Consider the following 57,671-nt stretch of genomic DNA (forward strand, 5'->3'; position numbering starts at 1 on the left):
CAGACCCACTGCCAGAGTTACCGCTCATCGAGGAGATGTTGCCGCTCCCTGACCCCGAGATCATTGAGCCGGACTTAATTGAGCCCGAGCCTGCGCTGACCCCGGTCATTGAGCCGGAGCCTGACGTTCTGCCCGATCCTGCCCCTGTTCCTATCGAACCCGACATTATTGCTCAGCCGCAGACCATACTGGCGTCGCCCGAAGCGCCGGAAACAATTATTGAGCAGCGACGGGCTGTGACAGAGGAAGAATCTGATCCCTTCATGGACTTGATGCAACGTGATCGTCCGTTAGGGCCGAGCAACACCGCAGACCCGGGACAAACGCGTCGTCCGGCGGGGAGCCCGCTTTCGGGGCCGGTCTCAGGCGGCGGTAATATTGGGACGCCTCCGGGCGGAGGTACACAACGCGCGGCCCCCGGTGCTGGCGGATGGAATCTCGCGCCGGGCAGTTACGGGAATTCTCTGGGGACAGGCTATGAAGGGATCAACATTGATATGCGGTGCCGCGAGGCCGGTAAGACGCACGAAGAATGCCCGGAATATCTGCGCACGTTCCAAGGTCGCGATGCCAATGGGTTTGAGGATTATGACCGCTATAAGGCGCGCGGTGTGGAACGGTCGTCACGGCCACAAGGATTCCGCCAAGGTAATTCGGTTGGCCGCAACATTGCGGGCGGGGGCGATCCGTGGTCAACGGGAATTGGCAATAATTCAATCAACGCGGGCGGCCCGTCGACAACCTTGTTAGATGATGGGCCGGAGGTTGATTTTTCACGCGAGTTTCTCGGCAATCCGGTGGTTGTGCAAGGCGACCAATCTCGCTTGCGGGATATTTTCGCCGATCCAGAAGAAGACGAGGATATTTTCAAAATTGATGAATTGGTTCTGCCGGACCCAGAGCCTGAAGACCGCCGCTAGTGGCGGTTGTGTCAGTCGCGTGCTGTCCGTAAATGCGGCCCATGACAGATAATTCAACCGGGCTAAATTTACTTTCAGGCTATCGCATTGATCCGCGCTGGCTAAACCGTGATCTTTACCATCAAGCGGTTAGTGTCCGGCCGCGTTTTCAGGACCTCGACCCTCTTAACCAAGTGAATAATGTCGCGATGGCGGCCCTATTCGAGGATGCGCGGGTGCAATTTAATCACCCGATGCGCAAACATTTTCAGACCAAAACTGTGCGAACCATGGTGGCGGGGCAGACGCTCAATTACATCAATGAATGCCACCTTCGACCGGCTCTGACATTTCATATGGGCATTGGTAAAATTGGCACATCGTCCTGGGTGATGCAGGCGTGTGCTTATCAAGACGAGACACCCGTCTTGCTCGCGATTGCTACAATGGTCGCCACGCAAGGTGGGAAAGCCTGTCCTATCCCAGAGACATTGCACGCGATGATTTCAGAGCGTCGCATGCTTGTTCCAGAATGAAGTCGCTCTACGGCGTCTTCGGCGCGGTTGGACGGTGGCCCGAGTGGCAGCGGTTCTTTGATCGCTCACGCACAGGCATGATCACATCCTTTTTGGCGCTGGGGCTTTGTTTTCCGGCGCTGTGGCTGGTCATGGTCGGGCTTGAGACAGAGCGCGCGCAGTTAGCCGGGAGCGATGTGCCAGACTTCCGGATCGCGCCGTTTGTGCTCATCATTGGTCTGTGGCTTTTGTCATTCCCGATGACGTCGGCCTTAGTCGGGATATTGATGAGCCGGACGGATCGTCTGCCGCTCTGGTGGACGGTGCGAAATTGGGCCGTGACGTGGCTTTGCGTGGCGTTAGGCCTCGTGTTTGTTGGCGTAGTGTTTCTCGGACTGCCCGCGATTATTGGCTATGGCGCCTTGCTCGCGGCCTATCTTGGCTTGCTGCCGATCGACATTCGTTTGGCACAGCGCGCAGGCGGGTTTTCGTTTAGTACGGCGATCCTGATCGGCTGTATTGTCGTTTCAACCGGGATGATGGTGATGCTGACGGGCCTGTTGCAGGTTATGTCTCCGCCGTAAGATCTGGGTAGTTGACGTGGATGAGATAGAGCCCGTCCGGCGGGCTGACGGGGCCGCACTCAGTGCGGTCACGCGCCTCTAACACGGCTTTCATATCCGCGCGGTTCCACTTTCCCAGACCAACTTCGACGAGGCTGCCGACCATGCTGCGCACTTGTTTGTGCAGGAAGGAGCGCGCCGAAAATTCGCAATGAACTTCGTCGCCGACGCGGGACACCCGCGCCATGTCGAGCGTTTTGTCCGGGCTTTTCGCCTGACAGGCTGTATCACGAAATGTCGTGAAATCATGTTTCCCGACGAGCACTTGCGCGGCATAATCCATCGCATCCGTATCCAGCTTTACCGGCACACGCCAAACCCGACCCCGGTCGAGCGCGAGTCGTGGACGGCGGTCGAGAATACGGAACAGGTAGCGCCGCTCGCGCGCATCAAAGCGGGCGTGGAATTCATCGTCGACGAGTTCCGCATCGAGTACGCTGATCGGATGTTTACCGAGGTGAAAGTTGATCGCGTCACGGACTTTATCTTGGCGGAGGTTTTTGACCAAATCGACATGCGCGACTTGGGCGAGCGCATGTACACCGCTATCGGTCCGGCCAGAGCCATAGACTTCGCGCGGGCCTCCATCGAGTTTCGCGACGGCGGCCTCAACGGCGCCCTGCACAGACGGTCCGTGGTCTTGCCACTGCCAGCCCATATAAGGACCGCCATCATATTCGAGGGTGAGTTTATATCGTGGCATCGCGCGGTTCCAATTTTCGATCACCCCGGGTCAAAAAGAGGCGTGTCGAAAATAGCGAGAAGCCCCGCACGATGTGCGAGGCCGGAAACTTATGTTTCTGTCTCCAAATTCAATAAGTCGCTTATTTGTCGGAATATTTCACGACGGCGTCGGCCAACTCTTGGTGCATGACCCATTCGTCTGTGCTGGTGTCCAATGTGCCAATTGCGGTGATCGCGTTCTTTGAATCGTCAAGGTCGATGGCGAGATCGAGTTGCTCAGCCAGACGACGGCCCAGCTTGCTATAATGCGCCTTGGCAGAACTATCGCGTTTCCAACCCACGACATCGGCGAGCTGCTGCGGCGTCATCCGGCGTTCCGGCGCGGCGGCGTGGGCGCTCAACATCATATATTCTTTTTTGTTCGGACTTTGTGTGACGAGGGCTTCGAGATAGCCATCCGCTGTGGCGATATGGCCTTCGCGGCGCTCACCCTTAAGCTCGGTTAAATGCCGGTCGATCCAAGACTTGGCCGCTTCTAAATCTTCAAACGTGTCATGGTGGGCCAATCCGCCATCACCGGTTAGCAACCGGGCGCCTGATTTATTGTGCACGATCGAGTAACCGTGATAATCTTCAAATTTTCTCTGTGCCATTTTCAATTTCTTAAAGTAAAACAGTGCCCTTAGCCACGGGTGATCCGTGGAGAAAGGCCTCTGTGGTCATGACCGGCTTTCCGGCGGGCTGGACTTTTGTTAAACGGAGGGCGCTGTCGCCACAGGCAACCAATAACCCTTCATCCAGCACTTCGCCCGGACGTCCTGATCCGTGCTCTGCTATTGCCATATGCACTTTAACACGCGCGCCGTCAATTTCGCACCACGCCCCGGGGAAGGGCGCGAGGCCGCGAATGTGACAATCTAGCGCGGAGGCGGGGCGGGACCAATCGATCCGGGCCTCGGCCTTGTCAATTTTATGGGCATAGGTGGGTTCGCCGTCCTGCGGGACGGGCCTGATTGCGCCGCGCTCGACAGCGCCGAGAATTCGCGGCCACATGCCCGCGCCAATCTGCGCCATCCGGTCCGATAGGCTCTGCGCCGTATCATGGGGGAAAATATCGAGGGTCTCGGACAGGAGCACATCGCCCGTATCCAGCCCCTTGGCCATTTGCATGATCTGTACCCCGGTCTGGGCGTCGCCCGCCATAATCGCGCGCTGGATCGGCGCCGCCCCCCGCCACCGCGGCAGCAGCGACCCATGCAGGTTCAAGCAGCCCTCCGTCGGGGCGTCGAGCGCCCGTTGCGGCAGGATTTGACCGTAGGCAACGACGCAGGCGACATCAGCGTTCAGCGCCTCAAGCCCATCAATCACGGCGGATTTGCGGAAACTCTCCGGCGTCTCGACCGGAAGCCCCATGATCTCGGCAAATTGATGTACGGGCGACTTCGTCAATTTCTGACCGCGCCCGGATTTGCGCGGCGGCTGCGTGTAAACGCGCACAACATTATGCCCATTGGCGACAATTTCGGCCAGCGACGGCACAGCAAAGTCGGGCGTGCCCATGAAAACGACATTAAGCGGCAAGGGGGAAATCCTGAGTGTGGAAGAACGAATTGTTCGAGAGTTGAGCTAGGAGAATAGAGCAGGCCAAGGGTTAAATTCAAGCGGTGTCGGCGGTGGAAGGCCATTGGGTTTAAAACGCCCCTTCATCACCGAACTTGATTCGGTGATCCAACACCGGAGCGCCCTATCGCGAAGCGCCAATCCTACGAACCGTCTGGAGATGGATGACGGCGTCAAGCGCCGCGATGTAGGAGAGAGAGGCGCCGGCTGTCTTTAGGCAGACGTCCACGTCCAACCGCCTCGCAGATCCGGCGGCAACTTGCGTATCTCGCTTGATTAAGCGGCACGAAGCGCGGGCTTTGCCCTGTGACGGACACGAAGCGTCTCTGATCATCCATCTGGGGGATGGATGATAGCGAAGTGCCGAACGGCCCGCGCCGTTCGGGTTGGATAGACGGGGTTTCGCCCCTCCGTTCCTCCCCCGGACAGGGGGAGGTGGGCGAACGAAGCGAGGTCGGAGGGGGAGACCTCGAAGATTAAATTCAAGCTAAGCCAGAGTGTAACGCCCAAACCCCGTCTCCCCCTCCACCCCTCAGTCTTACCAAACGCCCCTCGCTCATCCCGATGACAATCGGGATCCAGCACGACCCTGAAACAAAACAGTCAAACTGCAAAACTCACCGAGGGCTGGATCCCGACCTGCGTCGGGATGAGCGGAAGAATTGGGAGAGCGGCACGCAGAGTGCCCGAAGGGGGCTTGAACTCACATCAGCGACCCAACGAAGACCATCTCTCCACCCATCCCCACACGCTTACCGCCGACTTGTGCAGCCTGCCCCGGACTTGATCCGGGGGCGGGGCCAAGGCGCGATCGCCAAGCTGAATGAAAAGGTGAGAATTATGCTCCATGGGCAGGCCGATCAAGTCTGCCTGAGACGAAATGTTTGTACGCAGAATGCGAAAGAGAGCTGCTTATGTTCGGGCAACTAACAAAATGATCGATAATGAAATAAGAGGTGTCGATTACACATGCCCATAATGACGATAAATGTCTAAGGCTCGTTGTGCGGTAATTCCGTCACGCTGTAATCGACCGAGGTCAGAGTTTTCGTCCTGCATAAACACTTGCGGGCGTTGCCTGTTCTTTTGTGGGTAAACCCAACATGGCGTGGCGTAAGTTTCACCAAAAACGGGTAATTGATTCATGAACCAACCAGTCCATTCGACACCTTTACTGGTATGGCCAGGGTCAAATTCACTCACATGTGCCTCGAAGTTTTCGCGCGATAGCGTTGACCATACCCCGAAGCCGAGCGGTTGCTCCAAGCCGTGAATTGGCAGGAGCAATACGCAGCGAACTATAAAATTTTCTCCATTGATGACGCAAAAATCTTCTGAAAGAAAATTCCCGTCGAGGCAAAGATTGGCGTTAGGCTCATAATCCGCTTCGCCGGGCCAAGCGGCGGGTCCAAAAACTGCTAAATGAAAAAGGCCTGTATGCTTGTCATCACACTTTGAGCATATCCAAGACCCTGACGCCATCGCTTTCAATTCTTCTAATGTTTTGGCTTCGATCCGTTTATCACGCCACTTTTGGAGCATATTGCCAGCTTTCAGACTGAATTTGAGTTATGGCTGTTATATCATGAATTATGGCTATTATATCATATTGGATAGAGTGATTGCGAGTTTGCAATTTGAAACGCCTTTTGAGAGACCCGTGTAAATCATCGCTCTATTCTTACATAAGTTTTCAAACCACCTTAAACGCCCCACACCATGACCCATCCCCTCAACATCGCCATCGACGGAACCTTTTCCTCCGGCAAAGGCACGCTCTCGCGCCGCATCGCCGCGCATTATGGCTTGGCCTGTCTCGACACGGGGAAGCTGTACCGGGCGGTGGCGCGGGATGTGTTGGCGGCGGGCGTGTCGCTGGCGGAGGGGGAGCAGGCGGCGGTGATTGCGGCGCAGATTGATCCGTCCACCTTGGATGATCCTTATCTTAAGAGCGGAGAGATCGGCGCGGCGGCGTCAAAGGTCAGTGTACATCCGCCAGTGCGCGCGGCGCTGCTCGCGTTTCAGCGCGATTTTGCCGCCAAAGGCGCGGTGCTGGATGGGCGCGATATTGGCACGGTGATTTGCCCCGATGCGGACGCGAAACTATTTGTCACGGCGGACCCGGAAGTGCGGGCCGAGCGGCGCTATCAAGAGCTATTGGGCTACGGCGAAGATGTGACTTTGGCGGGCGTGCTGTCGGACCTTACGGAACGCGACCACCGCGACATGAACCGCCGCGTCGCGCCGCTCAAACCCGCTGTCGATGCGCACTTGCTGGATACGACCGATCTCTCTATAGAGCGCGCGGTCAGTACGGCTATTCGAATGATCGATGCAGTGCTGGACGCGAACGCCTAAAAACGCTGAGCGGACCCCTCCAAGGTCTCTCCCCTTTTTGACTTCGTGAGTTTCAACAAACCCGGCCATTCCGGTCCGGGTAGTCCGCAGGTCCTATGATCTGTCGGCAGGACCATATTTGGACACCCCATGATTATTGAGGAAACCCTCAACCCCTCCACCGATGATTTCGCCGCCATGTTTGAGGCGGCTGTCGAAGCGTCTCCTATGCGCGAAGGCAAAGTCGTCGAAGGTATCGTCACTGGTATCGAAAAAGACATCGCCATTGTTGATGTCGGCCTGAAAACTGAAGGCCGGATCGAACTGCGCGAATTTTATGAGCCAGGACAAGAGAATAAGCTGAAAGTCGGCGACACGGTCGAAGTCTTTCTAGAGCGCATCGAAAACGCGCTCGGCCAAGCCGTTCTGTCGCGCGACAAAGCACGCCGCGAAGAGAGCTGGGTCACCATGTCCAAGTTCCACGAAGGTGAAGAGCCGGTCAAAGGCGTCATCGTTGGTCGCGTTAAAGGCGGCTTTACGGTTGACCTTGGCGGCATCAATGCCTTCTTGCCCGGTTCACAGGTTGATATCCGCCCCGTGCGCGACATTGGTCCGTTGATGGGTTCCGAGCAGCCGTTCATGATCCTGAAAATGGACAAGAGCCGTGGCAACATCGTTGTCTCGCGTCGTGCGATCCTCGAGGAAAGCCGTGCCGAACAGCGTGCTGAGCTTGTTGCTCAGTTGCAAGAAGGCGAAGTCCGCGAAGGCGTGGTCAAGAATATCACCGATTACGGCGCATTCGTCGATCTCGGCGGTATCGATGGTCTATTGCATGTCACCGACATGAGCTGGCGTCGCGTCTCCCACCCGAGCCAAGTCCTCAATGTGGGCGACACGGTTCAGGTCAAAGTTATCCGCATTAATCCTGAAACACAGCGCATCAGCCTCGGCATGAAGCAATTGCAGGATGATCCGTGGAATGCAGCCGCTGCGAAATACACGCCCGGCACACGTCACACTGGCCGCGTTACGAATATCGCTGATTACGGTGCATTCATCGAATTGGAAGAGGGCGTTGAAGGCCTCGTCCATGTGTCTGAAATGTCTTGGACCAAGAAGAACGTGCATCCCGGCAAGATCGTGTCGACTTCACAAGAAGTCGAAGTCGAAGTGTTGGACGTGGACGAAGAGAAGCGTCGCATCTCACTCGGCCTCAAGCAGGTTCAAGCCAACCCATGGGACAGCTTCACAGAGCGTTTCCCGGTCGGTTCAACAATCTCTGGCGAAGTCAAATCCGTCACCGAGTTTGGTCTGTTCATCGGTCTCGAAGACGATATCGACGGCATGGCTCACCTCTCCGACCTGTCGTGGGACAAGTCTGGCGAAGAAGCCCTCAAGGACTACAACAAAGGCGATATGGTTGAAGCCAAGATCCTCGAAGTTGATGTTGAGAAAGAGCGTATCTCTCTCGGCGTGAAACAGCTGGAACGCGACACAATGCCAGAAGGCGCCAAGTCGTTCGGCAAAGGCAACACGGTCACATGTACTGTCACGAACGTGCAGCCAGCTGGCCTTGATGTCACCTTCGGCGAAGACGAAGTTGAAGTCGCCGCCTTCATCCGTAAGGGTGATCTGTCCCGCGATCGTTCAGAGCAACGCCCGGAACGGTTTGCTGTTGGCGATAAAGTTGACGCGATGATTACCCGCGTTGACCGTAAAACGCGTCAGTATCAGCTGTCGATCAAAGCGCTGGAAATCAGCCAAGAGAAGAAAGCTGTCGCACAATATGGGTCTAGCGACTCCGGTGCGTCCCTCGGCGATATCCTCGGTGCCGCGCTGAAAGGCGAATAACGACACTTAGACCCCCAATTTGAGGGTCTTACGTTTAGGCCCCCGCTCGGTAAAACCGGGCGGGGGCTTTTTTTTGACTTGAAAGCCCGATTGCTCTTGACGAGATGCGTCCGAACGCGGTTAACAAGGCGCATGCTACGATCAGAGCTCATAGACCGACTCCACGAAGAGAACCCGCATTTAACGCGCCGCGACATGGAGCGTGTTGTCGCGGTCGTGCTGGAATCCGTGACCCAAACATTAGAACGCGGCGCCCGCGTTGAATTGCGCGGATTTGGCGCGTTTTCTGTGCGTCATCGCAAAGCGCGGGCCGGACGTAATCCTCGCACGGGCGATCCTGTTGCTGTGCCAGAGAAACATGTACCGTTCTTTCGAACGGGCAAGGACCTCCGCGAACGGATCGACGAATCGCGCGATTAGTGAGTTTTCGCGGAATTTTCGCGCACCAAACCCCGTATTAATCTTACATTCAACGACGTTTTGCTTATGATGGCCCGTTAACTGCGCCATTTTGGCGCAAGCGATTATGGGGATATAATCAAATGGGTATGCTTTCAGAATTCAAATCTTTCGCCATGAAGGGCAATCTTGTCGATATGGCCGTTGGCTTCGTCATGGGCTCAGCGTTTGCGACTGTTGTCACAGCGTTCACCCAAGGCGTATTCTTGCCATTACTGTCACCGGTCATGGGCGGGATTGATCTCTCAGAAATGAAATTCACCGTGAGCGAAGCGGTCCTTGCTGCGGATGGCACCGTATTGACAGATGCGGCCGTTGTTGACTTCGGGACATTCCTGTCGGCCACGATCTCTTTCATCATTGTGGCTTTCGTTATGTTCATGATCATCAAAGGTTTGAACAAAGCTAAGAAAAAAGAAGAAGCCGCGCCGTCCGCGCCGCCGGCTGATCAAGTTCTGCTCGCAGAAATCCGTGATCTTTTGGCGCGACAAAACGCCAAACTTTAGTCGCCAATCGCGCCTGAAATTCAAGCCGCCGCGACTCTGTCGTGGCGGCTTTTTTGTTGTTTGAATGATTGTCTGTCTAAGCGATGGGAACTTTTTCGCCTCCATCGGCTATATTGAGTAAGAATATTAGGAAGGTCACATGGTCAATCGTCGCGCATCCTTAACCAGATCCAACTTTGGCGGCCAATCCGTTCGCCGTCGGGGCGGTGGCTTTCGTTGGCAAATCATGTTGCTGTTTGCCGTAGGCGCGGCCGTTTATTATTTTGCCAATCAAGAACAAGTCCCATTTACGGGACGCACGCAGCTTCGCACGATGGAGCCTGCGCAAGAGATGCAACTGGGTCTGCAAAGCTACCAGCAAATCCTGTCCGACTCCCGCGTTTTGCGCGATGAACCCGTCGTCACAGTTGTGCGCGATATTGGTGCTCGGATTGCGCGCGCTGCCGCGCCCGAAGACCCTGGGTTTGAGTGGGCGTTCAACGTGATTGATAGCGATCAAGTTAACGCCTTCGCCCTGCCGGGCGGGTACACAGCCGTCTATACGGGCCTCATCCCTGTGGCGCAGACAGAAGACGGCCTTGCGGTGGTGATGGGCCACGAAGTCGGCCATGCGCTGGCACACCACGGTGCAGAGCGGATGGCGCAACAAAATATGCAGCGCATTGTTGGAGCCGGCGTCGCAATGGGCGCAGGCGGCATGGATAGCGGCGCGCAACAGGCTGTTATGGGCGTATTTGGCGGGATTAGCCAATATGGCTACGCTTTACCGTTTTCACGCGCCCATGAATCAGAAGCCGATTATATCGGCCTGATCCTGATGGCGCGGGCCTGTTATGATCCTCGTGAAGCCCCGCGATTGTGGGAACGCATGGGCGCGGCCGGCGGGGCGACACCGCCCGAGTTTCAAAGCACACACCCGAGTCCTGAAACCCGGATCAATGATTTCAAGACATGGATGCCCGAAGCGATTGAAGTTTATAATCAGAATTGTCCCACCGATATTTCGCTGAATTAACACATCACGGCGGGCATGGTGCCGCTGGGTTTATTGCCCTGCGGTGGTGGCCTCTTCCAAGTGGTCAAGCAGCGAGTTTAATCGGTCCTTGCGCACGACATCATCCGGTTTGGCGGTTTGCGGGAGGCTAGCCTGGGGGCGATCCGCCAGCGCAACTGTCATAACGTCCGAAAATATATCCGCTGGCAGGGTCCCGCCCGTGACATACCGCATCGGCTCATTCCGATCGTTCCCGACCCAGACGGCGAGGGTTACGCCCGGTGCGTAACCGACGAACCAAGCGTCGCGATTATCATTTGTTGTACCTGTTTTACCGGCGACTGTCCGGCCTTCAACCCGCGCGCGTCGTCCTGTTCCGTGTTCGACAGTCAGGACCAACATGCGGTTGATGTGCCGAACTTCTTCCGGTGTCAGGACCGTGCGAGGCGGGGCTTGTTCTCGGTAGTAAAGCGGCGTGCCTTCGGCGGTCGCAATAGAAATCAGACCGTAGCTCTCATAGGCGTCGCCGCCTGTCGCAAAGGGCAAGTAGGCCGTCGCCATATCAATGACGGGAATGCCTTGGGCGCCGAGCGCGAGTGAGGCGTAAGGTTTGAGACCGTGAAGGCCTAAATCCGCCGCCGTGGCGACGATACGCTCCCGTCCTGCTTCCTCTGACACTTGCACGGCGACGGTATTGATCGACCGTGCGAGCGCGTCTTCTAATGTGATCGCGCCGGCAAACGTCTTCTTGAAATTACGCGGTTGCCAGCCCTCAACCGTAATGGGCGCATCCGTGCGCACGGTCCAAGGGCGCAATCCCGCGCGAATTCCCGCCAGATAGACAATCGGTTTAAACGCGCTGCCGGGTTGTCGGGTCGCTTGCACAGCGCGATTATACTGGCTGCGTGAATAATCAGCCCCGCCGACCATCGCGAGAACCTCGCCACGATCGCCCAAAAGGACGAGCGCGCCCTGATCGGCGCGGCGGTCCGGGTCAAGATGGGTGGCAAGGGCATTTTGCGCGACACGGTGCAGTTCCTTGTCGAGACTAACTTGGATGGTGAGGTCGCGATTCGGAATACCGATCTGTTTTTCTATCTCTGGCCAGACCCAATCAATAAAATAATCGGGTGTACCAGAGCGGCGCGGTGACAAGACATAAACAGGGGTGGCTAAGGCAGTCTCTAACACGCCGTCCCCCAAGAGCGATTGACGGTCCATCGTGCGCAAGACGGTGCGCATGCGATCCGCGGCGGCGGCGGCGTTATGGGTCGGGTTCAACGCAGAAGGCGCTTTGAGCAACCCCGCGAGAAGGGCCGCCTCTGAGAGCGAGATATCAGTGGGCGAGCGACCGAAATAGGTCTCAGACGCGGCTTCGAGACCCCAAGCACCGCTGCCGAAATAAACCCGGCTGAGATAAAGGCGCAGCAATTCATTCTTGGTGAAGCGCCGTTCTAGCCAGATCGCAACAATCATTTCCTGCGCCTTACGGGACAGGGTTTGCTCTGGTGTAAGAAAGACGTTTTTCGTCAATTGTTGGGTCAGCGTAGATCCGCCCTCGACGATACGGCCCGCGCGGAGGTTGGCGACCATGGCGCGCGTCAGGCCGTAAGGGTCGACGCCTGAATGGGAATAATATCGACGGTCTTCCGTTGCCAAGAACGCCTGCCGGACATGGGCGGGCAAGGAACGGATCGGAATAGGGTCTAGCGCATGGGCGCCGCGCACGGCGAGGTCACGGCCTTGGCGGTCAACAATCTGGATAGACGGGGGACGAGTTTGTTCCCACAGGCGCGACGGGTCCGGCAACTCGGCGCTGACATAGGCGAAGGCAGACAGGACGGCCATCCCTGTGAGATAGGCGCAGGCGGCCCCAGCCGTTGCCGTGAGACGGCAGAATTTGGCCAAATGGGGCGGTATTGTCGGAAGCGCGAGGCGCATAACGGACCTTGAGACGACGGGAGCTTTGCTTTGCTCTCATCATGGTTAAGGCCCGTTTAAGCGGAGGTCTGCTTTCGTGGAATTAAGTCGGTAATTTCGCCGTCGGTCCGGCCAGCGTGCTGCCGCCCGCGCGTTTCGCGCCTTCACCGCGCGACACGTCCTTATCTGTCGCCGGGCAGAAGGAGAGAACCGTCGCCTTTCGGGCGCGGTCTTCCTGTCCGGGTTGGATAAATTCCAAACTACCATCGGCTTTTTTAGCCACGATCAGATCGAGATTATCGCCGCGATCCCGGTAGAAATCTTCCAGCGAATATTCGTCAGAGAGTTTGGTGACGCGGAAGCGCCAGCCATTCCACCAATCGCGCGTGAGCGCATCGAAGGATCGACCGCGCGAAGTGAGTGTACGACCGCGCGAGGTGAAGGCGATGCTCTCATCTTCGGCCTCGCCGTCATTATTCATGATCTGGAAGACGCGGTTGCGGCCAAGCTCAGGTCCGAATTCCACACTGACGAGCGCATTATACGCATCATTTGGCGTCGCGGAAATGATGTGATTGAACTGGGAGTGATCAAGCGAATAGTCAGCGCTTTCCGACAGGACTTCGCCGAAATAAGTGTTGTGACCATCCAAGCGCGCGGCCCGCAGACGGCGCCAGTTCGTGTCCGCAATCAACACATTGATGTTCATATCGCGCAGCGCTTTGGCAAGGCCGAGCGACCATGGGTTCGCGCCGACGATGAGCACACCGTCGCCGCCGCCCGCGCTTTGGCCGAGTGCTTTGGCGAGCGGACCAATGAAGAAGCCCGCAAAGATAACCGTGACACCAACAAGCGCGAAGGCGAGCGGCACAAACAGGGCGCCTTGATCAAGACCGAGCGCTTGCAGCTCTGCCGCGAACAAACCGGCGACGGCGACGGCCACGATCCCGCGTGGCGCAATCAGGCTGACGAGCAGGCTCTCGCGCCAGTTGAGGCCTGTGCCGAGCGTAGAGAGCATTACAGCGATCGGACGGACGAGGACCATCATCGCGGCGACAAAGGCCCAGACGCGCCATTCCAGCAAGAAGGCTTTGAGTACGGCCGGTGTGAGAGTCGCGGTTAGAATGACGAACACACCTGAGACGAGAATAATGGTAATGGTCTCTTTGAACCGACGCATTTCGACTTGTGCCGCAAATTTCAGATTGGCCATCGTCATGCCCATTGCAGTCACGGTCAGCAGGCCTGTTTCATCCGCGAGCTTATTGGACAACACATAGACGGCCAGCACCCACGCGAGCACGACCGGGGCCTTGAGATATTCCGGAATATGACCACGCCGGAAGGACCACGCCAAAGCGTAAGCCGAGGCAATCCCGATCACGACACCAAAAATGGCGGCGAAGGCAAGCCGTCCAAAGATCGCTGCGGCGGAAACGCCAGTCAGTTGAAAGACGATGATTTCATAGCCAATCACGGCAAACAGCGCGCCGACGGGATCATTCACAATCCCTTCCCATTTCAAGATGTTGGCGGGTCGGGGCTTTAGATGCGCTTGGCGCAATAAAGGCATAATCACGGTTGGGCCGGTGACGACGAAGAGACCGCCTACCATGACGGCAATGAGTAGCGGAAGGCCAACGATGTAATAGGCGGCCATCGCACCGAGCACCCACGCAATCGGACCGCCGAGAAACACCATGCGCAGAACGGCGTTACGCGCATCTCCGAGATCACGGAAACGCAGGTTCAGACCGCCTTCAAACAGGATAATGGCCACCGAAAGCCCGACGAGCGGTCGATAAAGGTCGCCGAAATCATTCACGGGGTCGAGGCGGAACAGCTGGACGAAGTCAGCAATGGGGGTGGGCAGGTTGAATTGTAAAAGCGCGCCAAGCAGCGGGCCAAAAATCAATCCAGCAACCGCCATCAGAACAATAGCCGGACGTTGCAATCGCCACGCGAGCCATTGAGCGCCAATCCCGAGAACACCAATCAAGGCGATCTTAATTGGCAGGCTAAACGCCATCGCATGGGCGGCATCGGCAGTCATTGAAGCAGCCATGAAGGCTCCGAATAGCGCGGATGGGCCCGCATCGAAGGGTCCGCTTTAGCGCGCTGAGTGGTTAAGGGGAAGCAGAAGGATGAGGCAAATTCACCTAGACGCAGATGAACTATCCGCCGATCCGTTGCAAATCGAAGCCGATGTCCTGCGTTCCGTAGCGTCCATTGTCATATTCATCGATTCGATCTTGGAAAAATTCGATCAGATGTGAGTAAGTGGCTTGGAATAAGGGCGTCAGACTATCTTCGGTCACGGGTTGGTCGACGCGAATTTCAAGTCCATCTTCAATCTGCACAAACATACTGTCGCCTTCTTTGCGACAGGTCATTTTCAAACGAATGAAATCCATATCTTCGGAGACGCGAACGGCGAGGCCAAAGCTTATCGGTTTGAGCGGTAAATAGCCTTTACCCGCAACAGAGAAGGCTGCGGATTGATAGTTCTTGGCTGAAAATCGTCCTTCCGGTGGGATCAAATAGACACAGCCCGGCTCTCGGCTAAGCCACGCACAAAATTCATCCCGCAGCGTTTCGGCGAGACTCCGAATGCGCGCATAATTGTCAAAGCTCCGCGTGCCATAGGCTTGGGCGACGTCGAATAAGGTTTGCAGGCGCGGGCCGTGCTCCCTGTGGGTTGGCAAAGCATCTGGGTCTTCAATCGGTAGGCCATCGGCGGACGGTCTACCAATATCTAACCCTTTGGCGCCTGTCTTATCCGGCGTGGTGGGCGTGGCTTCGCCGACGATTCCATCATCCTTAGCCGTTTTGGCTTTGGCGGTTTTGGGGGTGTTTGGCGATTTTGGAGACTTTTTGGACATGGCGCTGCGGTGCGATTTGGTCGCGGCTCTGTCAAGATAAAGCGCGCACGGAAACTCGCCTCTGAGGCGTATTTGGCACGGGGCTTGAATAGTGAGGGGGGTAGGCGGCGACATGTGTCACGATCCTGAAGATATAGAAAAAGACCGATCATGGCGACTTATTCAATAAAATCATTGTGTCTCGTCCTCACACTGGCGACGGCCGTATTGCCAGCCCAGGCTCTGGCCGGACCGGCTTTGAACACAGCCAATGCGCCCGTCGAAATGTGGGACGTCATGACGCCCCGCGCTGAGGTTAAGCTTGCTGTCTCGCATATTGATGTGTCCTCGACTCAGGGCTTTGACGCGCCGGGAACCGTAATTCCGATGACGATAAAAATTCCATCCCGCGCCGATTTTAGCGGTCCTAAGCAAGCAGAGATGTGGGACGTGATATCTGAAGATCATTCGGCCAAAGCGGTCGGCGTGTCCCATATGGATATCCAACCGGGTCAGTCCTTGGATCGTCCGGCTTTTGACTACTCCGCGACATTAGCGTCGGACTTGCGCACGAATGTGCCGTCAGAGTCTATCCTAACAGTGGGCACACCGGACGCATAAATCCGCCGTAAGGGGAGGCGCTATTCGTCTCTTTTGCTGCCTTATTGGCATGTAACTTGAATAGATAAGATCAACGCGGTGTCGCGCTACGTCGGGCGCTGTGTCACTTTGGAGACCAAAATGGCGAAACTTGCGCTCAAAACCCTGACGATTATTGCTTTGACCGGGACAAGCCTTTCGGGGTGCGCCGTGATCGGTGGAGCGGCTGATGGCGCTTGGAGCGGGACAAAATATGTCGCCAGATTTGTCAGCACGCCCGTCCGGGCTCTGTTGCGGGACGCGCCAAAGCAAGACACACAATTCGCGGAGGTCGCCGTTGAAGGTGAGACTGTCGAGCATACGGACATGGTCTTAGACGAGACGATCACAGACGATCAGGACAAGATCGAAATGATGGCCGAAACGATTGTCGAGGTGACGCAAACACACGTACTGGGCGCGAGCACAGCCCCAATGCCGATCACGCCGTTGTCGATGACACATACATCGACAACCGATTCATGGTCGAGCGAAACTACGGTGCAGCAACCTATCAAAATCGTTGAAACTGTCGCGATTTCAGACTTTAAATCCGTCGACGTCGTGACGGTTGGGTCCGTGTCCTATGTCCGGACAGACGGGGTCGGGTCCTTAGAGGATTGGCAGACCTGTGATGTGGAAGCGGGCGGTTTTTGGACGTTTGAGAATGCGGTCATTGACGGCACATTGAATCCCAAATTCGAAACTTGCATGAAAACCAAAAAATACATTCAAGAGACGCAATTGGATGATGCGATGATTGCGGAACTCGACGGGGCTGAGTCCGCGACAGTGCTTAAACCGCTGCCTTAAGCTCGGCGCTTAAAATCGCATTGAGCCCCAGTTTATAATTCGAAAAACGCGGTTCCCATTCGAGCCGTGTTTTTGCGCGCGATATGTCGATGCGTTTCGTCTCGGCATAAAAACTACGCGCCATCGCTGAGACAGATGGATCATTCAGGGCCACCGTTGGCGGGGTCTCACATCCGATGAGTTGTGCCGCATAGGCCATGACCTCGCCGGGTGCTGCAGGCTGGCCGTCGGCAATATTAAAGATATCTTGGGGGCTAGGCTGGGCGATTGACGCCATAATGGCGGTGACGATATCATCGATATGGATGCGGTTCACGACATGATTGGGCGCGTCGATGATCCGTGCTTTATCAGATCGGATGCGCTCAAACGGGGCTCGCCCGGGACCGTAAATGCCTGCGAGACGGAAAACCTGTGTCGCCGGATGCGTTTCTAACCAGCTTAATTCTGCGTCCGCGCGCGCGGTTCCGCGCGGCAGGCTTGGCGCGGGCGCTTCGCCTTCGAAGGCCCATTGCCCGTCCCGGTCGCCATAAACGCTCGTCGCGGAGAGATAACCGATCCACGCGGCCCGGCTTTGAACGTTTTCCAGAGCGACAAGGGCAGGGTCATATCCATCTTTGGATGGCGCGACAGAGCTGAGCACAATATCAGCGGCCGCGAAGGCTGTCCGCATCGCGGCTGTGTCAAACTGCAGAGCCGCGTCACCCAGCGCCGCACTGTTACGGCGTGTCGTGAATTGGACGCGCGCGCCAGCCGCAACCAACACAGGCGCCAGCGCCCGCGCGACATAGCCATAGCCGAGCAAGAGAACCGATGCGCCGTGAAGCGAGAAAACGGCGCTGTGAGCGTGCCCGCAGGGCGCGGCAGGTAACTGTAATGTAACGCGCGGGCGCATTGTCGCGGTGATCTCCGATCCCGTATAGCGCGCCTCTATGACACGGTTTTCTTATATCCTTCTTTCTGTGCTTGTGGGCGGGCTGGCAAGTGGGGGTGTGGTCTCATCCACATCTGCGGCAGATCTAACGCCGCAATTAGACGCGCGCCATAAAGCCTGCCTCGAACGCATCGCCGTTGATCAGGATATCGCTTATGAAGAGGCGATGATCTGGCGTGATCAAGGCGGCGGTCGTCGGGCGCGTCATTGTGAGGCGATGGCCTTGTTTGCGCTCGGCCACGAAAGTGAAGCGGCGAACCGTCTCGACACGTTAGCGGATAGCCGTGACGGCGGGTCGAAAGAGATGCGATTGAATTTCAGGGCCGAAGCGGCGAATTTCTGGCTTGCGGCGCAGGATCCGGACAAAGCCTTTGAATCCGCAACGGCGGGTCTAGAATATGATGCGGAAAACGCAGACTTACGTATTGCCCGCGCCCGCGCCTACGTGATGAAGGGCGATCTGGATCAGGCCGAAACAGAACTCACCCGCGTGCTGTTGCATCACCCGAAAAGCGCGGAGGCGTTACGCTACCGCGCCGATATGCGGATGCGCGCAGGCCGTTTGGTCGCTGCGAAAACCGATATTGAAGCTGCCTTGAACGCCGACCTGACCTCGGTCGAAACGGCTTTGCTGCGCGGGCATATCAATGAAGCGATCCGGCTCGCGGAAATCGAGGCGGCGCTTGAGAATGACGGCGAGGATATGGGCGATCCAGAGACAGAGACAGAGACAGAGACAGAGACAGATACGGCGTCTCCGTCCGCCCCAGACGTGCAAGCCAACGAGTAGAGGCTATTCTCTCACCGCCCGAGCAGGCAAGACCGCTCGGGTTACTCGTCCTCTTGTAAGTCAAACGTCTCGAGGAAGAATTCCAATAATTGCCGATCACGGTGAATACGCGCTGTCTCGGCGCGAAAGCCGTGTTTTTCCCCCGGATAGGTCATCAGGTGGAGATTGTGTCGGCCGCGCTTTTGCAGGGCATCCACAAGCTTCACCGTATGGCGGAAGACAACATTATCGTCGGCCATGCCGTGAATAAGCAGAACCGGTTCGGTCAGCCCGTCTAAATGCGCAAAGACGGAGCCTTCTTCATACGCGCCTTGGGTGTAGTTGACATTGTCGGGGCGCGGATCGCCGAGATAGCGTTCCGTATAGGCCGTGTCGTAAAGCGCCCAATCAGAGACAGGCGCGCCGGATACGCCGGACGCATAGAGATCGGTCTGCCCCAGCATCATTAAGGTCATATAGCCGCCGTAGGACCAACCATAGACGCCCATGCGGTCCGGATCGATAAAGCTCTGCTGCTTGAGCCAATCCGCACCCACCGTCTGATCCACGACTTCGGCGCGGCCCATGGCGCGATAAAGCACATCCTCGAACGCTTTGCCGCGATTGGTACTGCCGCGACCGTCCAGTTGGAAGACGACAAAGCCGTGATGAGCCAGCATCCGCGCGAGGTGTTTGCGTTGCCAGCGGTTCATGACGCGCTGCACGCCCGGTCCGCCGTAAACGATGGTGACAGAGGCGCGCTGTTCACCCGGTTTTAGGTCGAGCGGCTTGTATAGTTGATAGTGGAGTTTGGAGCCGTCTTCGGCGTCCAATGTCCCATATTCAGGCGAAATATGCCCTGAAAGATAGGGCGCATAAGGATGCGAGTCGTTGAGGGCATTTTCTGAGAGCCATGTCAGCGGTGTGCCGTCGGCTTCGAAAGCGCGGACTTGCGACGGGGTATTATCGTTGCTGTAAGTGCCGAGATAGCGCGAACAATCACGGTTGAACGCAGCACCATGCTGCCCGTCGCCTGTCGTGATTTGTGTGATGACCGCCTCTTTTATCGTCACGTCGGTCGTAGACTCATCGTTTGCGTCTAACGTGACAGCTTCTGGCTGCACCCTGAATATTTGGGTGGAGACGGGGCTATCCCGCCAGCCGGTGAGGTAGAGCGAGCCATCGCTCGCCGTACATTGAATATTGCCGACGAGGAGGTCAGGCGGGGTTAGCGCCTCGGCACCATCCGCTGTGATTTCGTAGTAGCGGCGCAAGCCGTCGCGCTCACTAATCATCCGCAATCCGCCCTCAACGGGGGTAAAGTTGGACCGGATATTTAGCCATGTTTCGCTCGTTTCTTGGTAGAAAATCTCTGAGCTGTAATCCGAAAGATCAACGCGGTAGATGGTGTGGGTTTTGTGATCGCGACTGAGAACGCCTGCGTAGAGGGCTTTGCTGTCGGGCGACCAGGCGACGCGGGTCAGGTAGATATCCGCATCGTCGCCAATATTGACCCAGCGCGGACGATTTGAATTGGTCCGAACAACCCCCAACTTCACAGTGGCATTATCCGTGCCGGCAAAGGGATAGCGTTGATCCAACGTGGTAATGCCGTCCGGGCCGATATTGGCGCGGGTTTCAATCTCAATCGGGCTTTCATCGATCTGAGTAAACGCGACGCGTAAATTATCGGGCGAGAGCCAATACCCCGTATTACGGCCCAATTCTTCTTGCACAACAAAGGAGGCGGTCGCGTTGCGGATTGTGTCGGTCGCGCTGTTTGTCAGCTGACGCTCCAATCCGGTTTTAAGCTCTTTGATGTAAAGCTCGTCCCCGCGCACATAGGCGATGAGGGTCCCGTCCTTGGACACTTTCGGGTCTGTCTCAAACGCGGGGGTGGCTGTGATCTGACGGGCCTCGCTCGTATCCAGATCATAGAGATAGAGGTCGCCGCCGAGCGGGAACATCAGCAAACTGTCCCCGACCCAGCTATAGCTAACAATTCCGCTGCCATAGTTGCGCGCGCGTTCACGGCGGTTTTTTTCTTCTTCTGAGAGTTCTTCGGGGGCATCGAGCAGATCGGTTGAACTGACCAGCAAGCGGCCTTCACCGGTTTCAATGTCATAGGCCCAGAGGTCTTGTTGCTGCGCATCGTCCGCGCGGCCTTGTAGGACCGTGACAAATTCACCGGACGGCGCGATCCGTGCCCGCGACAGCGATGTCCCGTCAATGGACGGGCTGGCGTGGAGCCGTTCTGGCGTCAGGCGACCCGGACCGGGGTCCGTTTTCAAATAGCTGCTGCGCCGCGCTTTTGGCGTGAGGGCGGCGGTCGCGGCTTTTTGCAGCGCGGGAACCGTCTTATTCGTGTCGGTGTCACCGGATTTGACCGGGTCGTTATCTGTCCCATTGGAACAGGCGACAAAAGCTACGCTCAGTAGCAATATAGACATCAAGCGAAAGCGCATGGCGGGGTCTCCGAAGGCATGAATCCGCACTCGCTTACGCCGCGCGTTTGGCAACAGCAACCGTCGCCGCAGGGCCTATTCGAGCAAGATCATCCCTATATAGCCCTCAATATCGCCCCCAGTGTGCGGTTCGTGTGGCCTTGCCAGCGAGGGTCTTGGCCCCGATAAGCGCCCCATGCCGGACCTCCGCTCCGTCCTGTTTGTCATTGGCCTCATGGCGTCCGCCATGGGGCTATTGATGTTTGTGCCCATGGTTGTGGATTTGGTCTATCAAGATGAGTCTTGGCAAGCCTTTGCCATATCCGGGGTCGTCGTCACCTTGATTGGTGGCGCGTTGGCGACAGCGACCTATAGTCCCAAGCCGGATATTCGCGCGCGCGGCGCGTTCGTGTTGACCGTGTTCTCTTGGATCGTTCTGGCTGTCCTCGCGTCCCTGCCGTTCTTGCTCGATCCGGTCCGGCTGAGTTTTACGGATGCTTTGTTTGAAGCTACCTCAGGAATCACGACAACGGGGGCGACAGTGCTGACGGGTCTGGACGATATGCCCAAAGGCATCTTGATCTGGCGGGCTATATTGCAATGGATCGGTGGGATCGGGATTATTGTTACCGCTATGGCGATCTTGCCCATGCTCGGGGTCGGCGGGATGCAGCTGTTCCGGCTGGAAAGTTCCGACGTTGGTGAGAAAATATTGCCCCGCGCACAAAGCATCGCCCTGTCGATTGCCTTGATCTATCTGGGTCTGACGGTCGCCTGTGCGGTCGCCTACATATGGACCGGAATGAGCGGGTTTGACGCGGTCGCTCATGCCATGACGACGATTGCGACAGGCGGCTACTCCACCTCGGACGCGTCGATGGGCGGGTTTATGGATAATGGCGCGGATATTGTCGGCATGATTTTCATGCTGCTCGGTGCGTTGCCCTTTGGCATGTATATGTTGATGGTGACGCGCGCTCAGTGGGACGCGCCTTTTCGAGACCCGCAGGTGCGAGCCTTCCTGAGCGTCATAACCGTTTTGAGCCTTCTAATCGTCGTCGCCTTAATCACATCCGGTGCGCCTGATAGCGAGCTTGGGCTGTTCCACTCGTTGCGCTTATCCGCGTTCAATACAATTTCGATTGTGACTGGGACGGGCTTTGCCACGGCGGATTATATGGGTTGGGGGACACTGGCCGTCGGGGCGTTCTTCTTCTTTATGTTTGTCGGCGGTTGCGCGGGTTCGACGGCCTGTTCGATCAAGATATTTCGATACCAAGTTGCGATGGAAGCACTCCGCGCCTACTTGTTCCGGATGCCGCGCCCGCATGCGATTGCGCCAATGCGCTATGGCGGCCGGTCTCTCCCGGACGAGGTCGTCTATTCGGTTCTCGGCTATTTCTTTTTGTTTTTTATCACCGTCACGATCACGGCGGCCCTTCTGGGCGCACTGGGCCTGGATCCGGTGACGGCGTGGAGCGGTGCCGCGAGCGCCGTCGCGAATGTGGGTCCGGGGCTTGGCGACATTATTGGACCAAGTGGGACATATCAGGATTTACCCAGCACAGCAAAATGGGTGCTGCTGACCGGGATGATTGTCGGGCGACTTGAAATTGTCACTGCGCTGGTTGTGATGACGCCGGCATTTTGGCGCGCATAGCTGGAATTTTCGCCCCAAAAGGGGCGAAAATAGCGACGCGCCGCGAGGTCAAGCGAACGGTTTCTGAATTCGAGCGGACACGCCGCAGGCGAGCCGCCAAATAGACGTTAAGCGGTCTCGACGTCCTTCACAGGAAAGACAAATTCGACATCGCAAAATTCGCATTTCGCGCGGATATTGCCGTCAGCATCTGCCATGTCGGCAATCGCCGCCGCATCGAAGCTCTCCAATGTATTGAGCAGTCGTTCGCGCGAACAGCGACAGTCGGCACTGACCGACGATGTGTCGAGCACATGCACGCCCTCTTCATTGAACAGGCGATAAAGCAGCGTTTCCATAGGCAAATCAGGGTCGATTAATTCGGCGTCTGTCACCGTGCTCATGAGCGCGGTGGCTGTTTGGTAAACATCGCCCGTTTCGCCGCGCGCATCATCTTCGGCAATCCGTTGGATCATCATGCCGCCTCCGGCCCAGATTGACCCGCCATCTTCGATGTCTTGACCCACGGCAAGACGCATCATGGTCGGGATTTGGTCGGACGTTTTGAAGAAATGCTCGGCACAATCGGACAAACGTTTGCCTTCGACGGCGGCCAAACCCTGATAGAGGTCCATGTCCGATCCTTGGTCGATGGTCATCGAAAATGTCCCGCCACCGAGCAACGCATCGGCGCCCGGATTGCGGTTATCGAGTAAAATCGATTGTAACGTGTCTTCGTCATAGCGGGCATAGCCGCGGATGTGTCCCTGCGTGGTGCAGTCCGCCATCAAGAGACTGACCGCGCCCTCATTCGTGCCGTGGCATTGGACGACCAACCGGCCATCGAATTTGAGCGATTGCACGACTAACGCGCCGATGATCATGGCTTCCCCGAGCAAGCGCGCGATAGGTTCAGGATAACGGTCCGCCAGGGCGGTTTGCAGCGCGTTTGGAAGACGCACCGCACGCCCGCGCACGGGGGCAAGGGCTGTCTCGGTACCGCCAACGGTAAAGACGGTAACTTCGTTGAGTGTGTTGTTTTGCATGGCGCGGATGTGGGGGTGGTTGAGGGAGAGTCAAGTGGGGGTCGAAAAGGGTGTCAGATTATAGATGCCTGGCGTTAGCCTGACCTACTCATTCACCACCGCACACACTGTTCGCTTCTGCTCACGACCGGACGCTACTTTCGTCCACTTTGGGGCGAAAATTCTGACTGCGCCAGATCGCTCACCGACCTTTCCAAACCGGTGCGCGTTTTTGCAAGAACGCCATCGGTCCTTCGCGCATATCTTCGGTTTGCGCGACACGGCCAAACGCATGTTGCCCTGCATTCATCAATTCAGCGTCCGTGGCGTCGAACGCTTGTCGGGTGACAGCGAGGGATTCGCGCACGGCAATCGGCGCATTGGCTGTAATCTGTTTGGCCAGTGACATCGCCTCATCCATGACTTTGTCGAGCGGGACGAGACGGTTGACGAGACCGTGTTGGAGGGCCGTTTTCGCATCAATCGGATCGCCCGTGGCAACCATTTCCATCGCGATGGCTTGCGGAATGCGGCGTGCCAGACGGTGAACGCCACCCGCGGCCGCGACGAGGGAGCGTTTGACTTCCGGCAGTCCAAACCGCGCCGCGTCATCCGCGACAACCATATCGGACGCGAGAGCCAATTCCATCCCCCCCGCGAGGGCGCTCCCTTTGACGGCGGCGATCCAAGGTTTTTTGCGCGGAGATGAGACGTAGCCCGCAAACCCCCCGTCCTTGGTCGATAAGAGGTGGCCTTTGCCTTCGCTAATCGCTTTGAGGTCCGCGCCCGCGCAGAATGTTTTATCGTTTGAGCTGGTGAGGATTGCGACCCAGATATCATCATCTGCTTCGACATCCTTGACCACCCAGTCCAAGGCTTCGGCCAGTTCTGGCGAGACAGCATTGCGTTTTTCAGGACGGTTTAGGGTCACAATCGCGATATTTCCCTCGCGTTCATATTGGATCAGTGTGCCGACACCATTGGGTCGTTTCTCTATTTGTGTCTCGGTCATGTTGATCTCCAGTTTTTTGTCCCTCTAGCGCGATGTCTGTAACCCGGCACGTTGGATAAGGCTTTATTACGTTCTTGATTGCGTCAGCGGCCAATTTTGTTCCCGTTCATGTCAATGGCGCTAGTGGCCCAGAATAAACCTGGGAGGGTATAATGAAAAAATTTATCGCGGAACTCGTCGGCACGGCGACGCTGGTTCTTATCGGGTGTGGCACGGCGGTGTTGGCAGGCGCAGAAGTTGGACAAGCGGGGATTGCGGCGGCGTTCGGTCTGGCTATCGTCGCGATGGCCTACGGAATTGGACCGATATCAGGGTGCCATATTAACCCGGCGGTGTCGCTCGGTATCTATGTCTCTGGTCGTATCGACGCGGCTGAAATGGTGCGTCACTGGATTGCCCAGTTTATCGGCGCCAGCATTGGCGCGGCGATCCTTTATCTGATTGCGAGTGGTCGGGCGAATTATAATCTGGCGACTGACGGACTGGGACAGAATGGCTGGGGCGCAGGCTATCTCGGCGAATATAGCCTCGCAGCCGCGTTCACATTTGAAGTTGTTGCCACGTTTATTTTCGTTGTTGTCATTCTCGGAGCGACGCAAAAGACAGCGCCCGCCGCTATGGCAGGCCTCGCCATTGGTTTGACGCTATGGGGCATTCATTTGCTCGGCATTCAAGTCACAGGCGTCTCGGTTAATCCGGCCCGCAGTTTTGGTCCCGCCTTGTTTACAGGCATGGGTCAGCTTTGGTTGTTCATCCTCGCGCCGGCCATTGGCGCCGTATTGGCAGGCTTAGCCTTCCGCGCGGGTTTGATGGAACGTCGCGATGGCGACAGACCCTAGTGTGAAGATACAATCTTAATTGTAGAGCCGCTCCGAATGGGGCGGCTTTTTTGTATGGGATGCCAACATTGTGCGCATCTCACAGCCCCCAATAATCCGGTGCATAATCGCCATTCACGCTGCGCAATTGACGCGCGCTCGAAACGGCCTACCGTAAGGAAAAATATAGGGGAGAGACGCAATGGGTCAGGCAACAACGAGCGGGACAGCATTAGGCGGGGCGGCTATCCCCGATCCCTATTCTCTTCCGCTTGAGACGTTGGATGTCTCGAAGGCGGGCATTTTTGCGGCCAATGCCCACGGCGAATATTTCCGCCGTCTGCGCCAGGAAGCGCCGATCCATTATTGTCCGGACAGTATGCACGGGGCCTATTGGTCGATCACTACCTATGACGACATCATGGCGGTCGATACCAACCATGCGGACTTTTCCAGTCAGGATAATATCGTCATTGGTGACGCGCCGGAAGATTTCGTCACACCAATGTTTATCGCGCAAGATCCGCCCGTGCATGATGATCAACGCAAGGCCGCACAGCCCGCGGTGCAGCGTCCGCAACTCGCGATCTTGGAACCGCAAATCCGCGCCCATGTCTGCGATATTCTCGATAATCTGCCGGACGGGGAGTTCAATTGGGTTGATACGGTGTCGCGTGAACTGACGGCGCGGATGCTCGCGACCCTGTTCGATATTCCGCAAGAAGACCGCCTCAAACTCACCCATTGGTCGGACGTGACGACTACGGCGGAAGGCGCCGGGGTTGAAAATGTTGATGAGGAAGCGCGCAAAGCCGAGCTGATGGAATGTTTGCAATATTTTGGTGCGCTGTGGGCCGAGCGATCCGCCAAGCCGCCGCAAATGGATTTCGTGTCTTTGCTCGCGCATAATCCACACACCAAGGACATGATGAAAGATCCATTGGAGTTCCTCGGCAATCTCATGCTGTTGATTGTCGGCGGAAATGACACGACGCGCAATTCGATCAGCTCGGGCGTGGTGCAGATGGACTGTAATCCGGGGGAGTGGGCCAAGCTTAAAGCGGACCCATCCCTCATCCCCAATATGGTGGCAGAAACCATCCGCTTTCAAACACCGCTCGGCCATATGCGTCGGACCGCGACGCGCGACGTCGATTTCAAAGGACATAATATCCGCAAAGGCGACCGCGTCGTGATGTGGTATGTCTCCGGTAATCGCGATGATGCGTTTTGGGGCGACCCAGATGCTTACCGGATCGACCGCCCGGAAGCGCGCCGTCATATGAGCTTTGGCTTTGGTATCCACCGCTGCATGGGCAACCGTATTGGTGAAATGCAGCTGCGGATTTTGTGGGAAGAAGTGCTAAAACGTTTCGACCGGGTTGAGGTCACGCGCGACCCCAAACGTGTCGCCAGTAATTTCGTCATGGGCTATGATGAGGTGATGACGCGGGTGCACGCGAAGTCAGCGGCATGAATAGGGTTTATCTTTGCAATGCCAAACGGGCTGGTTAAACTTCGCCTATGACTGATACCTCCTATCCCGTACCTGCTGCGTTCGCTGCCAAGGCCAATCTCACGCCGGCTGACTATAAAACGCTCTATGATCGGTCGATCTCAGATCGAGACGGGTTTTTCGCTGAGCAAGCGAAACGGGTGCAATGGATGACGGCCCCGACCCATGTCGGGAGTTGGTCATTCGACAGTCCGGTTAAAATCGAATGGTATAAGGACGGCGTGCTCAACGTCACCGAAAGCTGCCTCGATCGTCATCTGGACGCGCGGGGTGATAAGGTCGCGATCATTTTCGAAGGCGACGAGCCGGGCGACAGCACGACCTACACCTATACCGAATTACACCGTGAAGTGTGTCGCTTTGCCAATGTGTTGCGGGACCGTGGGGCCAAAAAAGGCGACCGGATTACGATCTATATGCCGATGATCCCGGAAGCCGCCTTTGCCATGCTCGCCTGTGCGCGCATCGGGGCTGTGCATTCCGTTGTCTTTGGCGGTTTCTCGCCGGACGCGCTGGCTGGACGAATTGTCGATTGTGACAGTACGCTCGTCATTACAGCCGACGAAGGTGTGCGCGGCGGGCGCAAAGTTCCGCTCAAGGTCAATGCTGACGCGGCGTGTGAAATCGCCGCCAAAGCCGGTGTGACGGTCAAGACGCAGCTTGTCGTCCAGCGCACGGGCGCGACGATCGCGTGGCAAACGGGTCGCGATATCTGGCTGCACGAGGCGACGAAGACCGTTGTTGACGATTGCGATCCAGAGCCCATGAGCGCGGAAGACCCGCTGTTTATCCTCTATACGTCCGGCTCAACCGGACAGCCTAAGGGCGTGCTGCACACGTGCGGCGGCTATCTCGTCTGGGCGGCGATGACGCATGACTATGTATTCGATCTGAAAGAGGATGATGTCTATTGGTGTGCGGCCGATGTCGGTTGGGTCACGGGGCATACGTATATCGTCTATGGTCCACTCGCGAACGGGACGACGACAGTGATGTTCGAAGGGGTGCCGACCTACCCGGATGCCTCACGCTTTTGGCAAGTTTGCGACGATCATCAGGTCTCCTTGTTTTATACCGCGCCAACGGCCATTCGCGCATTGATGCGCGAAGGGGACGGGCCTGTTACCGCGACCTCGCGTAAAAGCCTGCGCCTGCTGGGCACAGTTGGAGAGCCGATAAACCCTGAAGCGTGGGATTGGTATTTCAACGTCATCGGCGAAACGCGCTGCCCGATTATTGATACATGGTGGCAAACGGAAACTGGCGGCGCGATGATCGTGCCGTTGCCGGGAACTGTCGATATGAAACCGGGGGCCGGAACGTTCCCAATGTTTGGTGTTGAGCCTGCGCTTGTCGATGCGGAGGGTCAAACCCTGCACGGCACCGCTGAGGGCAATCTCATTCTCAAGACCAGTTGGCCGGGTCAGATGCGCACGGTTTACGGCGACCATGCCCGCTTTGAGCAGACCTATTTCTCGACCTATCCCGGCAATTATTTCACTGGCGACGGGGCGCGCCGCGACGCGGACGGTACGATTTGGATCACGGGCCGTGTTGACGATGTCATCAATGTCTCGGGGCACCGGATGGGCACGGCCGAAGTGGAAAGCGCGCTTGGCAGTCATCCCGCCGTGGCCGAGAGCGCCGTCGTCGGATTTCCGCACGACATAAAGGGGCAGGGTATCTACGCCTATGTCACCATCATCGCAGGCGTGGACGCCACGGATGAGCTCCGTCGTGATCTCGTCAAACATGTGCGCAAAGAAATCGGACCGATTGCAAGCCCGGATATGATCCAGTTTTCGTCTGGGCTGCCGAAAACGCGGTCCGGAAAAATTATGCGTCGCATCCTGCGTAAGATCGCCGCGAATGAGTATGGCAATCTCGGTGATACCAGCACGCTCGCGGACCCGAGCGTTGTCGAAGCGTTAATTGACGGGCGTGCGATCCTCTAGGCGCGTCGATTGATTCAGGGCGGGACGGCGTCAGTAGCGTTTTATTTTTCACCCAGATCTAGGCTCGTGATATTATTCATGGCTCTCTCGTCATAGTAGACGGTGACCTGTCGGCCGTTTCCAGCGACCAGTTCATCTGTAACAAATTCTTCGAAATAGGTGCGGTTATCTTCTGCGTCTTCTAGGTAAAATGTTCCGGGCAGGTCACCCATAGTGACGGAGGCCTCTTGCATAATACCGCTCGCGGATTTGTAGTCCCGAAGCTCTTCACGGTTTTCTGTGCCATATAGAAAGCCGGACTCCAGCTCTACTTCGACAATGTTTAAGACCAAGTCGCTAGTATAGTTGACCGAAATTGTTTCGTTCAAATGCGTGTAAAGCGCATTGGTGTCGACGGCCACCGCTTCAACATTTAGCGTGAAACTCGCGCGCATTTCACGTTTGGGAAATTCTAGGGTGATGGAATAAAACGGATAGGGCCCATCCTCGACAGCGGTCAAAATCCCGGTCTCCGTTAAAATGTCATCCGGATCGGCGTCGCCAAGGTCTTCATATTCTCCGGCATTTAGCGGGTTGGGAACGTATCGGTCTTCGAAGAATAACGTTCGTCCGTCTTTAAAGACGGTATATTGTGCCGGTGTGTTCAACTTTACCGTATAAATCTTATCTGTGTCTTGCCAGACATCAGCCTCGCTTTTGAAGAGTTGTACGGTGTCACCATTGGGCCTGAATAATTCAATCTGATCGGATGAGCCCACAATAAGATAGGCGATGGATGGGCTCTCCAAATCCTGCATATTTTCGAGTGGGATTCCGACTTCGAAGAGACGAACACATTCCTCGAGAGCTTCCGACCATGTGTAGCCCGCAGAGGGGATGCAGCCGTGGCTGTCACGGTCGCCACCCGTTTCTATAATATCAACAGTTGGGTTGGTCACATCCTTGATAGAAATATCACGCTCCGATTCGGGTGCGGCGGGGTTGCAGGCGGTCAGCGCGATAAAGAGTGAAATGGCGGAGAGCTGTGCGACAAATTTCATATTATTTCCGATCAAGAGCAATGTGTCGAAACTATCGCGGCCTGTCAAAACAGTTGTGAGGCGGCGTATGCCGCTTTCTGGTTATAGGCTTTCATTTTGACAAAAAAGCGGGGATTGTTTGGCGTAACGGACATAAACGTTCATCAAAACTAGCACACACGTTTTTCGATAAAACATTATTGAAAAACGATATGAAACTTGCTAAGCCTGCTCCTAAGACCTGGTGTGCCAACCGGGAAAGGAGAGACAAATGGACGATTTCGACGCCCGGAATCCCGATTCCAACGCAAATATAGGCGGTGTTCCGCCGCGGAAAAAACCGCGAAAGCTGATGATTCTCAGGCTGTTGACCTTTGGGCTGCCCATCGTGGTGCTGGGGACGGCTGTGGGCGGGACGATCGCGATGAGCGCCTTTTCTCCTGAACCTGAAGAGACCGATACGCCGATTAAGGCGCTACCGGTACTCACCGCGTTGGCCAAATCAGACTCGGTCATGATGACGGTTAAGGCGCAAGGCGAAGTGCAACCACGCACGGAAATTAATATTGTCAGTCAAGTCGGCGGACGGATTACCTATATGTCGCCAGATTATATTCAGGGCGGACGGTTCACGCGCGGCGATTTGTTAGTTCGGATCGATCCAGCCGAGTATAAGTTACGCGTGACGCAAGCGCGCGCCAATGTTTCGCAAGCCCAAACTGTCATCGCCCGCGAACAATCCGAATCGGATTTAGCGCGGATAGATTGGGAAGATTTAGGGTCAGGCGGCACGCCGACGCCCCTGACTTTGCGCGAACCCCAAATGGCGGAAGCCGCGGCTCAATTAGAATCAGCGAAGGCCCAATTGGCCGAAGCCGAGCTGCAACTCTCCCGCACGGAAATTCGGGCTCCATTTGATGGGCGCGTCACAGAACGACTTGTCGACGAAGGCGAATTTGTCGGCACGAATAGCCGTCTGGGCCGCATTTACGCGACCGATATTATGGATGTACGTTTGCCAATGACACAGACGGATTTGCGCGAAGCGGGCTTGTTCTTAGGCTACGAAGCCAAGGGAGACGCGGGTGTTCCCGTGCGCCTGACATTGACGTCGATTGGATCTGAGTCCGAATGGACTGGATACATCACGCGCACCGATGGACGGTTTGATAGCCAGTCGCGCGTTCTGCATGTTTATGCCGAAGTCCGTAATCCGTTTGCTGATATCTCGAAAGGTCATCCACCCTTGGCCCCGGGCCTTTACGTCGATGCCGAAATTAACGGCCCTGTGATCAATAATGTGCTCACGATTCCGCGGGCCGCTCTGCGCGGGACATCGGATGTTTACGTCGCCAATAATGACGGCACGCTCAGCATTCGGACGGTTGAGGTGCAATCGTCGGACCGCACGAAAGCGGTTCTTCGTGGTGGCATCACCGCGGGCGACGCGGTGGTCACGTCCCCTATTCGTGGTGCTGCTGAAGGCATGAAGATCGAAGTTGTCGATCCGAACGCGCCAAAATCGAGCCCGACGACAGAGGGGGCATAAGACCATGAACGGTATCATTCGCTGGTGGGCCTCTAACCCGGTCGCTGCAAACCTTCTCATGATCATCTGCCTGATTGGCGGAATGGTCAGCTTTTTCACCATTGAGCGCGAGCTTGAACCTTATGTGACCTTCCCTGGCGCGAACACGTTCGTTGCGTGGCCCGGTGCGTCACCGCAAGACGTAGAAGAACAGATTGTGGTGCGCATGGAAGAAGCGCTGTCCCAAGTCGATGGGATCAACCGTATGTGGGCTTTCGCGGGCGAAGGCGGCGGATCCGTCACCGTTGTGGGTCAAAATGGCGTGGATGAAGCCACTTTGATGGCGGACGTCACGCGCGCCATCGACGGGATCAATAATTTCCCACCGGCCGCCGAAGAGCCGCAAGTCAATATTTTTAGAAATCAGGATGAAATGATCCGCTTGGCCGTCACAGGCGATGACACTGTGTCCGAGCGTGACCTCAAACGCTTTGCCGAACAAACGCGCCGCGATGTGGGCTTGCTTGGGTTTGTGCCGTCCGTTGATCTGTTTGGCGTGCGAAGCGAAGAAGTCTCAATCGAAGTGTCCGAAGATGCGCTGCGTAAATATAGTCTGACCTTTAGCGATGTCGCCGCCGCCGTGCGCGGGACGTCCGTCAATAGTTCGTCGGGGCGCGTCCGGACCGAAGTCGGGTCCGTCCAACTCCGCACGCGTAATCAAGCGGACAGCCAAGAGGATTTCGAGAATATCATCATCCGGCAAGAGCCGGGCGGGGCCGTCATCCGCGTGCGGGATGTCGCGACCGTTATTGATGGGTTTGAAGAGGTGAACTTGCTGGCCACCGTCAATGGCGAGCGAACCATTCTTGTTCAGGTCATGAGCGGTCCGAGCATGGATATTCTCAAGATGTCCAAAAATGTGAACGACTATGTCGACAAAATGTCCGCTGACTTACCGCCGGGTATGGCCATAACGGTCTGGAACGATGCGGCGGAAGACTATTCCGGTCGGATCAACTCCATTGCCTATAACTTCCTAACGGGTCTGTTGCTGGTGTGCTTGACGCTGATGTTGTTCTTGCGCCCCAAAATTGCGCTCTGGGTGTCGGCGGGTATTGCGACCGCGTTTCTGGGCGGGTTGGCACTGTTACCCTTGTTCGACGTGTCGTTGAACATGATCTCGACCTTCGCCTTCCTATTGGTGATCGGGGTCATCGTCGATGATGCGATCATTGTCGGCGAGGCGATCCATTTCAAAACGGAAGAGGGTGAGACGGGCCTAGACGCCGCCGTGAACGGCACGAATATGGTCATTAAACCGGTCATCTTCGCCGTGCTGACGACGATGATTTTCTTTGCGCCTTGGATGTATCTCTCCGGCGGGACGAGCGAATTTACTCGCGCGATTTCGTTGGTGGTGATCCTCGCCTTGTTCTTCTCTTTGGTCGAATCACTGTTAATCCTTCCGGCTCACTTGGCGCATCTAAAGCCTGTGGATCCGAAAAATCCGATCACAAAAGTGCAAGCCAAAATCGCCAATAGTCTGACGTTTGTGGCGGAACGGATTTATCGTCCGGTGATGACGGCGGCGCTGCGTCGGCGCTATCTGACAGCGTCAATCTTTGTCGGGATCATGATCCTCTGCGTAGGGCTTGTGTCCAACGGATTGGTGAAATCCGTATTCTTCCCACAGGGCGAATCCGATCAAATCGACATCTCAGTCGAATTGCCCGAGGGGACGCCTTATTCGCGCACACTCGAAGTCTTGGCGCAAATTCAAGACGCGGAGCATGCGCTGCAAGAAGAGATTGCGGCCACAGATGGGGAGTTGATCGAGAACTGGTACACGCGATCTCGCGATAACAATGTGCTCGCCCTCGTCAAACTCGTCCCGCCGGAATCCCGGGCCCTGAAAATCAGTGAGGCCGCAGACCGTCTTCGTGAGTTGATCGGGGAGGTGCCGGACGCCGAAACAATTTCGGTGAACTATGGCGACGATAATAACGGCCCTGCGATCCAATATGTCCTGAATGCCAAGTCGTTTGAGGATCTCAATGCGGCGGCGGACGATCTGATGGCGCAATTGCGTAGCTATGACGGCGTTTATAATGTCGTCAATGATATGCAGAGCGCGACCGAGGAGGTGCAATTTGACCTCCGCCCCGGTGCGGAAGCTTTGGGCATCACGACGGCGGATGTTTCGCGTCAAATCCGTCAGGGGTTCTTCGGTGAAGAAGTCCAGCGCTTGCCGCGCGACGGCGAAGATGTGCGGGTCTATGTCCGCTATCCTCGCTCAGACCGGGAATCGCTCGATTTCCTCAATGGTGTGCGGATCCGGGCTGCGGATGGCCGTGAAGTGCCTTTGCAATCGGTCGCGCAATTGCGGTTCGAACCCGGCACAAACCGGATTTTACGCCGCGAACGTCAACGCGCTGTCGTCATTTCCGCCGAAGTCGAAGAAGAGCGGATCGACGAAATCCGGACCGCATTGGATGATGAGTTCTTCGACACGTTCGAGCAGGATCACCCGACTGTGACTCGTGGAAATATTGGTCGCGCCCAAGGCGAAGCGGAAATGCAGCAGGAGCTTTTGATCCTGTTCATGATCGCGATTGGGACGGCTTACTTCCTCGTTGCCGTGTCGTTCCGCTCTTATGCCGAGCCGATTTTGATCCTGCTGGCGGCGATCCCGTTCTGCTATTGCGGGATGATTATGGGCCACCTTGTCATGGGCTACACCATGTCGCTGCTCTCGATGCTCGGGATGTTCGCGGCGGCCGGTGTGGCGGTGAACGATAACCTCGTGCTGCTTGATTACGTGCATAAACTCCGCGACCCAAAAAGACCGGGGGGGGCCATGAGCGGGGCAGAAGCATTAGTCGAGGCTGGCGTGCGTCGCTTCCGGCCGATCCTGCTAACGTCCCTGACGACCTTTGTCGGCTTGTTGCCGCTGTTGATGGAGAAATCCTTGCAAGCACAATGGTTGATCCCGATCGGCATTAGCCTCGCGTTCGGTGTCTTCTTCGCTTTGTTCGTGACGTTGTTCTTCGTGCCGGCGCTCTACGGCATTGGCGCGGACATCCGCCGCTACTTCATCTATATGCTCAAAGGTCGCGAGCAGGAGAAATTTTCCGCCCCGCTTAACCGGGATGTAGGAATCGTGCCCGCTGAATAGGCGATGATCTTAGGACTCAAACAAAGCGCCGCCCTCCTCATGGATGGGCGGCGTTTTTTGTGTCGATAACTGGGTCTCGGTCAGGGCTAAATTCCGGGCGAATTCCTTAGCAACAGTCTGATAAACCCGTCTCGCCACTTTACAGGGCGTGTGCGCTGTTTAGGGAATCCGAATAGACCCGAAAACGGGCTATGCGGCCTCAAAAAGGCCAAGGGGAATTGCATGAAACGATTTTTGCTGGGAACGACCTTGATTGCGCTGGGCGCGGTTACACTCACGGGCTGTTCGCCTGACACCGTTGCACCGGAGACAGACACGAAAACGGAGGCCCCCGTTGTGAAGGCGGCCTCGGCCGATCGTGCGGCGCCGAACCCGACCCGCAATGTCTATTTTGGCGAAACGCACGTTCATACGAAGAACAGTTTTGATGCTTATATCTTCAATGTCCGCGCGACGCTGGATGACGTCTATGATTTTGCCAAGGGCAAGCCTCTAACCCATCCGGGCGGGTTTGAAATGCGCTTGGATGGCCCGCCACTCGACTTTGCAGCGGCGACTGATCATGGGGCCTATCTCGGCGTGCTCCCGGCGTTGAATGACCCTGAAAACCCTCTGTCCGAACTAGACATCGCACAGGGCTTATTCGGCACAGACTCCCAGACCATCATCAATGCGTTTCAAAAGATCGGCGCGTCTGTACGGTCCGGGACGCCCTATGACGAAATCTATGATCGCGATGTGATTGATAATACCTGGGCCCGGGTCATTTCGACGGCGGATAAACATTATGAACCCGGTGTGCTGACGACGTTCGCAGGCTATGAATACACGGCTGTGACGACACGGTCTGAGTTTGGCGATACGTTTGGCGGCGGTAATTTGCACCGTAACGTGTTGTTTGAAAACACGGCCCCAAATCGGCTTTTCTCTGTGCTCGATAGTCCAAACCCCGAAGAGCTTTGGGACTGGATGGATACGCAGCGTGCCGAGGGGCACGATTCATTGGCGATCCCGCATAATTCCAATGTGTCTGACGGGCGTATGTTTGCAATGGATGCCTATGACGGATCACCGCTGACGCCCGCGGCGGCGCAGCAACGTCTGCGCAACGAACCTGTTGTTGAGGTGACACAAGTCAAAGGCACATCGGAAACCCATCCCATGCTTTCGCCCAATGATGAATTTGCCAGTTTTGAAATTTATGAGAGCTTGCTCAGTGTTTATCAAAAAGGTGAAGTCAAAGGCAGCTATGTACGAGAAGCGCTGGCCAACGGGCTGGGCATAGAAGCGAAACTCGGCGTAAACCCGTTTAAGTTTGGTATGATCGGCGCGTCTGATTCCCATGTTGCGGGCGGCGCGTTTGCGGAGTCAGATTACTGGTCCAAAGTCGGTATTGTCGATGCCTCAGCCGAAGACCGCGGCGCAGTGCCGCCCGGTGGCGGACCGAGCTGGGACGGCGTCGAGCGTGACGCGAATGCAGAATATTGGTTTTCCCGCTGGGCTGCATCGGGCTTAGCCGCCGTATGGGCCGAAGAAAATACGCGCGAAGCGATCTTCGATGCCATGCGCCGCCGCGAAACCTATGCCACGTCTGGTCCGCGCATTCGCTTGCGGGTCTTTGGTGGCACGGACTTTGATGACGCGATGCTGAGCGCCGCAGATATGACGACACAAGCCTATGCGCGCGGCGTGCCGATGGGCGGCGAATTAGGCGGCGGGGAAAGCGCCTCAGACGGAACAACGCAACTGCTGATCCATGCGGCCAAAGACCCGCGCGGCGCCAATTTACAGCGGGTTCAGGTCATAAAGGTTTGGCATGACGGCGCAGCGCAAGAGCGTCTGTGGGACGTGGCGTGCTCAGACGGACTATCCCCCGTTGAGGGCCGATGCCCGGATAATGGCGCGAGCGTCAATCTGGACACGTGTGAGCATTCTGCTGACGTTGGCGCGGGCGAGATTAAAACCGTCTGGACCGATCCAGAGTTTGATGCCGCGATGAACGCCGCTTATTACGTGCGCGTGCTCGAAAACCCCACCTGTCGTTGGTCAACGTGGCAGGCCAATCAAGCGGGCGTAGACCGTCATCCGGACCGTCCGGCGACTGTGCAGGAACGGGCCTATAGCTCGCCAATTTGGTATAGCGCGAAATAAAGGTTTATCCCCGGTCTCGCGGGCCGGGGCGTGCTTTCGCAGTGCCGTCTTTCTCGCTAAAGTGAGAAGGCTTTATATGCAGGAAATATTGTTTTGAGCCGAAAAATCCTTCGTGATCCGTTGATCCATTTTTTATTGTTTGGCGCGGCCTTATTTGCCGCTCACGCAGTATGGTCGCATTTCGTCACACGTGCGGATCGACAACTCGTGGTCGATACGAGGGAGATCGCGCGCCAGTCTGATCTCTTCACCATCGAAAACGGCCGTGCGCCCAGCGACGCCGAGTTGCAGGGTATTATTGTCGCCTATGTCGAGGAGGAAGTCCTTGCCCGGGATGCGCAGGCGCTCGGTCTGGATCAAGACGACACGGTTGTGCGTCGTCGATTGGCCCAAAAAATGCGGCTGCTGACCGATGCCGGGATTATTCCCGCGCCGTCAGAGGCGGAATTGCAAGCATGGTATGCTGACCGTCAAGCCGACTATGTTCAGCCTGAGCGTCGAACTATCCAGCATGTCTTCTTTTCCGATGACCGTCGCGATGACGCCAAAGCGGACGCCGCTGCGGCGGACTTATCTGACTGGTCGCGCGTGGGGGATCCGTTTATTATCGCGCGGCAGTTGGGGCCTGTGGACCGTATCAAAGTACAGCAGGATTATGGCGGGGCGTTTGCGTCCGCCGCATTTGCAACCGACGCTGATCTCTGGTCTGATCCCGTCCGTAGCCCGTTTGGCATTCATCGTCTGCGCGTTATCGATGTCGATCCGATGATCGAACCCGGTTTTGCGGATGTTCGAGACTCTGTTCTGTCCGATTGGATGGAGGACGCCCGTCGGGCCCGCGCGCTCCAAATGGTGCGTGACCGCGTGGCGAAATATGATGTGATTGTCGAAGAATGAGGGCCCTACTGGCACTCATCGTCAGCGGCCTAATTTGGCTCTGCGCGGGGTCGGCTTTCGCGCATGAAGTGCGACCGGCTTTGCTGTCGCTCGACGGTGTGGCGGACGGCTATGCGGTGACGTGGAAGCAGCCGGTGAATAATGGCCGACGCTTGAAACTCACGCCCATCTTTCCTGAAGGATGCGACGCCACGCCGCCAACGATCAAATTGGACGAGGGAACAGTCATCGAACGGTTCACCCTGAATTGCGCGTTGAATGCTGGCGAAATAAGAATTGAGGGTCTGGAGCGTACGCTGACGGATGTATTTGTGCGCATTAATGAGGCGGACGGCTCGACACGGTCGGCGCTCGTCAAACCGTCTAATCCCGTCATGGACTTAACCGTCGAGACCCCGCCCGCAGCCAACGCCTATTTTGGCGAAGGCATCCTGCATATTGTGATGGGATGGGATCACTTGCTGTTTGTTTTGGGGCTGTGCCTCTTGGTGTCGCGTAAACAAGTGCTCGGAGTCGCGACTAGTTTCACGCTCGCGCATAGTTTGACACTGGCTGTGGCGGCGTTCGGACTCTTCAGCCTCCCGTCGCGCCCGGTTGAAATCCTGATTGCCGCCTCGATCCTCCTTTTGGCCGTTGAGATCATCCGTAAATGGCGCGGGCAAGTCGGACTGACGGCCACGCGCCCCTATCTGGTGAGTTTTGGAATCGGCCTTATTCACGGGCTTGGTTTCGCGGGCGCGCTCGCGGATTTGGGCCTGCCCAATGGACAAGAACTCTTTGCGCTGATTTTGTTTAACCTTGGCGTGGAAGCCGGGCAATTTGCCATTATCGCAGTGGCCTTGGCGGTTGGCTATCTTGGCTATCGACTGGCCCCGAAACTGACCCGTCCGACGGCGACGCTGGCGACCTATGCCATTGGGAGTATCGCCGCTTACTGGCTTATTGAGCGGCTAGCGGGGTATGTCGTTTGACGGCGTCGCGTTAGACAGGTTAGCAGCCGCGCATGAAAGCTTTGTCCGCCGCCCTTTTGGCTCTTGTCCTTGTTGCCTGTGATCAGGTCCCTGTCTCAAACGGGGCCGCTCGAAAGGTCGAGGACGCGCGTGCGCGCAATGACGCGCCGGCCATTTGGCGTGTACGCGACGAAGACAGTACGCTCTATTTATTTGGCACAGTACATTTACTCCCGACGGGCTTGAACTGGCAGCGTGACGACATGCGCGATGTGTTTGCCCAGAGCGGAACCGTCTTTTTCGAGACGGATCATACGGGCGCGGCGGGCTTGCGTGCTCAAGCTTTGGCGACACAGATTGGCCTTCGCCGCGATGGACGACGCCTGACCGAAACGCTCGATAATTATCAAAGCAAACTGCTCGAAGCCGTCGCCAATAATGGCCAGCTCGACCTCGCCGCGCTGGATTCAATGCAGCCGTGGCTCGCTAGTGAATTCCTGACCCTCTCGGCGGCCAATGCGGCGGGCCTCAGCGCAGATATATCTCCGGATGAAGCGCTTAAATCCCGCGCCGCGCGGGCGGGCAAAAATGTCATTTATTTTGAGACTCCTGAAGATCAAGTCCGCCAGATTGCGGAGCTGCCGGAGGCTGTTCAGCTCGAACTCCTGACGGAAACAATGGAGCGGTTCGACGAGATGGATGACATGTTGGCCGCGATCGCGCGCGATTGGGCTATCGGGGATGTCGAGGCGTTAGAAGCCGCGTTAGTTGCGCCCTTAGAGGGCGCGCCGGACGGCTATGTGAAGGCCGTGTTGCTCGACAGAAACGACGTTTGGGCGGATCGGCTGGAGCGTTTCATGCAAGGCTCAGGGACAGGGTTTGTCGCCATTGGCACGGCGCATTTTCTCGGCGAGGGAAGCTTGATCGATGCCTTGGAAGCGCGCGACTATGACGTCGCGCGCTATCTCGCGTTTCTGGGCGAAGATGTGATTAAACCCGCCCGCCTTGAGTTGCCGGACGTACCGTCTGGCGCGGAATAGACTTAGAAGTCCAGCGACAGCCCGGCATAGGCCCCGCGACCCGGTGAGGCGAAGCCGACGATCTCTTGATAGTCTTCGTCCAAAAGATTCTCGCCGCGCAGCGACACGCTGACATGGTCGTTGATCGCATATTGAGCGCGCGCACCGACCAAGGTGAAAGCGTCCAGTGTTACGTCACTAAAGGTCGCGAAGTCCGTATCAAGCTGTGACCCAGTATGATCGACTTGGGCGGAAAGTTGCAACGCATCTGTTGCGTTCCAGCTCACGCTGGCGCTCGCGGTCACGTCCGGTCGGCGAATTTCCTCAATGTCGTTCTGCTCGCTCTGCAGGAATGTCGCCGCACCATTGATGGCTATATTGCCAATGGTGTAACTTGCTTCCAGCTCGACCCCTTGTCGGGTTGAGCGGGTGTCCAAATTAGAGACGGTTTGCGCATAGGTTGGCGGCAAAAACTGTGTGACGATTTCGTCTTCCAACTCACTGTAAAACACGTCGACAGACCCGTGGAAATTTCCAATCGTCTGCTCATAACCGATACTCGCGCCGATGGATGTTTCCGGCTTCAAATCCGGATTGCCCGTAAAGTTTGACCCCGGATAGAAGCCAAACAGCTCAATCAAAGACGGGTTTTTGACGCCCGTACCAACAGAGGCCCGCACCCGGCCATCCCAGGAAAAACCATAGCCCGCGCCCAGCCGCCACGTTGTCGCATCATTAAACAAATCATTGATATCGTGACGGGCAGATGCGGATAAAACGACTTCGCCCTGCGTGAAGCGGTAATCCGCGGCAATGGCCGCCATGTCGTTTTCTGGTTTTGCGTCCGCTTCGATAGCGTTCGGCTCAATCGTGTAAGTTTCACGTTCTAGTTCACCGAGGACAGTCAAAGCATGAACTCCTGTATCGATCCCAGCGACCCAGCTGACATTCGTGCGCTCCCCGATAGACCGAGTCGAAAATCCACCCACTGTGTCCGTATCGGTTTTGTTGAAAGAGCCACTGATTTTATGATTGATAGCGCCTGTTGCGAAACGCGCATCAAGGCGCACGGCGCGTCGAGTGCGCTCGGTCTCGTCATTTGTATCGTCGAGGCGGCCATCAAACGGGCTGTCGCTATCGAACTGTGTGTCGAGCTGCGAATACTCATATTTGACGTCAAACCGAACGGGGCCAATATCGACGGCATTGAGGCCAATATTTAGAGCCCGCGAGTTGGATCCGTCCTTTTCGCCGCCCAGACCGGACACATCATAACCCTCTGTCGTGAAGAGGGTGCCATTCACGGACAGGGCTGCGGCGCCAACAGGAATAACGGCGTTGACCTGACCTTGGCCCGTGCCGCGCGATCCGCCTTCAAAACTGGCGCGCCATTGCGGCGCTGTTTCTCCGGCCCGCGTGATGATGGAAATTACGCCACCAATCGCGTCAGACCCGTAGAGCGCGGATTGCTCGCCTCGGAGCACTTCGATTTTGATAATGTCTTGCGCGCGCAGACCCGACAGGTCGAACTCGCCTGTGCTCGGGTTGGCGACTTCAATGCCGTCGATCAGAATGAGGACTTGGTTGGCTTCTGCGCCGCGCACACGGATTTGCGTGAGGCCGCCGCCGGAGCCGGATTGGCTAACGGCGATACCGGGAAGGGCACGAAGTAGGTCAGAGACATATTGCTGCCCACGCGCAGCGATGTCCGCTTCGGTCAGAATAGACGCCGGAACAGTGACATCATTGCGGTCCAAAACTCCGATGCGAGTTGCCGATGCGATCACTACGTCACTCTCAAACAAAACAGAATCGCCTGCATCCGCCTGTACTTGCGCCCAAGCGGGTGTCGATATGACAGCCGCCAAGGCTGTCCCAATAATAAGGTTTTTCATTACGCACGTCTCCTGTGCGTGTTGGGCTTGGCCGCAACACGTCGTTTACAAGGACGTCGTCATTGGTTGGGCGGGATTATTCCCCCACATCCATACGCATCGGTCGGTCCCGCCCGCGCGCGCTGGCGACAGGTTTCGGCAGGTCTTCCGACTGATGGCTCTCTCCTGTTTTAAAGGAGGTGGAGCGTTCGCGCCTTCCCGAGACAAGTCTCAGTGACGTATTGCGAAGGCTCCTCGCCAAACACGGCAGCGGGCGCTGTCGGGGATTTGCACCCCGTTCCCTCTTCATCTCAACCAAGAGAACCGGAACGAGGCGGCGCATAGAGGCGCAAACACCCTTTGACAACTGCGTAATCGCCAATCATTGGGCACATATGCGAATTTCTTTATATGACCTGTTGGCGCAAAAGCCGATCCTGCTGGCCGATGGCGCAACGGGCACGAATTTCATGAATATGGGGCTGGAGCCGGGCTTTCCGCCGGATTTGTGGAACACGACCCTGCCCGAGAAACCCGCCGCCTTGCATCAGCAATTCGTCGATGCCGGATCAGATATCATCCTGACCAATACGTTCGGGGCCAATGCGCCGCGCCTAAAGCTGCACAAAGCAGAAGCCGAGACTTACGCGATCAATAAAGCCGGCGCAGAATTGGCAGGCAAAGTAGCGGAAGCTGCGGATCGTCCGGTCGTCATCGCGGGGTCCGTCGGGCCGACGGGCGAGCTGTTTGAGCCTATGGGCGAAATGACAATGGAGAGCGCGATCGGCTTTTTCAAAACCCAGATGGAGGGTCTGCGCGACGGCGGTGCTGATGTGATCTGGATTGAAACCATGTCGGCGGCGGAAGAAATTCAAGCAGCGGCACAGGCGGCGATTGATTGCGGCATGCCTTACGTCTTTACGGCTAGTTTCGACACAGCCGGCAAGACTATGATGGGGCTCGCGCCCGGCGGGATTGCCGCTGTCACGGCAGAGCTGTCCGAACAACCTCTGGCACATGGGGCGAATTGCGGTGTCGGCGCGTCAGACCTGATGCTGTCCGCGCTCGATATGACGGCGGCCAATCCCGACGCGGTCGTGGTTGGCAAAGCCAATTGCGGCATTCCGACTGTGCTCGGGAAGGAAACGATTTATAGCGGGACGCCAGAACTCATGGCGGATTATGTGCGGATGGCGGCGGACGCGGGCGTTCGTATCATCGGCGGGTGTTGCGGGACAGCGCCCGAACATGTCGCCGCGATGCGCGTGGCGTTAGATGCGTATATTGCGGCCAATGACCCCGGGCCGCGACCGACGCGCGCAAGCTTGGAAGCCAAGCTTGGTCCGCTGGTCAATCCGCCTTTGGAAGCCGGCGCCATTGGTCGGCGTGGCGCCAGCCGTCGTCGATGAATCGGAAAATGTCGCTAAACGACGCTTTGTCCCCGAAAGGCGCGAATGACAAAGCTCAGTACGAGTAGGACTAAAAAGACGATAAATAGGATTTGCGCGATTCCTGACGCGGCTCCGGCAATGCCCGTGAAGCCAAGCGCCGCGGCGATCAGCGCGAGAATGAAAAACGTAATAGACCAACCCAACATCGTAAAACTCCTGTAGAAATGTCTAAGGCATAAACGATGTCGCGCGGTGATGGTTCCCGTATCCGTTTACGGAAGTTCGCATGGGGACTTGAAGGGCTTGGTCAAAGCCCCAGATATCTTTGTTCAAAGCCTCAGATATCTAAGGTCCGCATATATATTCGTCGCTGCGACAATACCTGCCAATCGTGACTGATATTTTAAGCGACAAACGGCCTGTCCTTGCGCTAGGCGAATGGTGTGCCGACGTCCTTTAAAGCCTTTGATAAAGTCATGGCGACACGCCTTGCGCGCCTGACGACGCTCGCGCGTGCGCGGCTGATTTGGGAAGGCTACGCGCCGATTGTAGCTCTGCCGGCCTTGGCGCTCTCTATTCTGCTCATTCTGACATGGCTTGGCCTGTGGGAAGTCGCGGGCGATCCGTTCCGTATTATCGCGCTCGTCGTCACTGTGGGTTTAATTATTCGCGCGGTGCGCCGCGCGCGCCACATCCGCTGGCCAACCGATTCTGACGCGCGGCGGCGGCTCGAAAACACGGCGGGTCTCGCCCACCGTCCGCTCGATACATTAGATGATGCGCCGATCCTGTCGCCGACCCTCTGGCCCGCCCATGTCGCGCATGCGCAGAAGGACGCAGACACGATTCGGCGAGTCGGACGTACGCCTGCGCTGTCCGTGATTGATCGCTATGGCCTCCGGTTTATCACGCCCATTGCGCTGGGTCTGGCGCTCTTTTTGTCGTGGGGGTTGTCGATGGAGCGGGTCCGTCACGGGCTCAGCCCGACCGTGCAGTCTCCGACCAACCCCTATAGTCTGACATTCGAAGCTTGGGTCGATCCGCCCGATTATACCGGCCGTCCGCCCTTGTATGCCCAAGGAGACGGCGTGATCCGCGCCCCTGTGGGCTCGACCTTAGTTGTACGCGCCTCCGGAGCTTCTGATTTGCCGCGCCCCCGTTATATTGGCGCAGAGGGCCAACGCTTTTTAACAGTCGATGCGCTCGGACAGAATAATTCTGAGGTCCGCACGATTATTGATAGCTCAGGCGTCCTCGACTGGCGGATCGGTCTGTTGCGCAAAGCCTTTACGGTCGACGCCACGCCGGACAGCCCACCAACGATCGAAAGCTTAGAGCCGCCTGAAACGGATAAGCGCGACCGCCTCGTATTCGTCTTTGACGCTGCCGATGATTACGGGGTTGAGCAGGTTTTGTTGGAAATGGTTGAACTCACGGACGGGATGATCGAGGCCACGGCCTTTGCTGTCGCCCCGTCAGAGGTCGATACGCAAGCCGGCGGATTTACCGAAGCCACCGCGCGTACGATCAAGATTGATTTGACCCGTCATGCGCTCGCGGGCCGCAAAGTGGTGGCGCGATTGGTCGCCGTGGACGGCGCAGAACAACGCGGGGTCAGTGCCCCGTTTTATATCACCGTGCCGGATAAAATCTTCGTCGAACCGTTGGCCAAGGCGATCATGGAACAGCGCGGCCTGTTGTTGACAGGGTTGGAGGCTTACACGCCTGCGCCGACGACCCGCGCTGATAATGACGCGACAGACGGTACGTTTGATACTTATCAAACCGAGTGGCGTTTAGGCCGCGCCGCGCCGCCTGTGCAGCGCACAGTGGCCTTGATCGAGGCTGTGACGGATTATCCCGATCCGGGTCTATTTAACGATCCGGTTGTTTATATGGGCCTGCGCCACGTCGGAAAGTCACTCCGCTATGCCCGCTCAGAAGCTGCTTTAACGGGCCTGCCGGACCATATGTGGAAACTGGCAATACGCGCTGAATTTGGCGTGTTGGGGACGGCCTTACAGGAAATGCAAGAGGCCCAAGAAGCGCTACGCGAAGGCATTGCGCGCCGCGCGCCGGAACGCGAAATCGACACACTTTTCAGCCGCTATAATCAAGCCGTCGACGCGTATATGGAAGAGCTCCGTAAGAGCGCGACCTTGGCTGAGGGGGGCGGCGGTGGCGGGGAGCCAATGGGCTCGACCGATGAAATTCAAGCGTTGCTCGACGCGATTGAAGAAGCCAATCGGAATGGCGACACTGAAGGCGCGCGCCGTGCGCTGGCCCAACTCGCTGAGTTGATCGAAAACATGCAGATGCAGATCAGCCCAAGCGGCGGTGGCGGCGAAGGCTCGAACGAAGAACAAATGAGTGATGAAATGCGGAAGTCGCTTGAAGAAATGGCTGACCTCCTTGGCGAGCAACGTAATTTGCAGGACGAAACGCGCCAAGCGGAACGGGACGAATTACGTCAGCAATATGGCGAAGAGCCGAGCGGTGAAAGCCTGTCGCCCGAAGAGCTGGCGGAGCGTCAGGCCGGAATTGAAAGTCTTGTCGAAAGCTTGCGCGAGCAATTGGCGGAGACCGGCGAACGATCTGCGGCTGGCGGCGGCGAAGAAGGGCAAGAAGACGGTGGACAAGGCGACGGCGATCAACCTGGCGCAGGTGATCAAGACTCCGGCGAACAAGGGGGCGGGGGCGACCGCTCAGCCGATGGTCAAGGCGCGGGTTCTGGCGAAACGTCCGAAGAGGCGTTTGAGCGTGCTTTAGGCGCGATGCGTAACTCTGAAGGTGCGCTCGGACGCGGTGATTTTAGCGCATCACGCCAAGCGCAAGCGGGCGCGATCGGGGCTTTGCGCGATGCAGGCGATGCGATTGCGCGTGAGATGGGCGACCGGAGTGAATCACAAGGTGAGGACACGGATGCGCTTGGTCGCGGACTGGATGGCATGGACTCGGACAATGCGGAAAGCGATATCGACACGCGCGATAATGCTGAACGGTCGCGTGAAATTATCGAAGAGTTACGTCGCCGCGCTGCGGACGCCGAGCGGGATCAGCAAGAACAAGACTATTTGGACCGACTGCTTAAGCGGTTCTAACGCCTGCGCTGTGTCGGCAGACTCGACAGATCAGTCAATATTTTGTGCGCCCCATAGCGCGTGTTTTTCGGTGAACCCTTTGATCCCATTGTCCGTACGAATGAGGCAATATCCGTCGCTGCTGCAGGTTTCGAGCTGAACCAAGGCGCCCTGTTCAATGCGTGCAAGGCTGCGCGCGGACGCATCGGGTTTGGCGTAGAGTGTGGCCTCAGTCGTGAGAACAGCAAATTTTTCGCCGGAGAGGGCGGGTTTTCGCACCCACGCTTCGTCGCCGGAAATATCACGAACCTTGCGCCACATTTCCGTCTCAGCGACGACGATCACGGGCAAGCCGCGACGTTGATATTGATAGGCGATGGAATGATTGCGTGACGGTCCTGTCCGCGCGTTGACCTTGCCGAATTTTAGGCTGACGAATCGCGGAACAGCAAAGCCGGACGGCGTTTTGTCAGCGTCAACATGGTAGAGGCCGCCAAGTGTCGCGGTTGCCGTTAAGGTAAGTTTTTGGGTGCTGCTCATTGGGGCGTTGCTCAATGAGGTCTGTGTGACGGATTGAACCGTTACGGATGCCATATCCGTCGCATGAACGGACCCCAAGAATAAACAGGGCGATAGGATCAATGTTGCGCCAAGGACGCGGTGTCGAAAAAATGTCCGTCGTGTTGCCATGGTTAAGGTCTATCAACCCTTTTTGTTAAACCGTCGTTAAGTCGGGTTGAATTTTCCCTTAAATGGCGATGTTTAAGCATGTTGTTTTACAAAGTGGAAACAGGGTGGGGCTTGCGTCTGCGCGCGTGATCGCGTCAATAGAGACTATGCAGACAAGCCCGCCAGACGCCAAATTATCACGTATCGTAAATAATACGACCACGCGCCCGCGGGTTGCTGTGACACGCAAGCTTCCCGATGCGGTCGAAGCCCGGATGAGCGACCTCTTTGACGTCAGTCTGCGTCTGGACGATACGCGTATGAGTCAAGACGAATTAAAGGCCGCGATTGCCGATTGCGATGTATTCGTCCCGACTGTGACAGATAATATCAATGCGGACGTTATCGCAGCGGCGTCATCGCGGCTTAGCTTGATCGCTAATTTTGGTGCGGGCACGGATCATATTGATGTCGCGGCTGCCCATAAATGTAGTCTTGTCGTGACCAACACGCCGGGCGTTTTGACCGAAGATACGGCGGACCTCGCTATGGCGATGATCCTGTCTATTCCGCGTCGGTTGGTCGAGGGAGACCGCCGCATGCGCAATGGTGAATTTGACGGCTGGGGTCCGACCCATATGCTGGGCCACCGTGTGCGCGGAAAACGCCTCGGTATTTTGGGGATGGGGCGGATCGGCAGTGCCGTCGCGCGGCGCGCCCATGCTTTCGGTCTGTCGGTGCATTATCACAATCGCGCCCGTGTGCCGGCCACGATGGAGCGCGCGCTCGACGCTAATTGGCATGAAACACTCGAAGGGATGCTGGCTGAGATTGATATTCTCTCGATCAATGCGCCGCTCACCCCATCGACACGTCACTTGATTGATGCGCGAACCCTCGCGCTGATGAAACCGGACAGCTACCTTGTGAACACGTCTCGCGGTGAAATTGTTGACGAGGCCGCTTTGGCTGAAGCGCTCGCACATGGCCGCTTAGCGGGGGCTGGACTGGATGTTTATGAAGATACACCGCGTCCACATCCGGCGCTACTTGATCTCGATAATGTGATTCTCGCCCCGCACATTGGATCGGCTACGCATGAGAGCCGTCGTGAAATGGGCGAAAAAGTTCTGATCAATATTCGCGCTCATATCGACAATCATGCGTGCCCTGATCGGGTGCTGCCGCCCGGAACGCGTCTGTCGCTCGCGTCCTAATTCCGTTTGGCCGTTTATAGAAAGGCTCCTCGCCATGACCCGTTTAATTGTGCTGACCACTGCCGCTTTCCTCATCGCGTGCACGGCGAAGGCCCCAGTTGTTGCGCACGAAGACCAACATGCGGAGCCCGCTCCGCGGGTTGCGCCCGCTGAACCACAGCTCACGGTCGAAACGATCAATGATAATCTTCATGTGTTATTTGGCGCGGGAGGGAATGTCGGTGTTTCGACAGGTTCGGACGGAATCGTTCTGATTGACGATAAATACGCCCGTAACGCCGAAGAAATTCTTTATCAGGTTGAACAGCTTGCCGGCGAAAATGATGACCTTCTCTTTGTCATCAATACCCATTTGCATGGCGATCATTCGGGCTCCAACCCAGACATGAAAGAGGCTGGCGCGATGATCATGGCGCATGAAAATGTCCGCACGCGCATGGGCACACGCTATATGAATGAGGCCTTCAGGGCCATGAACGAGGCGAAAGAGGAGGCCTTTTGGCCTGTTGTGACATTCTCGAACGAAGCGAGCCTACATTTTAATGGCATCACCGCGCGCGCCGTTCACACGCCGACCGCGCATACGGATGGAGATTCGATTGTTATTTTCGAAGAACCCAACGTCATCCACATGGGCGACACGCTATTTCTTGGCATGTTCCCCTTTGTCGATGTCGATAGTGGGGGCTCCTTACAGGGCATGATTGCGGCGCATGATGTCGCCTTGGGGCTATCTGACGCGAACACAGTGATCATTCCGGGTCATGGGCCAATTACGGACAAAGCTGGCCTCACAGATGCGCGCGCGACACTGCAAGCCATTCATGATCGTGTCCGTGTTCGCAAGGAAGCCGGCGAAACCCTGCAAGCCATCATCGAGGCGCAACCCTTGGCCGACATGGCCGATTTGGACAGTTTCATCAAACAAGATGGCATGATCACGGCAGCGTGGCGCTCTATGGGCGGCACGCTCAACTAATCTTTCGTCGAACCTTCCTTAACTAGATCGTTTGTTGACATGACGTCGTCATCAAAACCGCGCATAGAGGTTTGACTACGGGAGAGACTCATGCGGATTTCAAGACGAGCGGCCTTAAAAAGCGGTGTCATGGTTGGGCTTGGAGGCGGCTTGGCCGGCGGGCTCAGCGCCTGCGCGACGTCCGGGACGCACCAGCCCATCACCGGAGCTTCATTCGTCCACGGTGTTGCATCGGGGGAGCCGACGCCGACGGGGTTTTTGATCTGGACGCGGGTGAGTTTACCGGACGATGTTAAGGGGTCTGTTCCTGTTCGTTACGAGATTTCGACGGATCCGAAATTTACCGCGATTACGGCCTCCGGGACTGTCGACACCGACGCGTCACGCGACTGGACGGTCAAGGCGACCGTGAACACGCTGATGCCGGGTCTCTATTATCATTACCGCTTTTTCGTCGGGGAGATGATGTCGCCCATAGGGCAGTCTCGGACGCTTCCGACGGGCAAGACGAATGCCGTCCGCTTCGCCGTTGTTTCCTGTTCCAATTACGCGTTTGGATTTTTCAACGTCTATGACGCAATTTCAAAACGCAACGATATCGATGCCGTGATCCACCTCGGCGACTATATTTATGAATATGGCACGGATGGGTATGGCGGGGCCGTGTCCCAACAGATCGGGCGGCAACATGACCCGATCACTGAGATTATCACTCTGGCTGATTACCGCAAACGTCACGCGCAATATAAATCTGATCCGGGCAGCATCGCGATGCACGCCGCCCATGCGATGATCCCGATATGGGATGATCACGAAACCAGCAATGATAGCTGGCGTGATGGCGCGGAAAATCACAGCCTTTCAGAGGGGGATTGGGATGAGCGACGCAGCGCCGCGCTGCGGGCTTATTATGAATGGATGCCTGTGCGGGATCCGGTTGCGGGCGACGCCGCCGAAGCGCTGCTGCGAGATTTCCAATGGGGCGATTTGGTCACAATCGCGACGGTGGAAACGCGCCTGATGGCCCGATCGCAGCCGCTAAATTACACCAAAATCGGAGGGTCATTAGCGACACCCGAAGGTTTGGAAAAATTCAAAACCATTGATTTGGTCGATGAGGGCCGTGAATTACTCGGGCGGCCACAGTTAGAGCGATTGACAAAAACCATGGCGGACTCGGTTGCGAACGGAACCCGTTGGCGCATTCTGGCCAATCAAATCATCATGGCGAATGTCACCGCGCCGAATTTGACGCCGCTCGCCAGCTCTCCCGCAATTACCGAAATCGAGAAAGTCTTTCCGCAAATTCGTGATTTTATCGCGCTCACAACACTCGGTATCCCCCTTAATTTAGATGCGTGGGATGGATACCCGGCGGCGCGCGATCGGTTTTATGCCAGCATGGCCGATGCGGGCGCGACCGATTTGATCGTGCTGACGGGCGATACGCATGAGTGGTGGGCGAATGAGCTGAGCGATAGCGCAGGCCGTCCAATGGGCGTGGAGCTCGGCACTGCCGCCGTGACGTCGCCCGGTTCATCAAGCTATTTCGGAGAGGAAGCGGCGAATTATTCGCAGATGCTCAACGCCCGAAATCCGATGGTCCGCTATCATGATCCATCCGGCAAAGGCTATATTGATTTGGCGCTGGACCGCGACGGCGCGCATGCAGAATTCGTCGGTGTCGATACAATTCTCTCGACGGATTATACGGTCGATAATCGGGCGGGTTTTGATATTGTGCGTCGTGACGGGTCGCTCAGTCTGACAAAAACCTAGCCCGCATCCGGCACCAGCGGAAAGGCCGAGCGGCGTTTTACCATGCCGTAGGCAAAGCTTGTGTCGATCGACGCGATTCCGCCAATGCGTTGTAATTCGCGGCGCACAAAGCGTTCATAATCGGACAGGTCGGCAACCATAACGCGAAGCAGATAATCCGACTGTCCGGTCATGACATGGCATTCGACGATATTGTCGTTCGCCCGCACTTTGGCTTCAAATGCATTGACCGTGTCTTCGTCGTGGCGTTCCAACTTCACACGAATAAACACCGTGATCGGTAAACCGTACAGCTTGGCGTCGATCTCGGCATGGTAGCCTCGAATGACACCAGATTGCTCCAATATTTTGAGCCGCCGTAAACACGGGGAGGGCGAGAGGCCAACCCGGTCGGCCAGTTCGCGATTGCTCATGCGCCCGTCGCGTTGCACGGTTCTGACGATTTTGCGGTCAATATCATCCATAATTGGCACATTCTGCTAAACTGAGTGTCACTACCTTATCATAAACACGAAAATACTAATGAAAATAGCATAGTAAGGGGCAAGGCAATTTTTATCAGGGCACATATATATGCGCGATACGAACCACAGGGCCGGGTTTGCAACCCGCGCGATCCATCACGGCTATGACCCGTTGGATCATGGCGGCTCTCTTGTGCCGCCCGTGCATATGACGTCGACTTTCGTTTTCGATCGGGCGGAAACGGGCGGGGCGATTTTTGCCGGCGAAGCCCCGGGTCATGTCTATTCGCGTATTTCTAATCCGACGCTTGATTTGCTTGAGCAGCGCATGGCGAGCCTCGAAGGGACGGAAGCCGGAGTCGCGACAGGGTCTGGCATAGGCGCGATCACGTCGGCTTTATGGACGCTGGTCGAACCGGGCGACGAAGTCATTGTCGATCTGACGCTCTATGGCTGCACTTTCTCATTCTTGCATCACGGGCTAGAGCGTTTCGGCGTCACGGTCACCCATTGCGACTTGACCCGACCCGAGCTGTTATCCGCCGCGATGAGCGACCGGACTAAAGTCGTTTATTTCGAAACCCCGGCTAACCCAAATATGCGGCTCATCGATATCGAGGCTGTGGCGAAAATCGCTAAGGCTCACGGCGCGCTGACGATGGTCGATAATACTTACGCGACGCCTTACCTCACGCGACCAATCGAATTTGGCGCAGACCTTGTCGTGCATTCCGCAACGAAATATCTCGGCGGTCATGGCGATCTTGTTGGCGGTCTCGTAGTGGGGTCACAGGAATTGATGGACCGTATTCGCCTTTATGGTCTGAAGGACATGACGGGCGCCGTGATGGCGCCGATGACGGCCATGCTCATCATGCGCGGGCTCAAGACGTTAGAGCTGCGGATGGACCGCCATTGTCAAAGCGCGGCTCGCGTCGCCGATATTCTCGACGCCCATCCGGCCGTTGCGAAGACACTTTATCCGGGGCTTCCGGGCTTTGATCAGCGCGCATTGGCGGAGAAGCAAATGGACCAGCCGGGCGGGATGATCGCGCTTGAACTGCACGGCGGGATCGACGCTGGCAAAGCCCTCATCAACGCGCTTAGCATGATTCATTGCGCGGTCTCGCTCGGGGACGCGGAAACCCTGATCCAACACCCGGCGTCCATGACCCATAGTCCCTACACGCCCGAAGAACGGGCGCGCCACGGCATTTCGGACGGGCTCGTCCGGCTCTCGGTGGGCTTGGAAGCGGCAGACGATATTATCGCTGATTTGGTGCAGTCGTTGGACCAGCTGGCGACGCCGATGATGGAAGCGGCGGAATAAGGGTTATTCGTAACACGCTGCCAATAAGTCCTGCATCGCCTTTAAGCCTAAATCCTGCGTACGTCGGATATTCCGCACGGGAATTTTGTCCGGGTACGGATATGTCGCAAGCGCTGTTTCAACGCTGGCTTCACGGAGGATGTGGAGCATCGGGTAGGGTGAGCGGTTGGTGTAATGGCTCGGGTCATCAGGACTGAGCCCATCAAAAACATAGTCCGGATGAAAGCTCGCGAGCTGATAAATACCGTCATAGCCTTGGTCTTCGAGTAGGGCGGTCGCGATATCTAACAGGTCCAAATAATCATCGAAATTGGACAGCGCCGTTGGGAATATGAGCAGGCTCGTTTCTCGCTCAGGGTCAGTGTCCAGAACGGTGCATTGTGCGATGATCTGTTCCAATTGCGTGGCTAAATCGGCGGTCTCAATAATGGCGTAGTGGATGCTCTCGCGATCATATTCGCGTTTCGCGAAAGGGCAAAAGTTTTGGCCAATCACGACTGTCGATAGCCATGCTCGGGTTTGTTTGATGACTATGTCGGTGTTGGGCATAAATTTCAGTCGTGCCAGTGAGCGCATTTTATTCGGAGCGAGATAGGCCGCTCAAACGTATGCACGTTATGACCGCGCACCCGGACATATCAAGCGGCATGATCTCGCCCGCCATCCCAAGGCGGATCGAGGATTGGTTTGCCGCTCAAGACTGGTCGATCCGGGATTATCAACGGGACATGGTCGGGCAATTCGGTCGTGGCCAAGACACACTGCTGATCGCGCCAACGGGCGGAGGCAAGACTTTGGCGGGGTTCTTGCCCTCGCTCTGTGATTTGGCCGAGAAGGACCCGAATGCCCCCCGCGCGCTACACACGCTCTATATCTCGCCGCTACGCGCCCTGACCAACGATATTGAGCGCAACCTCATGCGGCCCGTGGGTGATTTAGATCTGCCGATTGAGATCGGCGTGCGGACCGGCGACACGAAATCCTATCAGCGCAAGAAGCAGCAAACCAAGCCGCCAGATATTTTGCTGACAACGCCCGAATCCCTCATGCTGTTATTATCCTATGAGACGGCCCCGGACTATTTCGCGTCGCTAAAATGTGTTGTGATTGATGAAATGCATAGTTTCACGACGGGCAAACGCGGCGACTTTACGGCGCTCGCCCTCGCGCGATTAAAAACGCTCGCCCCGGATCATGTACGCTTCGGGCTCAGCGCGACGATTGCCGCGCCAGACAAAGCTGCAGAATGGCTGGGTCCCACAGGCGCGCCTGCCGCGCTGATTGAGGTCGCGGGGCACACACCGCCCGAAGTGACAATCATCAAACCTGAGGGCCGCTTTCCGCTCGGCGGACACTCGTCCCGGTTTGCCGTCCGCGATATTTACAAAATCATTCGCGAACATCAGACCACCATCGTTTTTGTCAATACGCGGGCGCAAGCCGAACTCTTGTTCCAGCAAATGTGGGATGTGAATGATGACGGTCTGCCCATCGGCGTCTATCATGGCTCACTCTCGCGCGACCGGCGACAGAAGACGGAAAGTCTTATTTCAGCCGGGAAAATGCGCGCGGTAATTTCGACGTCGGCTTTAGAAATGGGCATAGATTGGGGTAATGTGGATGCCATCATTCAGGTCGGTGCGCCCAAAGGGGTCTCGCGCCTGTTGCAACGGATCGGACGCTCCAATCACCGTATTGATGAAGCTTCCAAAGCGATCCTCGTCCCGACAAACCCGCTGGAGGTCGTGGAATGCGACGTCGCAATTAAAGCCATCGCCGACGGACATCGTGACGGCGAGGCCTACGGGCCTGGGGCGATGGATGTCGTCGTGCAATATATCGTCAATCGCGCCTGTAGTGGTCCGCTGAAGAAGCGCGAAGCGCTTACGGAAATTCGGTCCGCCTGGCCTTATCGCCATATAACAAAAGCGGACTTTGATGCGATCCTGTCGTTTGCGGTGGATGGGGGCTATGCGCTCAAGAGTTATGAGCGTTTTAAAAGGCTGAAGGCCACGTCACGCGGATATACGATTGCCACAATCCCGCAGGCGCGACGCCACCGGATGAATATCGGCACGATTGTCGAATATGCGAAGCTGAAGGTCCGGCGAATTCCGTCGCCCAAATCCAAACGCGGGCGGGTGATTGGCGAGATCGAAGAACGCTTTGTGATGCACCTCAACCCCGGTGATACATTTGCCTTTGCGGGGGAAACATTACGCTATCAAGGCATTCGCGACATGGCGGTCGAGGCCGTCCCCGCCAAACGTGCGCGCCCGAAAATTCCGGCCTTTGCGGGCGGGATGATGCCGCTGTCCTCTTATTTGGCGGAGGGCGTGAGGGCGGTCATCTCTGATCCAACGCGGTGGCACCGCCTGCCGGATCAGGTGGAGCACTGGTTGACCTTGCAATCGCTTTTTTCCGATCTGCCCGGTCGGGACGGGTTGCTGGTTGAAAGTTTTTTTGATCGCGATGATCATGTTTTGGTCGTGCACACATTTGAGGGACGAAAGGTCAATAATGCGCTTGGCTTCCTCCTAACCAAACGGATGGAAGCGCTCCGCCTCGCGCCGATTAATTTTACCATCACAGACTATGCGCTTACCATCACCAGTCTGGAGCCTGTCAATACGCTCACAGGATTGTTGGATGCCGATATTCTGGAAACAGAGTTGGACGATTGGATCGTTAATTCGCCAATGATCAAACGTAGCTTTCGTAAGATCGCGACAATTGCAGGGCTAACTGAACAACGTCTGCCGGGACAACAGAGAACCATGAAACAGGTCACCTTCTCTACGGACCTCATCTATGACGTGCTGTTAAAATATGAACCCGACCATATTCTATTGCGCATTGCCCGCGAAGAAGCTGAGAAAGACTTGCTCGATATTGACCGCCTGCGCGGATTTCTAACCCAGGTTGCGCAGACAACTGTCTTCCGCACTTTGCCGCATGCCAGCCCACTGTCTATTCCTGCGATGATGCAAATCGGTAAGGAACGCGTGCTCGGAGAGGCCGAACAGCGCATGATCTCGCAAGTGGGACAAGCTTCGGCCGGGTCGTTGCAGGATTATATGAACGGTGTCGGCCACAGTTTATTGGAGCAAGTCAAAGATTATGTGGACAGGCGGGACACAACAGACGGGCCCGCGCGCGGTTCCGCGCCCTCGCGTTAATCCGCCCGTGGAGCAGCTCGAATTCACAACACAAGCGGGCGCGATCGTGTTCGATTATCGCAAGGGCGCATTTTTGCCGGATTGCGAGACTTTGCTTGTCGCGGATTTGCACTTTGAGAAGGGCAGCTATTTGCAAGCCATCGGCGGCGCGCCGCTCCCGACCTACGACACGCCCGACACTTTAGCGCGACTATCAGAGCTGATGGATATCTATCGCCCTAAACATGTTGCCGCGCTGGGCGATAGTTTTCACGATACGTCTGCGGGGGACCGGATGCGTGCTGCTGACTTTGAGGCGATGAACGCTCTTGTCGCCCGGGTGCCACGGTTCACATGGATCCTTGGCAATCATGACCCCGATATCCCCGCCGGGCTTGCGGGTGATCAAGAAGACCATATTGAATGCGGGGCGTTTTTGCTGACCCACCTCCCGACCGCCCCGTTTGGTGAGGTCGGTGTGAATGTCTGCGGCCATCTACATCCTAAAGTGCGGATCAAAACCCGTCGCTCGCGCCTATCAGTGCCCTGCTGGGCGGCGTCGCACGACCGTATCATTATGCCGAGTTTCGGGACATTTACCGGCGGTCTTGACGTCGAACATCCCGCGATCGCCAATGAGCTGCACGGAGCGCGTGCCTATTTCGCGACGACAGGCAAGGCTGTGGTCTCCCTCGCGGGATAGAACTGACCCGAGACTATATTCTGCTTTCCCATTGGGACGGCGCCGATAAGATGTTACCGAGGCGCAACATTGTTTGGGAGAGACCTATGAATATCCTCATGACCATTATCGTCGGTGCGTTGGCGGGCTTTGTCGCCAAGATAATATTGCCCGGAAAGCATGAACCCAAAGGCCTGATTATGATGATCTTGGCCGGTATTTTGGGTGGCGTGCTGTTTACGTGGCTTGGGCAGACGCTTGGCTTTTACGGCGAAGGCGACGCAGCGGGCTTTATCGGCGCCGTCATTGGCGCCATCATCGTGTCGATCATCGCGTCGAAGCTGTTCAAGAAATAACCGACACTGTCGTAGACGCTTTTCAAGCGCGGTTAAACACCCGCCCATCCATAACGACTAATCCCACACCGATCAGCGCTGCGCCTGCAGCCTGTATCGGTGTGAACCGTTCCCCTAAAAAAATTGCGCCCAAGGCGATGGCCGACAGGGGGATAAGAAAAGTAACCAGCGCGGCATTCGTTGCACCTGCGCTGGCGATTAAGCGAAAATATAAAATATAAGCGAGCACTGTGCTGAACAGAGCGATCCCGATTAACGCGCCCCACGCGGTGATCGGCAGCGGCGTCATAATCGCGGCGCCATCAATCAGAATGACGGGAATAAGTAGCAATAAGGTTGCTGAGGAGACTTGCCCAGTTGCGATCATTAGCGGTGGAATACCGCGCGCGGCAAACCGCCGAGAAAACACGCCCGCCAGCGCATAAGACATGGCCGCGCCAACAACGGCCAATTGCCCTAAGACCGATTGCCCGAGCCCGCGAAACGCGTTCGGACCCACCAGCACGCAAATCCGCACAAGGCCGATCATCACTCCAGCCAGCTTGTTTTTCGTCAACCGTTCATCGGCGAGGAATACACTGGCGACGACGACGGTAAATAAGGGCGTGGTTGCATTCAGGACTGACGCTAGACCGGAGTCGATTTGGGTTTGTCCCCACACGATTAAAGAGAAAGGCAGGGCGTTATTGAGGCCGCCCACGACGAGCAGAGACAGCCAGTCTTTTCTTTCTGTAGGGCGTTGAACCCCAGTTGCTAACACGATCACCCAGAGCAGCATCGCCGCCAGACCGACGCGCGCGGTGACAATAGTCAGCGGCGGCAAATAATTGACTAAGACTTCGACAAAGAAAAATGATCCGCCCCAGAGCAGAGACAATACAGCCAATATGGCAATATCGGAAACGCTCATCTGGGTGCGGATTTTCAGGGTCATCCTTGGCCGCTAGTTTGATTCGATCCCTCACGCCGCCGAAATAACGGCAGGGCGTTCAATCGGGGTCCTAACGGAGGAAACGTCGACCTTTTGGCAATCGCGCCGCCAGCTGTTCGGCCAAGGGTTTGTCGGCGGGAACCAAGGGTAATTTCAAAATATCCTCGGCCCATATCCATTTCGTCGCTT

Annotated in this window: 49 protein-coding genes and 1 riboswitch (2 of these 50 cut by a window edge); of the genes, 30 read left to right on the plus strand and 19 right to left on the minus strand. The window is 56.6% G+C overall.

The genetic code is table 11. The features are described 5' to 3' along the window. The 3 genes in view from IE105_RS08610 to IE105_RS08620 are tightly spaced (at most 41 nt apart) and all read left to right on the plus strand, a layout consistent with a single transcriptional unit that may run on beyond the window. On the plus strand, nucleotides 1–920 hold the 3' portion of the coding sequence (locus tag IE105_RS08610; RefSeq protein WP_189497459.1) for a hypothetical protein. It extends 874 nt beyond the left edge of the window; 920 of the gene's 1,794 nt are visible here — the last part of the coding sequence; its start codon lies off the left edge, out of view; it ends in the stop codon at nucleotides 918–920. Nucleotides 921–961: 41 nt separating this feature from the next. Then, nucleotides 962–1,435 (plus strand): acyl-CoA thioesterase, encoded by a 474-nt coding sequence (locus IE105_RS08615; protein WP_189497461.1) that lies wholly within the window; start codon nucleotides 962–964, stop codon nucleotides 1,433–1,435. After that, on the plus strand, nucleotides 1,432–1,998 hold the full coding sequence (locus IE105_RS08620; RefSeq protein ID WP_189497463.1) for a hypothetical protein: 567 nt from the start codon (nucleotides 1,432–1,434) through the stop codon (nucleotides 1,996–1,998). Before IE105_RS08615 ends, IE105_RS08620 begins: the two co-directional genes overlap by 4 nt. Here IE105_RS08620 and truA read toward each other — a convergent pair. The 4 genes from truA to IE105_RS08640 all read right to left on the minus strand — a co-directional run bounded on the left by truA (nucleotide 1,982) and on the right by IE105_RS08640 (nucleotide 5,883). After that, nucleotides 1,982–2,740, minus strand: coding sequence for a tRNA pseudouridine(38-40) synthase TruA (truA, locus tag IE105_RS08625; protein ID WP_189497465.1), 759 nt, complete (start codon nucleotides 2,738–2,740; stop codon nucleotides 1,982–1,984). The two genes, IE105_RS08620 and truA, sit on opposite strands and share 17 nt — an antisense overlap. A 121-nt stretch (nucleotides 2,741–2,861) precedes the next feature. Next, nucleotides 2,862–3,374 carry a hypothetical protein gene (locus IE105_RS08630; RefSeq protein WP_189497468.1) on the minus strand — a complete coding sequence of 171 codons (513 nt, stop codon included), beginning with the start codon at nucleotides 3,372–3,374 and terminating at the stop codon, nucleotides 2,862–2,864. Between the two features lie 10 nt (nucleotides 3,375–3,384). Next, nucleotides 3,385–4,302: a methionyl-tRNA formyltransferase gene (gene fmt, locus IE105_RS08635; RefSeq protein ID WP_233354075.1), complete on the minus strand. Its 918-nt coding sequence runs from the start codon at nucleotides 4,300–4,302 to the stop codon at nucleotides 3,385–3,387. Nucleotides 4,303–5,304: 1,002 nt separating this feature from the next. Then, nucleotides 5,305–5,883: a DUF2199 domain-containing protein gene (locus tag IE105_RS08640; protein WP_189497469.1), complete on the minus strand. Its 579-nt coding sequence runs from the start codon at nucleotides 5,881–5,883 to the stop codon at nucleotides 5,305–5,307. 177 nt (nucleotides 5,884–6,060) lie between these two features. Here IE105_RS08640 and cmk point away from each other — a divergent pair, with 177 nt between their 5' ends. The 5 genes from cmk (at nucleotide 6,061) to IE105_RS08665 (ending at nucleotide 10,509) form a co-directional block, all read left to right on the plus strand. Then, a complete protein-coding gene (gene cmk, locus IE105_RS08645; RefSeq protein ID WP_189497472.1) occupies nucleotides 6,061–6,699 on the plus strand; it encodes a (d)CMP kinase in 639 nt (212 codons plus the stop codon). Nucleotides 6,700–6,828: 129 nt separating this feature from the next. Beyond that, nucleotides 6,829–8,529 (plus strand): 30S ribosomal protein S1, encoded by a 1,701-nt coding sequence (gene rpsA, locus IE105_RS08650; RefSeq protein WP_189497475.1) that lies wholly within the window; start codon nucleotides 6,829–6,831, stop codon nucleotides 8,527–8,529. A gap of 132 nt (nucleotides 8,530–8,661) precedes the next feature. After that, the gene (locus tag IE105_RS08655; RefSeq protein ID WP_189497478.1) at nucleotides 8,662–8,949 is read left to right on the plus strand and encodes an integration host factor subunit beta; all 288 of its coding nucleotides are present in this window, start codon (nucleotides 8,662–8,664) and stop codon (nucleotides 8,947–8,949) included. 122 nt (nucleotides 8,950–9,071) lie between these two features. Next, a complete protein-coding gene (gene mscL / locus IE105_RS08660) occupies nucleotides 9,072–9,494 on the plus strand; it encodes a large conductance mechanosensitive channel protein MscL (RefSeq protein WP_189497481.1) in 423 nt (140 codons plus the stop codon). A 139-nt stretch (nucleotides 9,495–9,633) separates the two neighbouring features. Further along, nucleotides 9,634–10,509: a M48 family metallopeptidase gene (locus tag IE105_RS08665; RefSeq protein WP_189497483.1), complete on the plus strand. Its 876-nt coding sequence runs from the start codon at nucleotides 9,634–9,636 to the stop codon at nucleotides 10,507–10,509. Between the two features lie 30 nt (nucleotides 10,510–10,539). Here the strand turns inward: IE105_RS08665 and IE105_RS08670 are convergent, their stop codons facing one another. The 3 genes from IE105_RS08670 to IE105_RS08680 all read right to left on the minus strand — a co-directional run bounded on the left by IE105_RS08670 (nucleotide 10,540) and on the right by IE105_RS08680 (nucleotide 15,290). Continuing rightward, nucleotides 10,540–12,429 (minus strand): transglycosylase domain-containing protein, encoded by a 1,890-nt coding sequence (locus tag IE105_RS08670; protein ID WP_189497485.1) that lies wholly within the window; start codon nucleotides 12,427–12,429, stop codon nucleotides 10,540–10,542. An 82-nt stretch (nucleotides 12,430–12,511) separates the two neighbouring features. Next, on the minus strand, nucleotides 12,512–14,473 hold the full coding sequence (locus IE105_RS08675) for a cation:proton antiporter (RefSeq protein ID WP_189497488.1): 1,962 nt from the start codon (nucleotides 14,471–14,473) through the stop codon (nucleotides 12,512–12,514). 109 nt (nucleotides 14,474–14,582) lie between these two features. After that, the gene (locus IE105_RS08680) at nucleotides 14,583–15,290 is read right to left on the minus strand and encodes a hypothetical protein (protein ID WP_189497491.1); all 708 of its coding nucleotides are present in this window, start codon (nucleotides 15,288–15,290) and stop codon (nucleotides 14,583–14,585) included. 150 nt (nucleotides 15,291–15,440) lie between these two features. Here IE105_RS08680 and IE105_RS08685 point away from each other — a divergent pair, with 150 nt between their 5' ends. Both IE105_RS08685 and IE105_RS08690 read left to right on the plus strand, forming a co-directional pair. Continuing rightward, a complete protein-coding gene (locus tag IE105_RS08685) occupies nucleotides 15,441–15,890 on the plus strand; it encodes a hypothetical protein (RefSeq protein ID WP_189497493.1) in 450 nt (149 codons plus the stop codon). 120 nt (nucleotides 15,891–16,010) lie between these two features. Continuing rightward, nucleotides 16,011–16,721, plus strand: coding sequence for a hypothetical protein (locus tag IE105_RS08690; RefSeq protein ID WP_189497496.1), 711 nt, complete (start codon nucleotides 16,011–16,013; stop codon nucleotides 16,719–16,721). Here IE105_RS08690 and IE105_RS08695 read toward each other — a convergent pair. Then, complete coding sequence (locus IE105_RS08695; RefSeq protein ID WP_189497499.1) at nucleotides 16,705–17,616, minus strand: Rossmann-fold NAD(P)-binding domain-containing protein; 912 nt, start codon at nucleotides 17,614–17,616, stop codon at nucleotides 16,705–16,707. The two genes, IE105_RS08690 and IE105_RS08695, sit on opposite strands and share 17 nt — an antisense overlap. Nucleotides 17,617–17,653: 37 nt before the next feature. Here IE105_RS08695 and IE105_RS08700 point away from each other — a divergent pair, with 37 nt between their 5' ends. Further along, a complete protein-coding gene (locus IE105_RS08700) occupies nucleotides 17,654–18,445 on the plus strand; it encodes a tetratricopeptide repeat protein (protein WP_189497502.1) in 792 nt (263 codons plus the stop codon). Between the two features lie 41 nt (nucleotides 18,446–18,486). Here IE105_RS08700 and IE105_RS08705 read toward each other — a convergent pair whose 3' ends face one another. After that, nucleotides 18,487–20,889 (minus strand): S9 family peptidase, encoded by a 2,403-nt coding sequence (locus IE105_RS08705; RefSeq protein ID WP_189497504.1) that lies wholly within the window; start codon nucleotides 20,887–20,889, stop codon nucleotides 18,487–18,489. Nucleotides 20,890–21,064: 175 nt separating this feature from the next. On the opposite strand from IE105_RS08705, the gene IE105_RS08710 reads away from it, so the two are divergent. Continuing rightward, the gene (locus tag IE105_RS08710) at nucleotides 21,065–22,528 is read left to right on the plus strand and encodes a TrkH family potassium uptake protein (protein ID WP_189497507.1); all 1,464 of its coding nucleotides are present in this window, start codon (nucleotides 21,065–21,067) and stop codon (nucleotides 22,526–22,528) included. Nucleotides 22,529–22,635: 107 nt separating this feature from the next. Here the strand turns inward: IE105_RS08710 and IE105_RS08715 are convergent, their stop codons facing one another. Both IE105_RS08715 and IE105_RS08720 read right to left on the minus strand, forming a co-directional pair. Next, on the minus strand, nucleotides 22,636–23,553 hold the full coding sequence (locus IE105_RS08715) for an Hsp33 family molecular chaperone HslO (RefSeq protein ID WP_189497510.1): 918 nt from the start codon (nucleotides 23,551–23,553) through the stop codon (nucleotides 22,636–22,638). 181 nt (nucleotides 23,554–23,734) lie between these two features. Next, on the minus strand, nucleotides 23,735–24,544 hold the full coding sequence (locus IE105_RS08720; RefSeq protein WP_189497512.1) for an enoyl-CoA hydratase-related protein: 810 nt from the start codon (nucleotides 24,542–24,544) through the stop codon (nucleotides 23,735–23,737). Between the two features lie 152 nt (nucleotides 24,545–24,696). On the opposite strand from IE105_RS08720, the gene IE105_RS08725 reads away from it, so the two are divergent. From IE105_RS08725 to acs, 3 genes are all read left to right on the plus strand, one after another. Next, nucleotides 24,697–25,383, plus strand: a complete 687-nt coding sequence (locus IE105_RS08725) for an aquaporin (RefSeq protein WP_189497515.1) — start codon at nucleotides 24,697–24,699, stop codon at nucleotides 25,381–25,383. Nucleotides 25,384–25,564: 181 nt separating this feature from the next. After that, nucleotides 25,565–26,839, plus strand: coding sequence for a cytochrome P450 (locus tag IE105_RS08730; protein ID WP_189497517.1), 1,275 nt, complete (start codon nucleotides 25,565–25,567; stop codon nucleotides 26,837–26,839). A 47-nt stretch (nucleotides 26,840–26,886) separates the two neighbouring features. Then, entirely contained in the window at nucleotides 26,887–28,833 is a 1,947-nt protein-coding gene (gene acs, locus IE105_RS08735) for an acetate--CoA ligase (RefSeq protein ID WP_189497520.1), read from the plus strand. A gap of 41 nt (nucleotides 28,834–28,874) precedes the next feature. Here acs and IE105_RS08740 read toward each other — a convergent pair whose 3' ends face one another. After that, complete coding sequence (locus IE105_RS08740) at nucleotides 28,875–29,873, minus strand: hypothetical protein (RefSeq protein ID WP_189497522.1); 999 nt, start codon at nucleotides 29,871–29,873, stop codon at nucleotides 28,875–28,877. Nucleotides 29,874–30,123: 250 nt separating this feature from the next. Here IE105_RS08740 and IE105_RS08745 point away from each other — a divergent pair, with 250 nt between their 5' ends. The 6 genes from IE105_RS08745 to IE105_RS08770 all read left to right on the plus strand — a co-directional run bounded on the left by IE105_RS08745 (nucleotide 30,124) and on the right by IE105_RS08770 (nucleotide 39,593). Next, nucleotides 30,124–31,401 carry an efflux RND transporter periplasmic adaptor subunit gene (locus tag IE105_RS08745; RefSeq protein ID WP_189497525.1) on the plus strand — a complete coding sequence of 426 codons (1,278 nt, stop codon included), beginning with the start codon at nucleotides 30,124–30,126 and terminating at the stop codon, nucleotides 31,399–31,401. 4 nt (nucleotides 31,402–31,405) lie between these two features. Next, entirely contained in the window at nucleotides 31,406–34,555 is a 3,150-nt protein-coding gene (locus IE105_RS08750) for an efflux RND transporter permease subunit (RefSeq protein WP_189497527.1), read from the plus strand. Nucleotides 34,556–34,777: 222 nt separating this feature from the next. Further along, on the plus strand, nucleotides 34,778–36,706 hold the full coding sequence (locus IE105_RS08755; protein WP_189497530.1) for a DUF3604 domain-containing protein: 1,929 nt from the start codon (nucleotides 34,778–34,780) through the stop codon (nucleotides 36,704–36,706). Between the two features lie 93 nt (nucleotides 36,707–36,799). Further along, nucleotides 36,800–37,603, plus strand: coding sequence for a peptidylprolyl isomerase (locus tag IE105_RS08760; RefSeq protein WP_189497533.1), 804 nt, complete (start codon nucleotides 36,800–36,802; stop codon nucleotides 37,601–37,603). Further along, the gene (locus tag IE105_RS08765) at nucleotides 37,600–38,574 is read left to right on the plus strand and encodes a HupE/UreJ family protein (RefSeq protein WP_189497536.1); all 975 of its coding nucleotides are present in this window, start codon (nucleotides 37,600–37,602) and stop codon (nucleotides 38,572–38,574) included. Before IE105_RS08760 ends, IE105_RS08765 begins: the two co-directional genes overlap by 4 nt. Nucleotides 38,575–38,606: 32 nt before the next feature. Next, on the plus strand, nucleotides 38,607–39,593 hold the full coding sequence (locus IE105_RS08770) for a TraB/GumN family protein (RefSeq protein WP_189497539.1): 987 nt from the start codon (nucleotides 38,607–38,609) through the stop codon (nucleotides 39,591–39,593). A 2-nt stretch (nucleotides 39,594–39,595) separates the two neighbouring features. Here the strand turns inward: IE105_RS08770 and IE105_RS08775 are convergent, their stop codons facing one another. Next, nucleotides 39,596–41,467 (minus strand): TonB-dependent receptor plug domain-containing protein, encoded by a 1,872-nt coding sequence (locus tag IE105_RS08775; RefSeq protein WP_189497548.1) that lies wholly within the window; start codon nucleotides 41,465–41,467, stop codon nucleotides 39,596–39,598. Between the two features lie 120 nt (nucleotides 41,468–41,587). Next, nucleotides 41,588–41,790: riboswitch (cobalamin riboswitch) on the minus strand. 51 nt (nucleotides 41,791–41,841) lie between these two features. On the opposite strand from IE105_RS08775, the gene bmt reads away from it, so the two are divergent. Continuing rightward, nucleotides 41,842–42,855, plus strand: coding sequence for a betaine--homocysteine S-methyltransferase (gene bmt, locus IE105_RS08780; RefSeq protein ID WP_189497551.1), 1,014 nt, complete (start codon nucleotides 41,842–41,844; stop codon nucleotides 42,853–42,855). A gap of 14 nt (nucleotides 42,856–42,869) precedes the next feature. On the opposite strand, the gene IE105_RS08785 is transcribed toward bmt, so the two are convergent. After that, nucleotides 42,870–43,043, minus strand: a complete 174-nt coding sequence (locus IE105_RS08785; protein WP_189497554.1) for a DUF1328 domain-containing protein — start codon at nucleotides 43,041–43,043, stop codon at nucleotides 42,870–42,872. A gap of 237 nt (nucleotides 43,044–43,280) precedes the next feature. Here IE105_RS08785 and IE105_RS08790 point away from each other — a divergent pair, with 237 nt between their 5' ends. Beyond that, nucleotides 43,281–45,938 (plus strand): DUF4175 domain-containing protein, encoded by a 2,658-nt coding sequence (locus IE105_RS08790; RefSeq protein ID WP_189497556.1) that lies wholly within the window; start codon nucleotides 43,281–43,283, stop codon nucleotides 45,936–45,938. A 30-nt stretch (nucleotides 45,939–45,968) separates the two neighbouring features. Here the strand turns inward: IE105_RS08790 and IE105_RS08795 are convergent, their stop codons facing one another. After that, the gene (locus IE105_RS08795; protein ID WP_189497559.1) at nucleotides 45,969–46,607 is read right to left on the minus strand and encodes an SH3 domain-containing protein; all 639 of its coding nucleotides are present in this window, start codon (nucleotides 46,605–46,607) and stop codon (nucleotides 45,969–45,971) included. A gap of 146 nt (nucleotides 46,608–46,753) precedes the next feature. On the opposite strand from IE105_RS08795, the gene IE105_RS08800 reads away from it, so the two are divergent. The 3 genes from IE105_RS08800 to IE105_RS08810 all read left to right on the plus strand — a co-directional run bounded on the left by IE105_RS08800 (nucleotide 46,754) and on the right by IE105_RS08810 (nucleotide 50,561). Then, the gene (locus IE105_RS08800) at nucleotides 46,754–47,803 is read left to right on the plus strand and encodes a 2-hydroxyacid dehydrogenase (RefSeq protein ID WP_189497562.1); all 1,050 of its coding nucleotides are present in this window, start codon (nucleotides 46,754–46,756) and stop codon (nucleotides 47,801–47,803) included. Nucleotides 47,804–47,837: 34 nt separating this feature from the next. Then, complete coding sequence (locus tag IE105_RS08805; protein ID WP_189497565.1) at nucleotides 47,838–48,782, plus strand: MBL fold metallo-hydrolase; 945 nt, start codon at nucleotides 47,838–47,840, stop codon at nucleotides 48,780–48,782. 90 nt (nucleotides 48,783–48,872) lie between these two features. Further along, entirely contained in the window at nucleotides 48,873–50,561 is a 1,689-nt protein-coding gene (locus tag IE105_RS08810; protein ID WP_189497568.1) for an alkaline phosphatase D family protein, read from the plus strand. On the opposite strand, the gene IE105_RS08815 is transcribed toward IE105_RS08810, so the two are convergent. Further along, nucleotides 50,558–51,025, minus strand: coding sequence for an Lrp/AsnC family transcriptional regulator (locus tag IE105_RS08815; RefSeq protein ID WP_189497570.1), 468 nt, complete (start codon nucleotides 51,023–51,025; stop codon nucleotides 50,558–50,560). The genes IE105_RS08810 and IE105_RS08815 overlap by 4 nt on opposite strands. Nucleotides 51,026–51,134: 109 nt before the next feature. On the opposite strand from IE105_RS08815, the gene IE105_RS08820 reads away from it, so the two are divergent. Further along, nucleotides 51,135–52,355 carry a methionine gamma-lyase gene (locus IE105_RS08820; RefSeq protein WP_189497572.1) on the plus strand — a complete coding sequence of 407 codons (1,221 nt, stop codon included), beginning with the start codon at nucleotides 51,135–51,137 and terminating at the stop codon, nucleotides 52,353–52,355. Between the two features lie 3 nt (nucleotides 52,356–52,358). On the opposite strand, the gene IE105_RS08825 is transcribed toward IE105_RS08820, so the two are convergent. Next, on the minus strand, nucleotides 52,359–52,904 hold the full coding sequence (locus tag IE105_RS08825) for a DUF1415 domain-containing protein (protein ID WP_189497574.1): 546 nt from the start codon (nucleotides 52,902–52,904) through the stop codon (nucleotides 52,359–52,361). 68 nt (nucleotides 52,905–52,972) lie between these two features. Between IE105_RS08825 and IE105_RS08830 the strand changes: the two genes are divergently transcribed. The 3 genes from IE105_RS08830 (at nucleotide 52,973) to IE105_RS08840 (ending at nucleotide 56,551) form a co-directional block, all read left to right on the plus strand. After that, nucleotides 52,973–55,534 (plus strand): ligase-associated DNA damage response DEXH box helicase, encoded by a 2,562-nt coding sequence (locus IE105_RS08830; protein ID WP_189497576.1) that lies wholly within the window; start codon nucleotides 52,973–52,975, stop codon nucleotides 55,532–55,534. Nucleotides 55,535–55,580: 46 nt separating this feature from the next. Then, nucleotides 55,581–56,216: a ligase-associated DNA damage response endonuclease PdeM gene (gene pdeM, locus IE105_RS08835; protein ID WP_189497577.1), complete on the plus strand. Its 636-nt coding sequence runs from the start codon at nucleotides 55,581–55,583 to the stop codon at nucleotides 56,214–56,216. Nucleotides 56,217–56,302: 86 nt separating this feature from the next. Further along, entirely contained in the window at nucleotides 56,303–56,551 is a 249-nt protein-coding gene (locus IE105_RS08840) for a GlsB/YeaQ/YmgE family stress response membrane protein (RefSeq protein ID WP_189497579.1), read from the plus strand. 22 nt (nucleotides 56,552–56,573) lie between these two features. On the opposite strand, the gene IE105_RS08845 is transcribed toward IE105_RS08840, so the two are convergent. Both IE105_RS08845 and IE105_RS08850 read right to left on the minus strand, forming a co-directional pair. After that, nucleotides 56,574–57,485: a DMT family transporter gene (locus IE105_RS08845; RefSeq protein ID WP_233354076.1), complete on the minus strand. Its 912-nt coding sequence runs from the start codon at nucleotides 57,483–57,485 to the stop codon at nucleotides 56,574–56,576. 67 nt (nucleotides 57,486–57,552) lie between these two features. Next, nucleotides 57,553–57,671, minus strand: partial view of a (deoxy)nucleoside triphosphate pyrophosphohydrolase gene (locus tag IE105_RS08850; RefSeq protein WP_189497581.1) — the final stretch only. It continues 334 nt past the right edge of the window; only the last 119 of its 453 coding nucleotides appear in the window; the start codon falls outside the window, past its right edge; its stop codon occupies nucleotides 57,553–57,555.

The sequence above is a fragment of the Algimonas arctica genome, assembly GCF_014652695.1.
In the GTDB taxonomy this organism is placed as follows: Bacteria; Pseudomonadota; Alphaproteobacteria; order Caulobacterales; family Maricaulaceae; genus Litorimonas; species Litorimonas arctica.

Coding starts and splice junctions, on each gene's coding strand:
- IE105_RS08720 (WP_189497512.1), bottom strand. CDS start 24,544: ATGACCGAGACACAAATAGAGAAACGACCCAATGGTGTCGGCACACTG.
- IE105_RS08840 (WP_189497579.1), top strand. CDS start 56,303: ATGAATATCCTCATGACCATTATCGTCGGTGCGTTGGCGGGCTTTGTC.
- IE105_RS08715 (WP_189497510.1), bottom strand. CDS start 23,553: ATGCAAAACAACACACTCAACGAAGTTACCGTCTTTACCGTTGGCGGT.
- IE105_RS08820 (WP_189497572.1), top strand. CDS start 51,135: ATGCGCGATACGAACCACAGGGCCGGGTTTGCAACCCGCGCGATCCAT.
- IE105_RS08705 (WP_189497504.1), bottom strand. CDS start 20,889: ATGCGCTTTCGCTTGATGTCTATATTGCTACTGAGCGTAGCTTTTGTC.
- IE105_RS08670 (WP_189497485.1), bottom strand. CDS start 12,429: ATGCGCCTCGCGCTTCCGACAATACCGCCCCATTTGGCCAAATTCTGC.
- IE105_RS08640 (WP_189497469.1), bottom strand. CDS start 5,883: ATGCTCCAAAAGTGGCGTGATAAACGGATCGAAGCCAAAACATTAGAA.
- bmt (WP_189497551.1), top strand. CDS start 41,842: ATGCGAATTTCTTTATATGACCTGTTGGCGCAAAAGCCGATCCTGCTG.
- IE105_RS08845 (WP_233354076.1), bottom strand. CDS start 57,485: ATGACCCTGAAAATCCGCACCCAGATGAGCGTTTCCGATATTGCCATA.
- IE105_RS08810 (WP_189497568.1), top strand. CDS start 48,873: ATGCGGATTTCAAGACGAGCGGCCTTAAAAAGCGGTGTCATGGTTGGG.
- cmk (WP_189497472.1), top strand. CDS start 6,061: ATGACCCATCCCCTCAACATCGCCATCGACGGAACCTTTTCCTCCGGC.
- IE105_RS08805 (WP_189497565.1), top strand. CDS start 47,838: ATGACCCGTTTAATTGTGCTGACCACTGCCGCTTTCCTCATCGCGTGC.
- IE105_RS08710 (WP_189497507.1), top strand. CDS start 21,065: ATGCCGGACCTCCGCTCCGTCCTGTTTGTCATTGGCCTCATGGCGTCC.
- IE105_RS08725 (WP_189497515.1), top strand. CDS start 24,697: ATGAAAAAATTTATCGCGGAACTCGTCGGCACGGCGACGCTGGTTCTT.
- IE105_RS08830 (WP_189497576.1), top strand. CDS start 52,973: ATGACCGCGCACCCGGACATATCAAGCGGCATGATCTCGCCCGCCATC.
- IE105_RS08685 (WP_189497493.1), top strand. CDS start 15,441: ATGGCGACTTATTCAATAAAATCATTGTGTCTCGTCCTCACACTGGCG.
- IE105_RS08770 (WP_189497539.1), top strand. CDS start 38,607: ATGAAAGCTTTGTCCGCCGCCCTTTTGGCTCTTGTCCTTGTTGCCTGT.
- rpsA (WP_189497475.1), top strand. CDS start 6,829: ATGATTATTGAGGAAACCCTCAACCCCTCCACCGATGATTTCGCCGCC.
- IE105_RS08675 (WP_189497488.1), bottom strand. CDS start 14,473: ATGGCTGCTTCAATGACTGCCGATGCCGCCCATGCGATGGCGTTTAGC.
- IE105_RS08665 (WP_189497483.1), top strand. CDS start 9,634: ATGGTCAATCGTCGCGCATCCTTAACCAGATCCAACTTTGGCGGCCAA.
- IE105_RS08630 (WP_189497468.1), bottom strand. CDS start 3,374: ATGGCACAGAGAAAATTTGAAGATTATCACGGTTACTCGATCGTGCAC.
- IE105_RS08765 (WP_189497536.1), top strand. CDS start 37,600: ATGAGGGCCCTACTGGCACTCATCGTCAGCGGCCTAATTTGGCTCTGC.
- IE105_RS08730 (WP_189497517.1), top strand. CDS start 25,565: ATGGGTCAGGCAACAACGAGCGGGACAGCATTAGGCGGGGCGGCTATC.
- IE105_RS08620 (WP_189497463.1), top strand. CDS start 1,432: ATGAAGTCGCTCTACGGCGTCTTCGGCGCGGTTGGACGGTGGCCCGAG.
- IE105_RS08700 (WP_189497502.1), top strand. CDS start 17,654: ATGACACGGTTTTCTTATATCCTTCTTTCTGTGCTTGTGGGCGGGCTG.
- IE105_RS08815 (WP_189497570.1), bottom strand. CDS start 51,025: ATGGATGATATTGACCGCAAAATCGTCAGAACCGTGCAACGCGACGGG.
- IE105_RS08755 (WP_189497530.1), top strand. CDS start 34,778: ATGAAACGATTTTTGCTGGGAACGACCTTGATTGCGCTGGGCGCGGTT.
- IE105_RS08655 (WP_189497478.1), top strand. CDS start 8,662: ATGCTACGATCAGAGCTCATAGACCGACTCCACGAAGAGAACCCGCAT.
- IE105_RS08615 (WP_189497461.1), top strand. CDS start 962: ATGACAGATAATTCAACCGGGCTAAATTTACTTTCAGGCTATCGCATT.
- IE105_RS08800 (WP_189497562.1), top strand. CDS start 46,754: ATGCAGACAAGCCCGCCAGACGCCAAATTATCACGTATCGTAAATAAT.
- IE105_RS08795 (WP_189497559.1), bottom strand. CDS start 46,607: ATGGCAACACGACGGACATTTTTTCGACACCGCGTCCTTGGCGCAACA.
- IE105_RS08825 (WP_189497574.1), bottom strand. CDS start 52,904: ATGCCCAACACCGACATAGTCATCAAACAAACCCGAGCATGGCTATCG.
- IE105_RS08740 (WP_189497522.1), bottom strand. CDS start 29,873: ATGAAATTTGTCGCACAGCTCTCCGCCATTTCACTCTTTATCGCGCTG.
- mscL (WP_189497481.1), top strand. CDS start 9,072: ATGGGTATGCTTTCAGAATTCAAATCTTTCGCCATGAAGGGCAATCTT.
- IE105_RS08785 (WP_189497554.1), bottom strand. CDS start 43,043: ATGTTGGGTTGGTCTATTACGTTTTTCATTCTCGCGCTGATCGCCGCG.
- truA (WP_189497465.1), bottom strand. CDS start 2,740: ATGCCACGATATAAACTCACCCTCGAATATGATGGCGGTCCTTATATG.
- IE105_RS08695 (WP_189497499.1), bottom strand. CDS start 17,616: ATGCGCCCGCGCGTTACATTACAGTTACCTGCCGCGCCCTGCGGGCAC.
- IE105_RS08680 (WP_189497491.1), bottom strand. CDS start 15,290: ATGTCCAAAAAGTCTCCAAAATCGCCAAACACCCCCAAAACCGCCAAA.
- acs (WP_189497520.1), top strand. CDS start 26,887: ATGACTGATACCTCCTATCCCGTACCTGCTGCGTTCGCTGCCAAGGCC.
- IE105_RS08690 (WP_189497496.1), top strand. CDS start 16,011: ATGGCGAAACTTGCGCTCAAAACCCTGACGATTATTGCTTTGACCGGG.
- IE105_RS08750 (WP_189497527.1), top strand. CDS start 31,406: ATGAACGGTATCATTCGCTGGTGGGCCTCTAACCCGGTCGCTGCAAAC.
- IE105_RS08775 (WP_189497548.1), bottom strand. CDS start 41,467: ATGAAAAACCTTATTATTGGGACAGCCTTGGCGGCTGTCATATCGACA.
- IE105_RS08745 (WP_189497525.1), top strand. CDS start 30,124: ATGGACGATTTCGACGCCCGGAATCCCGATTCCAACGCAAATATAGGC.